Origin of the sequence: Dechloromonas denitrificans, assembly GCF_020510665.1 — a bacterium.
GTDB classification, from domain to species: domain Bacteria; phylum Pseudomonadota; class Gammaproteobacteria; order Burkholderiales; family Rhodocyclaceae; genus Azonexus; species Azonexus denitrificans_B.
Genome location: NZ_CP075187.1, coordinates 2,073,646 through 2,131,316, shown reverse-complemented (window position 1 = coordinate 2,131,316; position 57,671 = coordinate 2,073,646). Strand labels below are relative to the sequence as shown.

Sequence of the window (57,671 nt, the reverse complement as noted above, 5' to 3'; positions counted from 1 at the left end):
TTGAAGTCAATTCGGCATTGCTCTCTCGGGCTTCGGTCTATGTGCTGAAGTCCTTGAGTGAGGCCGAGATGGGCTTGCTGTTCGACCGCGCCTGCACCAAGGCGCTGGCCGATCTGAGCTTCGATAATGAAGCGCGGGAACGCATGGTCGGTCTGGCCGATGGCGATGCCCGGCGTTTGCTCAATCTGCTTGAGCAAGTACGCACGGCGGCGCGTACCGCCGGCCTTGCTGCGGTCGACGGTCAGTTTATCGAAGAAACCATGGCGCAAAACCTGCGCCGTTTCGACAAGGGCGGCGATGCGTTTTACGACCAGATTTCGGCCTTGCACAAGTCAGTGCGCGGCTCCAGCCCGGACGGTGCGCTGTACTGGCTGACCCGCATGCTCGACGGCGGTGCCGACCCGCGTTATCTCGCCCGGCGCATCGTGCGCATGGCCTGGGAAGATATCGGGCTGGCCGACCCGCGGGCGATGCAGATCGCCAACGATGCGGCGGCCACCTATGAGCGCCTAGGCTCGCCGGAGGGCGAACTGGCGCTGGGGCAGGCGGTGATTTATCTTGCCGTGGCAGCCAAGTCGAATGCCGGCTACAACGCCTACAATGCGGCGCGGGCATTTGTCGGCAAGGATGGTTCGCGGCCAGTGCCGGTGCATTTGCGCAATGCGCCGACCAAGCTGATGAAGGAACTCGGCTACGGCCACGCCTATCGTTATGCCCACGACGAGCCGGAAGCCTACGCGGCCGGCGAAAGCTATCTGCCGGATGGCATGCCGGAACCCGGCTGGTACGAACCGACGCCGCGTGGCCTGGAAGGCAAGATCGGCGAAAAACTGGCGCATCTGCGCGACCTGGATCGCAAAGCCGGGAAAAAATAGCACCGCCTGAAAACTGCGCCGCCCGGCGATTTGTTTCAGGAAAGCTGCTTGCTGGCCAGGTTGCGGCGTATCCAGGTCAGCATGTCTTCCCAAATTTCGCGCTGCTCGCGCAACGGCGGCATGCTGGAGGCGTTGGGCAGTTCGATGGTGATGACCGGCATGTTTTTATGCACGCCACCGTAATTGCCCAGCGAGCCGGGGTAGATGCCCAGGCGGTTGAGGTTGAGGTTGCCGAAGCGGCGTGGCTGGCGCGCCGGGCCGTCGTAATCGAGAATGCCGAAAGGGGCATGGATGCTGACGATCAGGTCGGGCTTGAAGCTCTCGATCTGGCTGTTCATCCAGCGGGTTTCCGGCTCGGAGTTGGCCTCCTTGCCGGGGTAACGGCGCGGGTCGCGCCGGGTTTTCTTGTCCCAGTACGCGTGCGCATCCTTCACCCAGTCCGGGGTCGGGAAATTTCGGTTGAGGTCGACGCCGTGCCCGTTGGTGCGCTGCGGTGGATTGCTCAGCAGGCCGTCCGGGTTGGCGACGGGAATGACGCGCCAGTGATACTGGGCTGGTTCGTTTTCATCCAGCCATTGCATCCAGCGGAAGGCGATCGAGGCCGAAGTCAGTTCATCGCCATGAATGCCGCCGACCAGCAAAATGCGCAGCGGCCGGCCGGTTTTGCTCCCGGCCTGTGCCAGCTTGCGCGGTGCCGGCGGTACGTCGCGAAACATCAGGGCGTGGCGATTGGCGGAGACGACCGTTGCCGGGCTGAGTTGCAGTTTCTGGCACAGCGCCGGCGGGACGCTGCCCAGCCGCCCGCCGATGGCCGCACACCATTCCTTGGTTGTGCCGGCGGCCGGTGCCGCAAGGCTTTCGGTCAGGCTCAGCGCGGCGGCAAGGGTGAGGAGGGCGAGGCGTCGAATCTTTGGCATGGCAGAAAATTGAAGGCGTAGCCCGGCATGATATCGCCCAGCCAGCCTCCTTGTCCCTTTTCGTCTCGGCGGCAGGCTTCGGTGGCTCACGGGCATCGCGTATAATCGCCGTTTTGCCGTCTTTGCCACGGTCGACCGCGCCTTTCGGCTGTTTTTGCCACGGGCCAGCATTCAGGACAAACCATGCTCGACATCCAACTTCTCCGTTCCAATCTCGACGCCGTTATCGCTGGCCTGGCCAAGCGCGGCAAGCCGATCGACTTCACCGAATTCCAGGCGCTCGAAGCCGAGCGCAAGACGCTGCAGACCCGTACGCAGGATCTGCAGGCGCAGCGCAATTCGCTGTCCAAGCAGATCGGCATGCTCAAGGGCAAGGGCGAAGATGCTTCTGAAGTGATGGCCCAGGTCGGTGCGCTGGGCGATGAACTGAAGGCTTCCGAAGCGCGTCTCGGCGAACTGCTCGAAAAATTCAATGCCATTCTGGCCGCGCTGCCGAACATTCCTGACGAGTCCGTGCCGGTTGGCAGCGATGAATCCGGCAATGTCGAGGTCAAGCGTTGGGGTACGCCGCGCGTCTTCGATTTCGAAGTCAAGGACCACACCGATGTTGGCGAAACGCTGGGGCAGCTTGATTTTGCCACCGCCGCCAAGATTTCCGGTGCCCGCTTTTCGCTGCTCAAGGGCGGCCTGGCCCGTCTGCATCGCGCGCTTGCCCAGTTTATGCTCGACACGCATAGCGAGCAGCATGGCTATACCGAGCTGTATGCGCCGTATCTGGTCAATGCGGCCAGCCTGAACGGTACCGGTCAGTTGCCCAAGTTCGAGGAAGACCTGTTCAAGGTGCTGCGTGGCGACCAGGACCCGCTGTACCTGATCCCGACCGCCGAAGTGCCGGTGACCAACATCGTGCGCGACGAAATTCTGGCCGCCGAGGCGCTGCCGCTCAAGTTCGTCTGCCACACGCCGTGCTTCCGTTCCGAAGCCGGTTCCGGCGGTCGCGATGTGCGCGGCATGATTCGTCAGCATCAGTTCGACAAGGTCGAGTTGGTGCAAATCGTGCATCCTGAGCAGTCGACCGCGGCACACGAGGAATTGACCCGTCAGGCCGAGATCATTCTTGAAAAGCTGGAACTGCCGTACCGCCGCATGGCGCTGTGTTCGGGCGACATGGGCTTCTCGGCCGCCAAGACCTACGATCTGGAAGTCTGGCTGCCGGCGCAGAATACCTATCGCGAAATCTCGTCCTGTTCCAATTTTGGTGCCTTCCAGGCGCGTCGCATGCAGGCGCGTTTCCGCAACGAGAAAAACAAGCCGGAGCTGTGCCATACGCTGAATGGTTCCGGTCTGGCTGTCGGTCGTACGCTGGTGGCGATTCTCGAAAACAACCAGCAGGCCGATGGCAGCGTCACCATTCCGGCGGTGCTGCGTCCCTACATGGGCGGTCTGGAAGTGCTCAAGGCTTCTGCTTGAGTTTGCGAGGGGCGAAGGCCGGTTCGCCCCTGCTGCGCTTGTCCCTTACTGACGTTTCAGCTTGAGACCCGGCCCGCTTTCCTGCATGCCGATCAGTTTGTCCATGCGGGCGGTGGCTGACTGGTAAGGCGCTTCGTGGCGGACGAGAATGTCGTAATAGCTGCGAATGTTTTCGACCAGGATGACCGCCTCGCCACCCCGCGCCCGGCCTGATTTCAACCGCTCGTAGTATTTTGGCTTGGCCAGCAGGGGCAGTACCCGCTTCATCTCATACCAGGCCAGAGGGTCGGCACCGATCTGCTTGGCAATGGTCCGGGCTGCATTGAAATGGCCGGGCCCGATGTTGTAGGCCGCCAGCGCCAGCCAGGTACGGTCCGGCTCAAGGGCTTCCGGCGGTAAATTGTCTTTCAGGATGTTGATGTATTTGGCGCCGGCCGGAATGCTTTCCTTGGGATCAAGCCGGTTGCTGACATTCAGTCGGTCGGCCGTTTCTTCGGTCAGCATCATGATGCCGCGCACACCGGTCGGGCTGGTCGCATTGCTGTCCCAATGCGATTCCTGATAAGCCACGGCGGCAATCAGCCGCCAGTCGAGGCCGGAAAGACTCTGCGCCCCCTGGAAAATCTTGCGCAGTTTGGGCAGGGTCGTTTCGATCTGGCCGAGAAATTTCACGATATCGGCCTGGTCGAGGCGGCGGGCATGACCGAAATAGCGGTCTTCCAGTCGGGCCATGGTGCCATCGCGCTGGACGCGTTCGATGAACTCGCCGGCCCGGGCCTGAAGCTCGCTGTTCGGTGTTTCGCCGAGTAGCCAGACAATCGGTTGTTCGTCGCTCAGGCTCAGCGTGGCGCGCATCGAGGGAACGAACTGGTTGGCAATGTCTTCCATGTCGGAATCAATCACGGCCAGTTCGATCTGGCGATTGCCGACCGCTTCGAGCATGGTGATGATGTCGTCCGATTGCTCTTCGACGATCTTGAGGTCGCTGATCTCGCGGGCAAGTTTTTGCATTGTGGCGGCTTGTCGCGAACCGGCCATGACATGAACGGTCTTGCCGGCCAGTTCCGCTTTGTCAGGCAGAGGCAGCGATGCTTCATGCTGGACCAGCAGATCGTGCGTCGTACCCAGCGGCGGCGTGCTTTTAATGCGCGGGTCCGTCGTCGGCGAGAGCCAGGCGGCTGCCAGGTGTGCTTTGCCGGCGGCGAGTTGCGGTGCAATCTGGCTGGGTGGCACCACGAGGTATTTGACCCCGACGCCGAGTTCCAGGGCAAAAGCCTCGACCAGATCGTGCTCCAGGCCGCTGGCACTGCCTTCTTCGTCGCTGTTGTAGGTCAACGGCCCGACGCTGGTCAGGACAACCAGATCGTGCTGGGCCGGCGTCGGGAAGGGGAGAGGCGTTCTCAGCCAGTCCCCGCAGCCGGCGACAAAAATGATCAGGCTCAACAGGAGGTATCTTCTTGTAATCTGCATCGATTGTGTTATTATGCCGGCCGCTGCGGAGAGGTGGCAGAGTGGTCGAATGTACCTGATTCGAAATCAGGCGTACTGCAAGGTACCGTGGGTTCGAATCCCACCCTCTCCGCCACAGTGTGACAGATAAGCCCGTGATTAAACGGGCTTTTTTGTTTCTGCGGCCATTGTAACCCACTCCTGCACGCTGGTGCTATTCGAGGCTTTCGGAGTGCTGTGATCAGGCAGGATGCACAGATGCCAGCTTACGGATTGTTTTCCGCCGATCAATTTATCGTGACCGGCGATGCGGGCAGTGAAGATTCCATCCTGCCGCAAGCACAGTGGTTTTTTCGCGGCCAGACGCTGGCTTTGCCGAAAGCCGGCCTGCCCCTTCCCGGTTTTGAACGCTCCTTATCGGTCTGGGACGATCTTGCCAGTTGGGTTCTGCGTACCTCACCCGAGGCCGGGCCTGTCTATCCGCCGTTGGTCTGGCTGGGCGCCCCGGACAAAATTCGGGGGGCGAAACTCGACTTCGCGGCGCTTTCCTTGGTCTCGCCGCAAGGCAGGCTGCCGCTGACCCTGACCGAGCGCCTGCCACTCAATCAGTCCTGGTTCGATGCCTCCAGTGCGGCCTTTTTCCACGGTCGACCGATCAAAATGCGTGGAAATCATCGTTCGGACGCTTTTGTCGCGCACAGTTTCTGGCCGGAGGATTTTTCACTGCCGGCCAGGTCTGAGCCATGCACGATGCTCGCTCGGCCCGCGGCCTTTCGCGACTGGGTTCGCGCCTTGCCGCAGGGTGGGGCGTGCAGCCCGTTTTCCGTTGCTTCGATCTGGCGTCGTCGGGCCGGTACGGGCTTGCAGCCGGGTCAGCCGGTCATTGGATTCATGCTCAATGGGGCCCAGGGCGATGATGACGAAGCGCATGGTGGACATTTTGCGCTGATGACTGGGCGTGTCGGCCCCGGTGGAGAGATCGATGAATGGCTGGTCTACAACTTCTATACGCTGGATTCGGTGAGTGAAAAAGGGATCATTGCCGCCCCGGTCCCGCTCGATGTCTATCTGGCAGATTTGAACAGCGGGCAGGCCTGGTATCGCCCTTCATGCATGCTGCTTGCCGGTTTGCGCGATGTTCGCCTGGCACAGCACCTTGATGCGGCGCTCGGGCGCGTTTTCAATCAGTTCTACCGGCATCAGTTTGCCTATCAGCACGCCCGGGCGAATTGTGCCGGGACCAGTATCAGCGTTTTACGAACGCTGGGGTGGAATATTCCCCGGCGTGGTGCCGAAAGCTGGCTGAAAGCCTTCTTCGGTTTGCCGCTGGTTGCCTTCAGGGAAAAGTCGCTGACCCGCGGCAAGGCGGTTTTCGATTATTTGACGGAAGACCGGACGCGGCTGTACCCGGCGGCGGCCTTCGAGGAAATTGCGGCTGACTTGCTGCGCCTGGCACAACGTCAGGAAGGGCGGCCAGAGGGGCGCGCGCCGAGTGCGTTTGAGCAGCGTCTGGCGGACGATCTCGATGAGCTGCTGCTGGTGCGTATCCCGCAGTTGCCATCCAGCCGGGCCTGGGGCGACTGGCCGGTTCAGTCGAGCCATGAATATACCGCGCGGGTGCCGGCAGATCTGGCCCAGCGCAAGATCATACCGGTGCCGCCCCGGCCCTTTCCTGCTGCGCTGCGCGATCCGCTGGCGCCAAAAGAGCCGCCGTTGCGTTCCGACTATGCGCTTCTGGCCTGGGGGCTGATATTCCTTGCCCTGATTTTGTTCATCTTGCGCCGGCTCTTGGCATAATCCACCTATGCTTGCCTACATCATCCGCCGCCTGCTTTACGCCATCCCGATCTTGATCGGTGTGAATCTGGTCACCTTCGCCCTGTTTTTCGTCGTCAATACGCCGGATGACATGGCGCGCATGCAGTTGGGCGTCAAGCGGGTGACGCCGGAAGCGATCCAGAAGTGGAAGGTGGAACGTGGCTACGACAAGCCTTTGCTGATCAATTCTGCCGCTGCGGGCTTGTCGACCGTGACGGAGACGATTTTTTTCGAAAAATCAGCCCGCATGTTCGCCGGTGATTTTGGCCGGGCGGAAGACGGTCGGGACATTGCCCGTGAAATCGCCAGCCGGATGGGACCGTCGCTGGCCATCGCGCTGCCGACATTCATTCTCGGCTTGCTGGTCAGCATTTCCTTTGCGTTGTTGCTGGCCTTCTTCCGGGCCACGGCCTTCGATTTCTGGGGCGTCGTGCTGTGCGTGGCGATGATGTCGATTTCCGGCTTGTTCTACATCATTGGCGGTCAATATCTGATCAGCAAGCTTTGGCGGCTGGTGCCGATTTCGGGTTTTGGCGAAGGGCTTGAAGCCTGGCGTTTCCTGATCCTGCCAGTATTGATCGGTGTCGTTTCGGGCATTGGTTCATCGGCCCGCTGGTATCGCACCATCTTTCTCGAAGAGGTCGGCAAGGATTATGTGCGCACCGCACGTGCCAAGGGCTTGCCTGAAACCGTGGTGTTTTTCCGCCATATTTTGCGCAATGCGCTGATTCCGATCCTGACCGGCGTCGTTGTCGTCATTCCGCTGCTCTTCATGGGCTCGCTGCTAACCGAATCATTCTTCGGCATTCCCGGCCTCGGCAGTTACACCATTGACGCAATCAATGCCCAGGACTTTGCTGTCGTTCGCTCGATGGTGTTCATCGGCTCGGTGCTCTATATCGTCGGGCTGATCCTGACTGATATTTCATACACCGTGGTCGATCCGCGGATTCGCTTCGAATGATGGGCTTCCAGTTTGTCCTGCTCTGGTCCGATCTGCTGATCTGGCTGCTGGTTGCCGTAGCGCTGGGCGCGGGCTGGCTGATTGCCGGCAACCAGCCGATGCGCGCAGCCTGGCAACGCGTCGGGGCGAACCGTGCAGGCATGGCCTCGGCGACCGTGCTGGTGGTTTTCATCGCCATCGGCCTGCTTGATTCGGTCCATTACCGTCTCAAGAACGAGAGCCGGGCCGGGCAGAAGGCAACGTACGCGGTTGAAGTGCTGTCGGTGCTTGATGCGCTGGTCACGCCACTGCGCTCGCGCAATGAAAAAACCTACTCGGCCCCTTTTGCGACCCGGCTTTATGCCAAGGAAAACATCGATTTGCCGGGCCAGGGGACGTTGCGCGATTATCCCCGCCTAAAATATGGCGGCCAGCACCTGGGCGAGCGTGAGGATGATTTGCTTGCCGACGTCGGCCTCACGGGTTTCCGTGCAGCGGTCCTGGCGCTGCTTGGCTGGTTGGGTGTGTTTGCGGTGGTCGGCTTTTTTCAGCGTCGCCGCGAGATATTTGCCGGTGATGCTGCGGTCGACCGCAGCAAAGTGCTCAAAATCACTGACGATGCCGGTTTTGCCTGGTCGGCCGTCCTCGCCACGCTGGCCCTGATTCTGTTGGCGACGGTTCCGCTGTTCTGGCTTTCCAGCCAGTATCACGTGTTCGGAACCGACAAGGTCGGGCAGGATGTGCTCTACCAGATCCTCAAAAGCGTGCGTACCGGCCTGGTCATCGGGCTGCTGACAACGCTGGTGACCTTGCCGATGGCCGTCCTGCTCGGCATTGTGGCCGGTTATTTCCGGGGATGGGTCGATGATCTGATCCAATACATCTATACCGTGCTCAACTCGATTCCCGGTGTGCTGCTGATCGCGGCAGCCGTGCTGATGATGCAGGTGGTGATCGATACCCATCCGCAATGGTTTTCGACCGCGGCTGAGCGTGCCGACCTGCGCTTGCTGGCCTTGTGTTTCATTCTCGGCATGACCAGCTGGACTGGCTTGTGCCGCCTCCTGCGCGGTGAAACCCTGAAATTGCGTGAGCTGGAATATATCCAGGCGGCGCAGGCTTTTGGTGTCTCCAACTGGCGGATTATCGTGCGCCATATCCTGCCCAATCTGATGCACATCATCATCATTGCGCTGGTCATGGATTTTTCCGGGCTGGTGCTGGCCGAGGCGGTGCTTTCCTATGTGGGCATCGGTGTCGATCCGAGCATGACCAGCTTCGGCACGATGATCAACAATGCGCGCCTCGAGTTGGGGCGCGAGCCGGTGGTCTGGTGGTCGCTGGCAGCTGCGTTTTGCACGATGTTCATGCTCGTGCTGGCCGCCAATTTATTCGCCGATGCGGTGCGCGATGCTTTTGACCCGAGGGCCCGGTAAATGTTGAAGGTCGATCAGCTTCGTCTGGGGTTCACGGCCGGTCGCCGGATGCTGCTTGCGGTCGACGGTATTTCTCTGACCATTTCGCGCGGAGAGACGTTTGCCTTGCTCGGCGAGTCGGGCTGTGGCAAATCAGCCACGGCACAAGCCATCATGCGCTTGCTGCCGCCGGCCGGGCGCATGCTGGGCGGCAGCGTTTCACTGCACGACGAAGCATTGCTCACCTTGCCTGAAGCGGAGATGCGAACCGTGCGCGGTGCGCGCATGGCCATGATTTTCCAGGAGCCGGCGACCAGCCTGAACCCGGTGATGACGGTCGGTGCGCAAATTGGCGAAGTGTTGTCGCGGCACCTCGGCCTGCGCGGCCCGGCGGCGCGCGAACGGATGCTGGCATTGCTCCGCCAGGTGGGTATTGCGGACCCCGAGCGGCGCCTCGATGAATATCCGTTCCAGCTTTCCGGCGGCATGAAGCAGCGGGTGATGATCGCCATTGCACTGGCCGGCGAACCGGATATGTTGATTGCCGATGAGCCGACAACCGCGCTCGATGTCACCGTGCAGGCGCAGATTCTCGATCTGCTGGCCCGCTTGCAGGTCGAGCGCGGCATGGGCATCTTGTTGATCACGCATGATCTCGGGGTGGTTGCCCGGATGGCGCATCGCATCGGTGTGATGTACGCCGGCGAGTTGGTCGAAGTGGCCAGTCGCGAGGCGTTTTTCAGCCACCCGCAGCATCCCTATACGCAGGCCTTGTTTGCTGCGTTGCCGGATATTGCCCGGCGCGGTTCGCGGCTTAAAACGATTCCCGGGCAAGTGCCCGCGCTTGATGCGATGCCGGGCGGTTGTCGTTTCGCCGAGCGGTGTACGCATTGCATGCCGCTTTGCCGCGAAAACTCGCCGACCTGGCGCAGCGTTGCGCTAACGCATCAATTGCGTTGCCACTGGTCGGGTGATGCCCTGTCGGCTGAAACGAACTTGTCCGGTCCACCGGATGATCTTGTCGTAAACACTGAAAACCCGTTTCTTGCGGTCGACGCGCTGAAAGTCCATTTTCCGATCCGTCGCGGTCTGCTGCAGCGCACAGTCGGGCATGTTCGCGCGGTCGACGGGGTTTCACTGGCCATTTCCGCCGGGCGTACCCTGGCGCTGGTTGGTGAGTCCGGTTGCGGCAAGACCACGGTCGGCAAGGCATTGCTGCAATTGATCAGGCCGACGGCGGGCAGCGTTCGCCTTGCCGGCAGTGAACTGGTTGGTATGCCGCCTGGACCGTTGCGCAACGCTCGCCGCCAGATGCAGATGGTGTTTCAGGATCCCTTTGCTTCGCTCAATCCGCGCTTGCGTGTCGGAGAGATCATTGCCGAAGGGATGGCCGCCCTTGGGCTGGCTGGAGAGGCGATCGAGCAGGCGAGGGCGGTCGCCGCCTTGCTCAGGCAGGTTGGCTTGCCTGACGATGCTGCCGGGCGCTACCCGCACGAATTTTCTGGCGGCCAGCGTCAGCGCATTGCCATTGCCCGGGCGCTGGCTGTTCAGCCGGCGCTGCTCATTTGCGACGAGCCAACTTCGGCGCTGGATGTGTCGGTTCAGGCGCAAATCCTCAACCTGCTGAAAACACTGCAGGCTGAGCTGGGCGTGGCTTTTCTCTTTATTACGCACAATTTTGCCGTCGTCGAATACCTGGCCCACGATATCGCCGTGATGTACCTTGGCCGGATTGTCGAGCGGGGGCAGGCAGAAGAAGTGTTGCGGGCGCCGCGCCATCCCTATACGCAGGCCTTGCTTTCGGCAGTTCCGGCGCCGCGGCTGGATGCGCAGTCGGCAATCATCCGCCTGCCGGGAGAAACGCCGTCGCCGGCCAATCCGCCATCCGGTTGCCACTTCCACCCGCGTTGCCAGCAGGCGACCGATCTGTGTCGCCAGCAGTACCCTGAAAGCCGCGTAATTTCAGCGACTCACACGGTCAACTGCCATTTTGCGACCTAAATCAACCGCGCTTTTTTGCTGTGACGGCTGGTTTGCCGGTTTTGGCGGGCGTTGCAGCAGGCTTGCTGCTGCCGGCTTTGGGCTTGGCGCTGCTTGATCCGGTTTTTACAGCAACTGTTTTCCCGCTTGCTTTGCCATGTTCCGGCTTACCCTGTTTGGCTGCTGTCTTGTTGTTTGCGTGTTTATGGTCGGCTTTGCCGGTCGGCTTGGCCGCCTCTTTCTTGGTCGATTTTTCTGCCACTCGACTGGGGGCAGGTTCCGGTTCGATGATCTGCGGCAGGGAGGCCTGGTTGCCGAGCAGGGAAAGATCGCTGCTCCCCTGGCCTGATGGCACCAGGATGGTCGAGCCGCTACCCAGGCGAACCTTGCCGCTCAGGCCGTTGATCCGCAGCAACTCTGCCAGCGGAATGCCGAAGCGGGGGGCCAGTTTGTTGAGCTTTTCACCGGACTTCAACGTATAGGCCTGCCACTCGGTGAGTGGTGTGTTGGTCCGCTCAAGATTGCTTTGGAAGGTGGCCAGCTTGTCTTCCGGAATGACCAGTGGCGTCGATGCCTTGATGACCGGCCGATTGTGCGAGGGGTTCAGTGCCACAAAGGCATCCATCGGCATATTGGCCAGGCGTGCTGCCGTTTTGACATCCATCGCACGAGCCGTTTCAACGGTGGTGAAATAAGGACGGTTGCTGATGCTTGGAATGTTCAGCTGGGCCATCAGGCGAGGATTGTTGAAGATATTCTTCAGGGCCTGGAGTTTGGGGACGTAATGCCGTGTTTCGTTCGGCATGGTCAGGCTGGCGTAGTCGGTAGGCAGGTCGCGCGCAATGTTCTTTTCGACTGCGCGTTTGACGGCACCTTCTCCCCAGTTGTATGAGGCCAGTGCAAGGTGCCAGTCGCCATGCATTTCATAAATGCTCTGCAGGTAGTCGAGCGCAGCGCTGGTAGAGGCGACGATGTCACGGCGCTGGTCCTGCCACCAGTTCTGTTCCAGATTGAACCGCTTGCCGGTGGCCGGAATGAACTGCCACAGGCCAGCCGCATGGGCGCGTGAATAAGCCATCGGATTGAATGAGCTTTCCACCATCGGCAGCAGCGCCAGTTCGGTCGGCATGCCGCGCGCTTCCAGTTCCTCGACAATGTGGTGCATGATCGGCCGGCTACGCTCAACCATGCGGCGCAGTGCATCAGGGCGGTTCTGGTAATACTGCTGGTAATGCAGGGTGAGATCATCGTTCAGGTCAGCCATTGCGAAGCCATTGCGGATACGTATCCACAAATCGTTGGGTTGGCTGGTCAGGTCGATGTTTTGTGGGAATGGATAGGCTGCAGGCAGTTCGTGAACGGTCAGTGCGGCTTCTGGCGTGGGGGCTTCCGGTTCGCTGTTCAGGCCGGGCATGATCAGCGATATCAGGGGGAGTCTGAAGGGGGATTCAGCCTGGGCTGGCTGTACTGAAACAAGTATCGCCAAGCCCAGCGAGGCGCCGGTCAAGCGGCGGAGAAGCGACAGAAAAGTACGGTGCTGCATAGACTGAGGCTCCTGGCACAACGGGGCAACCAAACCGGCAATTATACCGGGCTAAGGCTGAACGATCCCTGATCGTGGGCGGGAAATAAAAAAACCAGCCGTAGCTGGTTTATTTATTTGTTGGCGGAGTGGACGGGACTCGAACCCGCGACCCCCGGCGTGACAGGCCGGTATTCTAACCAACTGAACTACCACTCCACACTACTAAACTGCACACTGCCAAATTCTTGGCGTCCCCACGGGGATTCGAACCCCGGTTACCGCCGTGAAAGGGCGGTGTCCTAGGCCTCTAGACGATGGGGACCCGGACTAACTACAACAACTGCTCGTTCAGCATCTGGTGGAGGTACGCGGGATCGAACCGCGGACCTCTTGCATGCCATGCAAGCGCTCTCCCAGCTGAGCTATACCCCCATTTGGAGAGATAACCGAACGACTTCGGGTTTTCACCCAAGACCCTGAGAGCTAACTCAGAACCTCTAAAGCGTTGGCGGAGTGGACGGGACTCGAACCCGCGACCCCCGGCGTGACAGGCCGGTATTCTAACCAACTGAACTACCACTCCACACTACTAAACTGCACACTGCCAAATTCTTGGCGTCCCCACGGGGATTCGAACCCCGGTTACCGCCGTGAAAGGGCGGTGTCCTAGGCCTCTAGACGATGGGGACCCGGACTAACTTTCTTTCGCGCTTTTTGGTGGAGGTACGCGGGATCGAACCGCGGACCTCTTGCATGCCATGCAAGCGCTCTCCCAGCTGAGCTATACCCCCGCCGCGAAAGAAGGCCGCATTATAGGGAGTGTTTTACAGCTTGTAAAGGGCTTTTTGCGTTTTTTAGAGATTGCCCCCAAGAAGGCTGATAACTTTGTCGCGCCCGATCAGCACAATGACTGCATCAACCGAAGGCGTTTGAGCCTGACCTGTTAGCAAAACGCGCAAGGGCATCGCCAGCTTTGGCATTTTCAGGCCATGTTTGGCGACAGTTTCCTTGATCAGCGCATTGATCGCCGGAGCCTCCCAGGCAACGTTGGCAATGCCGGCTGCGAAATCGACCAGTGCAGGGCGAGCCTCGTCGCTCAGGTGTTGTGCGAGCAGCTCAGGGTTTGGCGTGATTGTCGTATAGAAGACTTCGACCGCATCGGCCAGCACATTGAGCGTATTGCTGCGGTCGACATACAAAGCAACCGCATTCTCAAGGCTGGGGCCGGCATCGGTATTGATGCCGCGTGCGAGCAGGCGAGGTTTGACCTTGGCGGCCAGTTCGGCAGCCGGTAGTTGCTTCATGTAATGCTGGTTCAGCCACAACAGCTTCTCTGTATTGAACTGGGCGGCAGAGGCGGTGATGTGGTCAAGGTCGAACCATTCGACGAACTGCTGGCGCGAGAACACTTCATCGTCGCCGTGCGACCAGCCGAGGCGGGCCAGGTAATTGATCACGGCTTCGGTCAGGAAACCGTCTTCGTCATATTGCATGACCGATACGGCGCCGTGGCGCTTGGACAGCTTGGCGCCGTCGTCGCCGAGGATCATCGAGAGGTGGGCGTATTGCGGCACTTCGGCGCCGAGTGCAGCGAGTATGTTGATCTGGCGCGGCGTGTTGTTGACATGGTCGTCGCCGCGGATAACGTGGGTGATGCCCATGTCCCAGTCGTCGACGCAGACACAGAAGTTATAGGTCGGTGTGCCGTCGGCACGGGCGATGATCAGGTCGTCCAGTTCGCCATTGGCGATTTCGATTCGGCCCTTGACCTGATCATCCCAGGCAACGACGCCATCCTTTGGGTTCTTGAAGCGGATCACCGGCGGGATGTCGGTCGGCGGGGTCGGCAGGGTCTTGCCGGCTTCCGGGCGCCAGCGTCCGTCGTAGCGCGGCTTTTCCTTCTTGGCTTCTTGTTCGGCACGTAGCGCATCGAGTTCTTCGCGCGTCGTGTAGCAGTAATAAGCGGTGCCGTTGGCCAACATTTGCTGGATGGCTTCCTTGTAACGCTCCATGCGTTGCATCTGGTAGAACGGACCTTCGTCATGCGCCAGGCCGAGCCAGTTCATCCCGTCGATGATCGCTTGTACGGCTTCCGGCGTCGAACGTGCAACGTCGGTGTCCTCGATGCGCAATACGAAAGTGCCGCCGTGGCGACGGGCAAAGGCCCAGGAGAAGAGGGCGGTACGGGCGCCGCCGATGTGCAGGTAACCGGTGGGGCTGGGGGCGAAACGGGTGCGGACAGGCTTCATGAGGGGCGTAATCTATACGGATGCAAAGACCGTTATTCTAGCCGAGCGTGGTTTGACGCGCTGACTGACTTATGTTTAAATGCGCGGCTCCTGAATTGCTGTATCAGCTTGTTTGATCATGTTTGCCATGAATCAACAAGCAGAAGAGTTTCAGGTACCCGCTTTTAACGCTTTGCGAGCGTAGCTCAGGGGTAGAGCATCGCCTTCACACGGCGGGGGTCGGGGGTTCGAAACCCTCCGCTCGCACCAGTTAAAAACAACTTCAAACCCGCATGGCTCAGGCTCTGCGGGTTTTTTGTTGTTCTCGATTCGACGGGGCTGGATGCCCGTCCGATCTGTGGCATGCGTCGTCATGCCAATTATTTTCCAGTTTCCCGCAATATTTGTATTTCTCGTTCGTCTACCCAGGCATGGACACATCGTTTTCCCTGTCACCGCTTTACGAAAAGAACCGCCTGATGGCTGAGCAAAACCGCCGCCTGACTGAAACCGTTGCCCGCGAAAGCGGGCGGCTGGGCAGTTTTATTCGTCAGCGGGTGCCTGATCCGGGTGAGGCGGAGGACATCCTGCAGGATGTCTTTTTCGAACTGGTTGAGGCCTGGCGCTTGCCGGAGCCGATCGAGCAAGTCGGTGCATGGCTGTTCCGGGTGGCGCGCAATCGCATCATCGACCGCTTTCGCAAGCGGCGCGAGGAGCCGTTGCCGATTTCCGGCGTAGAGGATGACGATGCCGCTGATTGGCTGGATAAGGCCATGCCGGCCGATGACGGCGGTCCGGAGGCGGCACATTTGCGTGGTTTGTGGCTGGATGCGATTGCGGCTGCGCTCGACGAATTGCCGGCCGGGCCGCGCGATGTGTTCATTGCCCACGAACTCGATGGGCGCAGCTTCAAGGAAATGGCAGCAGAAAGCGGTACTTCCGTGAATACCCTGCTGGGCTGGAAGCGACAGGCCGTTCTGCACTTGCGCGAACGCCTGCGCCCCCTTTACGACGAACAACCCTGAAAGAGGAATCACCATGATGCAATGTGCTACTGAGAAATCCGGCTGTGTTTCACGCTGTCTCAAAATCGGCCTGATGGCCGTTGCCGGGATCGCTGCCGTTACCTGGATCGTCATGCAGTTGTGGAACTGCCTGTTGCCCGATATTTTTCTTGGCGTCTCGCCGATCAGCTACTGGCAAGCGCTTGGCGTGCTGGCGTTGAGCCGGATTTTGTTTGGCGGTCTGCGCGGTGGCTGTCATGGCCATTGGCGTGAACGCCGGGAACGCTGGGAAAAAATGACGCCGGAAGAGCGTCAGCAACTGAAGAGCCGCTTCGGTGGCCGCTGGAGTAGTTGCTGCGTTGCAGGCAAGTCCGATGTTTCCGGCAATGTTGCAGACAAGCCGGCAGACCCCGCCTGATCGCATGTGCCGCCTGGCTTGGGCCGGGCGGTGTCCCCCGAAGTATGCATACACAGCGAAACGCCATGCCCCATAGCCAAACACTGCCCCGCTCGGAAAAACCTAATTCCGTACTGACCGTCCGGTTGAAACGGATGCTCTGGCGTCTTTTACCGCTGGTCGCGGGGCTGCACGCCTATATCGGCTGGCGATTGCTGCCACCGCTTGAGTTGGGCCGCCCTGGGTTGATATTGGCGATTGCCGGGCTGGTGATTTCGACCTGTCTCGTCCCCCTGGGTTTACTGGCCCGTTTCATCGTCGACCGTCAGGCCTTGGCTGATCGGCTGAGTGGCTTGGGCGGTCTCGCAATGGGACTTTTTTCCTCGGTGCTGGTATTGACCGTACTGCGCGATATCGCTGCTTTATGGGTCGATCTGCCTGTGGCGCCGAGTGCGCTTGGCGTGCTTGTACTGGCCGGCTTGTTTTCCTTGCTCGGCTACATCAATGCGCGTCGCGTCGCCCGTGTGGTACGGGTTGATATCCCGTTGGCCGGGCTTCCCGAGGCGCTGGCTGGAATGACTATTGTGCAGCTCAGTGATATTCATGTCGGTCCGACAATCAAGCGAAATTATGTTCAGGCGATCGTCGACCGCGTCAATCAGCTCGATGCCGATCTGGTTGCAATTACGGGGGATGTGGTTGATGGCAGTGTCGAGGAACTGCGTGCCGATACAGCACCGCTTGGCGATCTGCGCAGTCACTACGGTACTTATGTGGTGAGTGGCAACCATGAGTATTACGCGGGGGCCACGGCGTGGATGCGTGAATTTGAGCGCATCGGACTGCACACCCTGGATAACCGTCACGTGGTCATCGAACGTAATGGCGCCCGCTTCATCCTGGCCGGGGTCAGCGATTATTCGGCGGCATCTTTTGATGCCAGCCAGGCCAGCGATCCGGTGGCTGCGCTTGCCGATAGTCCTCCCGGCTTGTTGCGTATCTTGCTCGCCCACCAGCCGCGTTCGGCACGTGCGGCCGCTGCCGCCGGTTTCGACCTGCAGCTTTCCGGCCATACCCATGGCGGTCAGTTCTGGCCCTGGAATTATTTTGTACCCTTGCAGCAGCCTTTTACGGCGGGCCTGCATCGATTGGGTGGCTTGGCGGTCTATACCAGCCGGGGAACCGGCTACTGGGGGCCACCAAAGCGTTTTGGTGCGCCTTCGGAGATTGCTGTGTTGCGCTTGATTCCCGGGTGAGGTGTTGCGGGGCGAAGGAGGGCAGATCCTTGGCGTCGCTTGCGACACGGCGGGTCGTTCCAAACTGCTTCTATCGGAAATCGGTTGATCTGTGTTGATTGAGCTGTTGCGCTGCATGGTCCAATTGCCGCAACAAAAAAACGTCCGAAGCAGGCGCCGAATTGATTCCCAACAGTCCTGTTTTTCATCACAGAGGGACTGAAAATGCATAAATTGTTTTCATCAACCTGGGGGCTGTTAAGTCTCCCACTCATGGTTTCATCGGCTTTTGCCGCCGATGTTGCCGGATTGTCCGACGAGGCAAAGGCAGCCAGCGCCAAAATCTACTTTGAGCGTTGCGCGGGTTGCCACGGTATGTTGCGCAAAGGCGCCACCGGTAAAAATCTTGAGCCCAGCTGGGCCAGGAAAGAGGCGGACGGCCGCCAGATCGAAGGCGGGACGATCAAGCTGGGTCAATCTCGTCTTGAGAAGATCATTGGCTATGGCACAGAAGGCGGCATGCCGAATTTTGACGACATCCTGAGCAAGGATGAAATCAGGAATATGGCCGCTTATATCCAGACCGCACCCGATTCCCCGCCGGAGTGGGGGCTGAAGGATATGCGTGCCTCATGGAAGTTGCATGTGCCGGTTGACCAGCGTCCGACCCGCAAGATGAACAAGGTCAATCTGAACAACATTTTCTCGGTGACCTTGCGTGACGCCGGGGAAGTGGCTTTGATCGACGGCGACACCAAGAAAATCTGGGGCATCGTCAAGACCGGTTATGCCGTACATATCTCGCGGATGTCGCTGTCCGGTCGCTACATTCACGTCGTCGGTCGTGATGGCCGTCTGGACATGATTGACCTGTGGTACGAAAAACCGACCGTGGTTGCCACCATCAAGGCCGGCCTGGAGTCGCGCTCGGTTGAAACGTCAAAAGCCAAGGGGTACGAGGACAAGTACGCCATCGTCGGATCTTATTGGCCGCCGCAGTACACCATTCTTGATGGCCTGACGCTGGAGCCCTTGAAGAATGTTTCGACCCGGGGCGTTACGGTCGATGGTGATTATCATCAGGAGCCTCGCGTTGCTTCCATCGTTGCTTCAACGACCAAGCCCGAATTCCTGGTCAGCGTGAAGGAAACCGGCATGGTCAAGATGGTCGACTATTCCGATCTGACCAACCTCAAGGAGGTGACGATCAATACTGCCAAGTTCCTACACGATGGCGGTTACGATTCGACGCAGCGCTATTTCATGGTGGCGGCCAATGCTTCGAACAAGATTGCCGTGGTCGACGTCAAGGAAGGCAAGTTTACTGCGTTGGTCGACACCGCAAAAATTCCTCATCCGGGGCGTGGCGCCAATATCGTGCACCCCAAATTTGGTCCGGTCTGGGCGACTTCTCACCTTGGCGCTGATGTCATCACGCTGATCGGCACCGACCCCGAGAAGAATCCGCAGCATGCCTGGAAGGTCGTGCAGGAATTGAAAAACCACGGGGCCAATTCGTTGTTTGTCAAAACGCATCCGAAGTCGGACAACCTGTGGGCGGATTCACCGCTCAACCCCGATTCAAAGCTGGCCGGGTCGGTCACTGTCTACAAGATTTCTGAACTGGGTCAGCCTGATCCGAAGCCGGAAATCATCGATGTGGCCGCTGCTGCGAATCTCGGTAAAACCAAGGGTATCCAGCGGGTTGTTCAGGGCGAGTACAACCAGAATGGCGATGAAATCTGGTATTCGGTCTGGACTGGCAATAAGGTTGAACCCTCGGCCATCGTTGTGATCGATGACAAAACACGCAAGGTCAAGGCGGTCATCAAGGATAAACGACTGGTGACGCCGACTGGCAAGTTCAACGTCTATAACACGCAACACGACGTTTATTGATCATTTGCTGTCTTCGACCGGAAGGTGTGCCTATCTCCTGGCAGTCCCCCGCCTTCCGGTCTCTTTTTCCCCTCAGCAGAGGGAAAGATATGTCGGCGTGTGTCACTATGCTCGCCTGATTCGCTACATATCCTGCAGAGAGCCGCTGCACATTGTTTTCCTTGAGTGAGCCGATGGGCCTTTATCAAAGTCTCGCATTTGAAACAGAAAAACTGATCAGCGATGGCGTATTGATTGCCGGTGATCGCCTGCCTTCGGTTCGCCAGGTCTGCAAATCGCGCAATGTCAGCCCTGTCACTGTCACGCAGGCTTATTATTTGCTGGAAAGTCGCGGCCTGATTGAGGCGCGACCGAAGTCCGGCTATTTTGTCCGCGCCCGTCTTGGGCAGCGTCTGCACGAACCTGAAATGAGTCACCCGGTAAGCAACTCGACCGAGTTGCAGGTGAGTGATTTTATTTTCCAGATATTGAACAGCGTGAAGAATCCTTCCGTTGTTCCGCTTGGCTCCAGTTTTCCGAGTCCCTATTTGTTTCCGCTGGATAAATTAGGCCGTTTCCTGGGGCAGGCTGCACGCAAATTTGATCCGATTTCCACGGTGACCGACTTGCCGCCCGGAAATGAGGAATTACGTCGTCAGATCGTGCTGCGTTATTTGTCGCGTGGTGCTGTCGTGCCAACGGATGAAATCGTTATCACGTCCGGTGCCATGGAGGGGCTGAATCTCTGCCTGCAGGCAGCAACGTCGCCGGGCGACCTGATCGCCATCGAGTCACCTACTTTTTATGCCGGCTTGCAGGCCAGCGAGCGCCTGGGCCTGAAAGTGATCGAAATTCCCTCGCACCCGCGTGAGGGCATCAGTCTGGAGGCTTTGGAGGATGCCTTGCGTCGCTACCCGATCAAAGCCTGTTTGTTGATGCTTAATTTCGCAAATCCAACCGGCAGTCTGGTTTCCGATGCGCGAAAGAAATACCTGATCGATCTGCTCGCCCGGTACGATGTGCCGCTCATCGAGGATGATGTTTACGGCGAGTTGTACTTTGGCTCACAAGCGCCTTTATGCAGCAAATCAGAGGCCAGGACCGACCATGTCATGCATGTTTCGTCCTTTTCAAAATGCCTGGCACCCGGTTACCGGATCGGCTGGGTGGCGGCAGGGCGTTACGCTGAAAAAATCGTTCGTTTGAAGCTGTCGACAACGTTGGCGACGACGATTCCTGTACAGATCGCAATTGCCGATTTCCTGAAAAACGGTGGCTATGATCACCACTTACGTCGCTTGCGGCAGCAATTGGCGGTTCAGGAGTCAGTCCTGATGGATGCAGTCGAGCGTTATTTCCCTTCCGAAAGCAAACTGGCCCGGCCAACCGGTGGATATTTCATGTGGGTTGGGTTGCCCGATCAAGTCGATGCATTGAAATTGCACAAGATGGCTCTGGATCAAGGGATCAGCATTGCGCCTGGCCCGATTTTTTCTGCCAAGCGCGAGTTCGCCAACTGCATTCGCCTCAATTACGGCTACCCCGACTCCGTGCAGCAGCAGGCTGCAATTGCTACATTAGGGCGACTGATTTCAGCTCAACTCTGAGCTTTGTCGGAGAAGGGCGGGCAAGTCTTGCCTGATTTCAAGCATCAAAGTGTTGCCCAGCTTGCGAACTGGCGTCCCCAAAATATCGTCAGCAAGAGTGCGATAGGCGTGAACGCGATGAATGCTCCCATGACTCGCCGGATGAACGGATGAGCCAGTTCGGTCTCAATGAAGTGATGTGCAATTAACCAGCCTTTCACGCCAATGATGGCAGCGACCAGAAGTTGCAGCCAGGCGGCACCATGCAGCCATTGTCCGAGAAAAGGACTGAGCAATGTCAGCCCAACCAGGGCGGACCAGGCATAAAACAGGGGCGTGATGGACGAAGAAGGGGTTTGCTTGGTAGTCATTTTCAGGCGAGTACGTAGAAGAATGGAAAGATGACAAGCCAAATGATGTCGGTGGCGTGCCAATAGCAGGCGAGTGCCTCAAGGCCTGCGTAATCGTCCGTTGAGTATCCTCCCGCCAAATGACGGGCGAGTACCCACAAGATGCCAAGAATGCCCCAGGTGGCGTGGACCAGATGATTGAACGTCAGGTAGTAATAAACCGTAAAGAAAATGCCGGATTCACCATTGATGCCATGGGCGAGATTCCATTGAATTTCGAAGTATTTTGCGATTGGATAGCCCAGCGCCATGACGAGCCCAGCGACTAACCAATAAAGAGAGCGTCGTTGATGACCGGCCCGCATGCTGGCTACCGAGCAGGCGATGAAGAAACTGCTGGTCACCATCAGTAGCGTGATGACTGTCCCTGAAAGCCGTGAGAGCTTCTCGGCACCTTGTTCGAACGATTCAGGAAAGTGGGCGCGTGCGACGAAGTAGACGACAAACAAGACGACGAATTCGACGAATTCACAGGTAATGCCAACCCAGATCCCCTTGTTGCCGGGAATGCGTCCTTTATGTTCTGCACCGGAAAGATCGTCACTTGCTGCCATTGCCATGGTTGTCATATTGCTTTGCCTCAGTTGATCCACTGATTTTCATCCCTGGGCAAAATAAGGAACAGATACAGAGAGGATTGTTTGCAATAGGTACAGCTTTTGTCGCACCTTGCCTGGTGCAGTCGTTGCCGACCAGAATGCGAGATAAAGCCAATCAAGGATGCGCGAATCCTCCTGATCTCGGGTTGAATCAGAGGTTTGTCCCGTCACCAGACCAGTATTTTCAGATTAATTGCTGCAGTGCACAATTTGTTCGGAATATGGTTTATACTTATCACCGAACTAAACCAATCCTCTTTCTGGAGACTATTCATGTCGATCAATACCGAACAATTCGCTGCTGCCAACAAGGCTACCGTTGACTCCCTGCTGTCTGTTGCCAATACCGCCCTGGCTTCTGCCGAGCGTATTGCTGCCCTGAATCTGAACGCCGCTCGCGCTACGCTGGAAGATGCTGCATCCGGCGTTAAGTCGGTTCTCAGCGCCAAGGATCCGAAAGAAGCCCTGGCTGTCCAGTCTTCGCTGGCTCAACCGGCTGTTGAAAAGGCTGTTGCCTATTCGCGTTCGGTTTATGAAATTACGCAACAAACCCAGCAAGAACTGGCCAAGATGGTTGAAGCTCAGTTCGGTGACTTCCAGAAGTCCGTGGCTGGCATGGTTGAGCTGGCTTCCAAGTCGGCTCCGGCTGGTTCCGAAAGCGCCGTTGCTGCCATCCAGAACGCCATTGCTGCTGCCAACTCTGCTTTTGGCAACATGAATTCGATGGCCAAGCAATTTGCCGATGCTGCTCAGGCAAACATCGCTGCCGTGACCAAGAAAACCAAGTAAGAAATTCTCGGGTTCCCCGAATAGCAGGGCCCCGCGAAACTTGCGGGGCTTTTTTCATGGCGCAAGCAATAAAAAGATTAAATAGATGAATCATCCGACAGAAACCGGATCAGTTTTGCCTGAAGAAGATCTTGATGCACAGGTCGACCGCATGCTTGAGGCTGCAATGGGCGGATTGACTCCGCATCAACTGCTGGTGCAGGCATCGCTGGCTGAAAGTGCCGGTGTTGAAGAAAAGGCTGCCGCGATTGCAAAAAATCGGGAGCGGGCGCTGAAGCTTCTGGCCGTGCTTGAGAAGACGCAGGGCTAGCTGATTCGGTGCTTGTATCCGTGCATGCCTGATTGCTTCTGCCCCGGATAAATTCTGCTGGAAGATCTGAACGGATGGTGTAAAGTCAGATTAGAAGCGTTTGCTCAGGAGGATTTATGGACATCAAATCGGTAACTTCCAATATCAGTGCTTATACGGGTGCCACCAGTCAGTCTCAGCAGGTACAACAGGCTGAGCGTCGTGAGCCGCGACAAGAGGAGCGGGTCGAGCGCAAGGAAGAAGCACCCAAGGCGGTCACCAATGCCGAAGGGCAGAAAACAGGTAGTGTCATTAACGTCACTGCCTGATTTGGAGGGGGCTAACTCGAGCCTTTAGGGACATGTCAGTTACGGCTACTTCCGGTATGCAGTCGCTTGGCAGTGTTGTCTGGGCCCAGCTTCAGCAACAGCAGGCCCAGCGCAATGCAGACCAGGCAGAGCATAAGGCCCGCTCGCTGCAGGATAAGGCCCGTGATGCGCAGTCTGTGGCCGATCTGGCGGAGGACAAGGCGCGCAACATCAAGGTTGAGTCCGACCAGGCCCAAGGGCAGGCCAGCGATGCACGGCAGGGATTGGCATCGTTGAAATCCCTTGGCGAAGTTCAGGGTGGTTTGAGTGCATTGCGCAACCAGCTTGCTTCTACGCCGACGGATACCGCTGAAGCCGGAGGACAAAGTCCAGCCCCTGTCGTCAATTCATCGGGTCAGACGACTGGAACATTGGTCAATGTGACGGCATAGACAGATTTCCCCTGCATTTGAAATGGCGCCTGGTGCGCCATTTTGTTTTTACCGAAAGCGATGCCTCTGGTATCTTCGGTTGGCTCTCGATGGTCGGGCGAATTAAAGGAGTTTGTACGTGTTAGCCAATCACTGGTGTGCATCTGTCGATGCCACAATTCAATTGCGGACGGGCTGCAATCCGCTTGAAAAGCACGGCCCGCAGGCGGTTGTCGTTCACGCCGATGCCTGGGCTCCGATTGATGCCGTTGCGAATCCGCACGATATCCAGCAGGTTGTCGATTATGAGGTTATTTTTCTTGCCATTCGCCGGCTTGAAGAAAATGCTCATTGCGAATGCCTTGAGTCGAGCATCCTTGAGGTAATGGATGCGATTTTCTCGATCGCGATTGTTACGTCGGCCTTCATTTCAATGCACAAACCGCATGTTTACAACGGTCAGGGGACGCCGGCCATTTCTCTCTCGATGACACGGGAGCAATGGGCGAAGATGCGGCCATGATTTCTGCCATTGCCGCCGTGGCCAGCAACGGCATGCTGGGTCTGGATGGGTGGCTGCCCTGGGATATTCCGGAGGAGCTTGCTTTTTTCGAGCGGATGGTAGCCGGGGCCGCGCTGGTTATTGGTCGTTTGACCTATGAGTCGATGGATGTTGTCCCGGAAGACTCGTTCATCGTGACACGACAAACCAATCTCCGTTTGCGGCCTGGTTGTACGCGTGTCAATTCCGTCGAAGAAGGCTTGTTGACCGCGGTAGCCACAGGAAAGCCGGTTTTCGTGATTGGGGGTGCCTCGGTTTACGCTGCGGCCTGGCCTTACTGCCAGCGTTTCTATCTGACGCGTATCGACCGGCCGTTTGATGGCGATATGCTTTTCCCTGAGAGCATTCCACTTGAAGATTGGGTGCTTGTCAGCGATCTTGCCCGAACTTATCGGGAAAGAAAGAGCAATACCGATGTTGTTTGTCGTTTTCTCCAGTATGAGCAGCAAAAACCTCGCATTCCGGTGATTCAAGATTGCAATTCGGCAGAGGCTAAATCAGAATCTGCTTAACAAAACTATAAAGATATCGGGCGATGCGAGACGTGCCGCAAAAAAAATCCCAGCCTGGACACCAGTTGTGGCTCGCACTTGCCGCGCTTGCATTGAGCGGTTTCGTGCTGCTGGGTTATGTTCTCTGGTCGGCATACCATGAGATCTGGAGCGAGGCCCGAGTCATGGCGCTGGGGCACGCGGAATTATTTGAATCTCGTTTTGATGCAACCTTGCGCCGGGTCGATGCCAATCTTGACTCCCTGATTGCAAAAGTTCCACGAGAGGCGCTCGATATCAAGGCCGCGCCACGTTTCAGGCAGATGCTTGAGGCTGACATGGCGCGCCACAAGCAATCCTTCGATGAACTGGCCGGTTTCCGTATCCTCGATGCGGATGGTAATGTTCTCTATCTCACCGGGGGCGGAGAGTACACAAACCTGAAGGACCGTTCTTATTTTCGTACTTTGCGGAATACCCCGGCAGCCGGCATCGTCTTTTCCGAGGTGCTCAAGTCGAGGATCACCGGACGGGATGTCCTGATTGCTGCCCGACCGATCACCGCGCCGGACGGTCGTTTTTTAGGGGTTGTCAGCGCAGCGGTCGAACTAGACTTCTTTGGCCGTTTATTCCGCTCGGTACATCTTGGCGTATCAGGCGCTTTGGCGATACGTCGGCTTGAAGACCATAGCCTGATTGTTCGCCAGCCACCGGCGCCAGCTGAAATCAACCGCTCGCTGGGGGAGAAGCACCCGGTTTATCTGGCCTTGGTCAATGGCGAGCGCCAAGGCGTGCTTGAATTCAACTCGCAGGCCGATGGTGTGAAGCGCATTTACGCTTATCGTACGCTCGATAAATATCCGTTTTATGTACTGGCCGGGCTGGCTGAAAGCGATGTCATGGCTGCATGGCAGCAGCGTGCTTATCTGGTGGGTGGGCTTGGAGGGATTTTATTCGGCTGCCTGGGGCTTGTACTTGTCTGGTTGTTTCGTGCCCAGGCGCGTGAGGTGCTGGCAGCCGAGGCCTTGCGGCAAAACCGCGATCAGCTCAGTGCGGCGCAACGAATCGCCCGGGTCGGCAGTTGGGAAGTCGAATTGCCTACTGGTCTGGTGACCTGTTCCGACGAACTTTTCCAGATTTATGAAATAGAACCGCCGGCAACGGGGGCGAGGTATGAGGCTTTCCTTGCTAGAGTTCATCCTGAAGAGCGGAGCGTGGTCGATAAGGCGCTAAATGATGCGATTGCTCGCCGTGAGCCGCTGGCGCTGAAATATCGTCTGCTGATGCCGGATGGGCGGATCAAATACATTCTGGGACACAGTGAGGCAATCTATGGCGCCGATGGCAAGCCGTTGCGCGTCATGGGAACCTCGCAGGACATTACCAGCCAGCACCAGATGGAAGCGCAGATGCAACTGCTGGCAACTGCCTTTCAGTTCAGTGGCGAGGCAATCCTGATCACTGACCGTGATAATCGGATTGTCACGGTCAACCCCGCGTTTACGCGGTTAACCGGATATTTGCCCGAGGATGCACTGGGCCGGAATCCCAGTTTTCTCTCGGCTGGTCGGACAACGAGTGCGCAGTATCAGGAAATGTGGGATACGGTGCTGGCAACCGGTTTCTGGCAGGGCGAGATCTGGGATAGGCGCAAGGATGGCGGTATTTACCCCAAATGGATGTCTCTTTCGCTGATACGTGACGATGCGGGCGAGGTGCGCTACCACGTTGCTCACTTTACCGATGTATCGAGCGAGCGGGCGGCAGAAGCCAAGCTGCACCACATTGCCCATCACGATGTCCTGACCGGTTTGCTCAACCGCTTCAGTCTCAAGGGCCGGCTTGATCAGGCGCTGGCCGCCGCTCGCCGGGAAGGCGGAAGGGTGGCCTTGCTGTTCATCGACCTCGATCGGTTCAAGCTGATCAACGATACCCTGGGGCATCACGTTGGCGATTTGTTGCTGATTGAAGTTGCGGCCCGCTTGAGCCGTGGCGTTCGGGACAGCGATGTCGTGGCTCGGCTGGGGGGGGACGAATTCGTCATCATGCTTTCCGGTATCGAACATACGACCTCCGTGGCTGGTGTAGCCGAGAAACTGGTGCGTAGCGTCGGCGATCCTTATGTGATCGAGGGCCACGATCTCTACACCACGCCGAGTGTCGGCATTGCCATCTTCCCGACGGATGGCGACGATGGCGAAGTGCTGATGAAAAATGCCGATGCAGCGATGTATCACGCCAAAACTGCGGGACGTAACAACTTCCAGTTTTTTGATCCGAAGATGAACGACGCGGCGGTCGAACGGCTGAAAACCGAACACAGCTTGCGACTGGCGCTGACGCGCAATGAATTCTGCCTGCACTTCCAGCCATTGATCGATGTGCGCAGCGGCCGCGTTGCCGGTGTCGAGGCGCTTGTTCGCTGGCAACATCCAGAACACGGTTTGACTCCACCTGGAAAATTCATCGGCATTGCCGAGGAAACCGGTTTGATCCAGCCATTGGGTGAATGGGTATTCTGGGAAGCTTGTCGCCAGCTGGCTGCATTCACGCAGGCCGGTATCCGCAATGTCAAAATGGGGGTCAATATTTCCGCCATCCAGATGCGTAACGGCAATCTGCCCGTTCTGGCCAAGGGAGCCATCGAAGCGCTCGAAATCAATCCGGCCGACCTGGTTTTCGAAATTACCGAATCCGTTGCCATGCAGCATCCGGCAGAAACGGTTCGTATCCTCGATTTGCTGCACGACATGGGTATTTCCCTGGCGATCGATGACTTCGGGACGGGCTATTCCTCGCTCAGCTATTTGCGCATGTTCCCGATTGACCATATCAAGCTGGATCGCTCCTTTGTCGAGGAAATTGGGCAGGATGGGGATGGGGCGGCAATCTGCAATGCCACGATAGGGCTGACGCACAGCCTTGGCTTGAAGCTCGTGGCCGAAGGTGTCGAAACGCAAGCCCAGTTTGATTACCTGCGCAGCCAGGATTGCGATTTGGTACAGGGCTTCCTGTTCAGCCGGCCGGTTCCGGCCGAGGATGTGATCGCTTTCATCAAGCAACGAAATAGCTGATTGTTAAAAAATCGCTTGCGTTAGCCAGATGTTTTTCCTATGATTCAAACGAACGTATGAATCATAGGTGACCCCCATGGCTGAAGCCCGAACTGTCGATACCCGCGAACGCATCCTCGATGCGGCAGAGCATCTTTTCATGGCGCATGGCTACGAAGGGACGTCGATGCGCCAGATTACCGGCGGAGCCGGCGTTAACCTTGCTGCGGTCAACTACCATTTTGGCTCCAAAGAGTCGTTGATGCAGGAGGTGTTTCGCCGGCGTCTCAACTGGTTGAATGAAGAGCGCATGCGTGTTCTGAATGCACTCGAAAAAGAAGCGGCCGGCAAGCCGCTCAAGCCTTCGCAAATTGTCGATGGGTTTTTTGGCACCTTGCTGCGCATGGCCGATGACGAAGAGCGCGGCGGCATTACTTTTTTGCGCCTGCTGGGCCGTACGCTGACTGACCCCTCCGAATTCATACGGACCTTTCTGGCGCACGAGTATGCCGAAGTGGTTGATCGTTACAAGGAAGCCCTGTTCATTGCCTTGCCGGATGTGCCCAAGGCGGAAATTGTCTGGCGCTTTCACTTCATGCTCGGCGCGACCTCTTACGCCATTGCCGGGACCGATGCGCTGCGTCTGGTGACCGACTGGCAGATCGAGGATGAAGACTCGACCGATCGCCTTGACCGTCTTGTTCCGCGCCTGATGTCCTTCCTGCTTGGTGGCTTGCGCGCTGCCTTGCCTCAATTCTCTGATGCTGCGGTCGACAGCAAATAATCGACCAAAACCAAAAAGACCTTAAAGGAGACAGCACATGTTCAACAACCTCATCCCTCTGCTGGGTTTAGTCGCCCTGGCGGCTTTGGCCGGGCTGATCATCGTTCGGCCATTACGCCGGGCGCTGATCAGCCGGCCCCTTTTTTCCACCTATCGCAAGGTGCTGCCGCAGATGTCGGATACCGAGCGCGACGCGCTGGAAGCCGGTACGGTCTGGTGGGAAGGGGAGTTGTTCCGTGGCAAGCCGGACTGGAAAAAGCTGCACGCCTATCCGCAGCCCAAGCTGACGGCCGAAGAACAGTCCTTCATGGACAACGAAGTTGAAGAAGCCTGCCGCCTGGTCGATGACTGGAAGGTGACGCACGAACTCTACGATCTGTCCAACGAGACCTGGCGCTATATCAAGGACAAGGGTTTCCTCGGCATGATCATCCCGAAGAAATACGGCGGCCTCGAATTCTCGGCCTATGCCCACTCACAGGTCGTCACCAAGCTGTCGACCCGCTCTTCGGCACTGTCGGTTTCGGTCATGGTGCCGAACTCGCTCGGCCCGGCTGAACTGTTGCTGCACTACGGTACCGAAGAACAAAAGAATCACTATCTGCCGCGTCTGGCCAAGGGCATTGAAGTACCAGCCTTCGCGCTGACCAGCCCGTGGGCTGGTTCCGATGCCGCTTCGATTCCGGATGCCGGCGTGGTTTGCAAGGGTATGTATCAGGGCAAGGAAGTGCTCGGCATGCGGGTTAACTGGGACAAGCGTTACATCACGCTGGCACCGGTGTGTACGGTCTTCGGTCTGGCCTTCCATCTCTATGATCCGGACGGCTTGCTCGGCAACAAGAAGCATATCGGCATTACCTGTGCGCTGGTGCCTTACGATCATCCGGGCGTCGACACCGGGCGTCGTCACTTCCCGCTCAACGCCATGTTCATGAATGGTCCGACGCGTGGCAAGGAAGTCTTCATGCCGCTCGAATTCATCATCGGCGGGCCGAAGATGGCCGGGCAGGGCTGGCGCATGCTGATGGAGTGTCTGGCCGCCGGGCGTTCGATTTCGCTGCCGTCGTCCAATACCGGTATGGCGCAGATGACGGCGCGTGCCGTCGGTGCCTATGCCCGTGTGCGTAGCCAGTTCAAGATGGCGGTCGGCAAGTTCGAAGGCGTCGAGGAAGGTTTGACTCGCATTGGTGCCTACACCTACATGATGGATGCGGTGCGCAAGATGACAGCCGGTGCGGTCGACCTCGGCGAAAAGCCATCGGTGGTGTCCGCGATTGCCAAGTACCACGTTACCGAGCGCGCTCGTCAGGTCGTCAACGATGGTATGGATATCGTCGGCGGCAAGGGCATCTGTCTTGGCCCATCGAATTTCCTCGGCCGTGCCTATCAGCAGGTGCCGATCGGCATCACCGTCGAAGGCGCCAACATCCTGACCCGTTCGCTGATCATCTTCGGACAGGGCGCCATTCGCTGCCATCCGTATTTGCTGGCCGAAATGCAGGCGGCGCAGAATCCTGACGTCAAAAAAGGCCTGGTCGATTTCGACAAGGCGCTGTGGTCGCACGTTGGTTTCACCATTCGCAATGGCCTGCGGGCGCTGTGGCTGGGCATGACCGGTTCGCACTTTGTCTCGGTCAACGTCGATACGGCCCCTGAAATGAAGCGTTACTACCAGCAGATGACCCGTTTCTCGACGGCCTTTGCCTTCATGTCGGACATCTCCTTGCTGGTGCTCGGCGGTAGCGTCAAGCGTCGTGAAAAACTATCGGCCCGTCTCGGCGACATCCTGTCGCAGATGTACCTGATTTCCTGCACCCTCAAGCGCTACGAGGAAGAAGGTCGCAAGGCCGAAGATGCACCGCTCGCCCACTGGGCGATCTGGGATGCGATGTACAAGGCGCAACAGGCCTTCGATGGTGTCATCGCCAACTTCCCGATTCGCTTCATTGCCGCTTTCCTGCATCGTTCGATCTTCCCGTGGGGCCATCCGTACGTTGTGCCATCCGACGAAGTTGGCCATCAGGTCGCCAAGGTCCTGATTTCGCCGTCTGCCACCCGTGACCGCCTGACTGCCGAATGTTTCGTGCCGATGGTTGAAAGCGAGCCGGTTGGCGCCATCGAACTGGCCCTGAATGCGACGCTCGAAGCTGAAGCGATTGAAGCCAAGATCCGCGCCGCCGAAAAGGATGGCCGTTTCGAGAACAACCCGCTGGCCAATGTGCGTGACATCGCCATCGTTGCCTTCGAATATGGCGTGATCAGCGCCGCCGAGTTTGAGGTCATGCGGCGTCGCAACCACCTGCGCGACATTGTGGTTCATGTCGATGATTTCCCCTTCGATTACAACGTGGCAACCGCCAACAAACCGGCTCAAGACCGGATGGCCGCTTGATCATGGGTAATACTATTTACGTGGTCGACGGCGCCCGGACGCCGTTTTTGAAAGCGCAGAAAGGGCCGGGGGCGTTTGCCGCCTCCGACCTGGCGACCCAGGCCGGGCGTGCCTTGTTGCTGCGTCAGCCTTTCCTGCCGAGCGATCTTGACGAAGTCATTCTCGGCTGCGCTGCACCGTCGCCGGATGAAACCAATATCGGCCGGATGGTGGCCCTGCGTCTCGGCTGCGGCAAGAAAGTGCCGGGCTGGACGGTGATGCGCAACTGCGCTTCCGGCATGCAGGCCATTGATTCCGCCATTGCCAATATTCAGTGCGGCCGGGCCGAACTGGTGCTGGCCGGCGGCGTCGATGCGCTTTCCCGCGCGCCGCTGCTGTACTCGGATACGATGGTCCGCTGGTTTGCCGGCATGATGGGCATGCGCACGATGGGCCAGAAAATCGGCCATTTCATGAAACTCAAGCCGGGGGCGCTGCTTTCGCCGGTGATCGGCCTGATGAAGGGCCTGACCGATCCGGTTGTCGGCTTGCTGATGGGGCAGACGGCTGAAAACGTCGCCTGGCGCTTCGGCATCAATCGTCAGCAAATGGATGAATTTGCGCTGCGTAGCCACCAGCGGGCAATGGCCAGCCGGCAAGCCGGTCATCTCGGCGAAATCGTGCCGGTGGTCGATGGGGCCGGCAAGGTTTATGCCGAGGATGACGGCGTGCGGGCCGATGCCAGCATGGCCGGTCTGGCCAAGCTGAAGCCCTTCTTCGACAAGAAGTACGGCAACATCACGGCAGCCAACAGCTCGCAGATTACCGATGGCGCCGCCTGGCTGATCCTGGCTTCGGAAGAGGCGGTCAAGAAGTGGAACCTGAAACCGCTCGGGCGCATTGTCGATAGCCAGTGGTCCGGTCTTGAGCCTGAACAAATGGGCCTCGGCCCGGTGCATGCCTCGACGCCGCTGCTCCAGCGTCATGGTCTGAGCTTGAACGATATCGACGCCTGGGAACTGAACGAAGCCTTCGCCGCACAAGTGCTGGGCTGTCAGGCCGCCTGGGCCTCCGATGATTACTGCCGCGAGCAGCTTGATCTGCCGGCGGCGCTGGGCAAGGTCGATGATGCCAAGCTGAATGTCGATGGCGGTGCCGTTTCGATCGGCCATCCGGTCGGTGCCTCCGGCGCGCGTATTGTGTTGCATTTGCTGCATGTCCTGCGTCGCCAGAAGGCGAAACGCGGCATTGCAACCATCTGTATCGGTGGCGGCCTGGGCGGCGCCATGCTGGTCGAAGCGGACGCCTGATCGTGCGCATCGGCATCGTTGTCGATTCGGCCTGTGATTTGCCGAAGGACTTCCTGACCGAGAACGGCATCATCGTGATGCCGATCACGCTGCGTTTTGGCGAACTGACTATCGAGGACAGGCGCGATCCTCAGGAAACCCAGACTTTCTACGCCAGCCATCTGGACCGGAAAAGCGAGGATTTTGCCGAGTCGATTCCCTACTCGGTCGAGCAGATCGAAAAGCTCTTTCTCGAACGGCTGGTACTCGATTTCGATTACGTTTTCTGCCTGACTATCACCAGCACACGCAGCCCGATCTTTGATCACGCAATGCAGGCTTCGCGCGCCATCTTGACCAAATACAAGGAAATCCGCCGTCAAGCCGGTGTGCCTGAGCGTTTCGGGCTGGCCGTCATTTCGACGCGCAACCTGTTCACCGGGCAGGCCGTGCCGGTGGCCGAGGCTGTCCGGCTGATCCGCCAGGGCGGTACGCCGAGCGAAATCGGGGCGCGCCTGAAGCATTGCGTTGAACACACGCACACCTATCTGGTGCCGGCCGATCTTTTCCATATTTACAAACGTGCCTCGAAGAAGGGCGATACCAGCCTGAGTTGGGGCAGTTATACGCTGGGTTCCTGGCTGGACGTCAAACCAGTGCTGCACTGCCATCGCGATCTGACTTCCACGGTCGACAAGGTCCGGGGCTTCGAAACCGGTGTTGCTCAGCTTTTTGCCAAGGCCGCACAGCGTATCGAGGCGGGCCTGGATGCGCCGTGGATTTGTATCAGTTATGGCGGTTCGCCCGCTGCTGTCAGCCGTCTGCCGGGTTATGCCGCACTGGCCGCCCGTGCGGCTGAAAACGGGGTCGAGATCCTGGTTTCGCCGATGAGCAAGACAGCGGCGGTCAATGTCGGTCCGGGCGCCTTGTCGCTGGCCTTTGCTGCCTCCGGGCACACCACGCATTAAAGAAAGCACATGATGAATCTGAATCTTCAACACTGGCGTGTCGAGCTTGATGCCGAGGGCGTCGCCAGCGCCATTCTCGACAAGGCCGGTGAAACGGCCAATTCCCTGTCGGTCGCCGTGATGGGCGAACTGGGCAAGATACTCGACGTCTTCGAGAAGCAGCCACCCAAGGCGCTGATCTTCCGCTCCGGCAAAGAGGCGGGGTTTATCGCCGGTGCCGACATCCAGGAGTTCGCGCAGCTCGATACTGCCGAAAAGGGCAGGGAGCTGGTCGAGCGCGGCTGGACCCTGTTCAATCGCCTTGCTGCGGTCAACTACCCGACACTGGCCATTATTCGCGGTCATTGTCTGGGTGGTGGCCTGGAACTGGCGCTGGCTTGCCGCTATCTGCTGGCGGTTGATGAACCGGCAACCAAGATGGGTTTGCCCGAAGTCATGCTCGGCATTTTCCCCGGCTGGGGGGGTATGCTGCGTTTGCCGCAGCGTGTTGGCCCGACGGCGGCGATGGACATGATGCTGACCGGTAAGACGATTGATGCCAAGCGGGCCAAGCGGATGGGGCTGGCCGACGAGTGTGTGCCGCCGCGTGTCATGGATGCTGCCGCCCGCCAACTGGTGCTGTCCGGTCAGCCGCGTCGTGCCTTGCCGGTCATGCAGCGCTTGCTCAACGGCCCGCTCAAGGGCGTCGTGGCCAGCGGTGCGCGCAAACAGGTGGCGAAGAAAGCTCGTCCGGAACACTATCCAGCCCCTTACGCCATTATCGATATCTGGGCCAAGCACAACGGCAATGCGCTGGCCTCGCCGGCCATCATCGACCGCATCATCAGTTCGCCGACGGCGCGTAATCTGGTTCGGGTTTTCTTCCTGCAGGAACGGCTGAAGGGCTTCGGCAAGGCATCGGATTTCAAGGCGCAGCGCGTCCATGTCATCGGCGCCGGCGTGATGGGCGGTGATATTGCGGCCTGGTGCGCCTTGCGCGGAATGACCGTGACCTTGCAGGATCAGAGCCTGGAGCGCATGGGGCCGGCATTGCAGCGGGCAAACAAGCTTTTCTCGCGCCGTCTGCGTGACCCGCTCAAGGCGCGTGCCGCCTTCGACCGCCTGATTCCCGATGTTAACGGTGACGGTGTGGCGCATGCCGATGTGGTGATCGAGGCTATTTTCGAAAATGTGGCGGCCAAGCATGCCTTGTTCAAGGTGATTGAGCCACGCATGAAGCCCGGTGCCATTCTGGCCAGCAATACGTCCAGTCTCAAGCTGGAAGACTTGCGCATTGCTCTGAAGCGGCCGGAAAGGCTGGTCGGTATCCACTTCTTCAATCCGGTGGCAATGATGCCGCTGGTCGAGGTTGTTGTTGCGCAAGGGGCTGATGATTCGGTTGTCCAGGCTGCTTGTGCCTTTGTTCGCCAGATCGACAAGTTGCCTTTGCCGGTACGCAGTGAACCTGGCTTCCTGGTCAATGCGGTGCTGGCCCCCTACATGCTGGAAGCCATGCGCGCGGTCGACGAAGGAATTTCGCCCGAAACGGTTGATGAGGCCATGCTGGCTTTCGGTATGCCGATGGGGCCGATTGAACTGATTGATACGGTCGGGCTGGATATCGCCATGGCCGCCGGGCAGCAATTGGCGGGCGGGGCCGAGGCACCGCGTTGCTTGCTGGAGCGTGTTCAGCAGGGACAGCTTGGCAAGAAAACGGGGCAAGGTTTCTATCGTTGGACGGAAGGCAAGGCGCAGAAGGCAGCGCCCGGAAGCCTGCCACCCGGTCTGGCGGCCCGCCTGGCCAAGCCGCTGATCGATCGAACCGAGCAATTGGTTGCCGATGGCGTGGTTGCCGATGCTGAACTGGCGGATGCCGGGGTAATTTTTGGCACAGGCTTTGCACCATTTACCGGTGGTCCGCTCAATTTCCGTCAAGCCAGGTAAAAATTTGTTGTTTTTACCCAACATACGTTTGAAATAAATGTAGATAAAACAGCATTTCAAACGCTTGTTTGAGATTTAATCACCACAGTAGTTCCGGGATGCATTCCCAAACATAAACAAAACAGGAGACAAATCAATGCACAACAAATTCGCCCCTCGCCTGATTCCAGCGCTCATGGCTCTCGCTTTTGCCGGTTCTGCAAGTGCAGCCGGTTTCCAGTTGCTTGGCGAGCAAGGCGCCAGTGGTATCGGTAATGCCGGTGCCGGCTCGGCTGCCGTTGCTGAAAATGCCAGCACGGTTTTCTACAACCCGGCAGGCATGACGCAATTGCAGGATCGTGAAATTTCGGTCGGTGGCACTTTCGTCAAGACCAATTTCAATTTTAGCGATGGCGGCTCCAGCGTCGGTGTGTTGAATGGTACGGGTGACGGTGGCAATGGTGGTGGCCTTGGTTTTGTGCCGAACATGTACGGCTCCTGGGCGCTGACCAAAGATATTTATCTCGGTCTCGGTATCGGTGCACCGTTCGGTCTTCGCACCGAGTATGACAATCCGTGGATTGGCGCGGCTCAGTCGGTGAGCTTCGATATCAAGACACTCAATATCAATCCTTCGATCGCCTGGCGCGCCAACGACCGAGTTTCTCTGGGCTTCGGTCTTAACTGGCAAAAAATTGAAGCCGAATACATTCGCGCTGCAGCGGTTGTCAATCTGGGTGCCGGTGCTGCCGGTGCTGCCGGCTCGACCGTCAAGCTCAACCTGAGCGACGATGCCTGGGGCTGGAATGCCGGTGCTTTGTTTACGCTGGCACCTTCTACCAAGCTGGGTGTTTCCTATCGCTCGGCGATCAAGTACGAAACCAAGGGCGATGTCTCGATTTCGAGCAACGGTACTGCTGCTGCCACCGCGACCACGAACGGCTTGATTGCTGCCGGCCGCGCCAGTGATACCAAGGCATCGATCAAGTTGCCGGATACCTTCATTCTCAGCTTGACCCACAAGGCCAGCGACCAGTGGGAACTGCTGGGCGATGTTTCCTGGACCGGCTGGAGCTCGATTCCCAAGGTTGACATCATTCGCACCTCGGGTCTGTTGAACGGCCAGACCGCTCAGACGCTGGATACCAATTTCCGCGATACCTGGCGCTTTGCCGTTGGTGCCAACTACAAGGTGAATGATGCCTGGAAGCTGAAAATGGGTATTGCCTACGACCAGACCCCGGTCAAGAGCGCCGAACATCGCCTTGTTTCCATGCCGGATAACAACCGTACCTGGTTCAGTGCCGGTGTTCAGTGGAAGCCGAGCAAGACGACCGCCGTCGATGTGGGTGGTGCCTACCTCTACCTCAAGGATGCTGAAATCAATAATAACCAGAGCACGGACGGTCGCGGGCTGGTCAAGGGAACGTATGCCGACAGCGCCATTCTGCTGGGTGCCCAGTTCTCCATGGCTTTCTAAAACAGTTTCTTTTGCACTCTCTTCATACCCCGGCTGGTCCGGGGTTTTTTTTGGAAAAAACCTGAAAAACCAGTTGACCGCAGAAGTCTGTTATCTATAATTCAAACGTTCGTTTTATTTAAACGAAGTCGTATAAAAGACACCTAAAGGAGAATCGCTTGAACAAGCTGATCGTAAAGAAAGCCGCCGTGCTGGGCGCGGGCGTGATGGGGGCGCAGATCGCTGCGCACCTTGCCAACGCCAATGTGCCCGTCGTGCTGTTTGACCTGCCGGCGAAAGAAGGAGACAAGAACGGTATCGTCAAGAAGGCCCTGGATGGCCTCAAGAAGCTGGACCCGGCGCCGCTGGCGAGCAAGGGCAAGCTCAAGTTCATCGACGCCGCCAATTACGACGAACATCTGCCGCTGCTCGCCGAGTGCGATCTGGTGATCGAAGCCATTGCCGAACGCATGGACTGGAAGAACGATCTCTACGCCAAGATTGCACCGCACCTCGGCGCTAATACGATCATCGCTTCGAATACCTCCGGTCTGTCGATGAATGCGCTGGCCCAGGGCCTGCCGGAAGCAGTTCGTCCGCGCTTCTGCGGCATCCATTTCTTCAATCCGCCGCGCTACATGCATCTGGTTGAAATCATCGGCACCGAAAGCACCGATGGCAGCACGCTGGATGCGCTGGAAACCTGGCTGACCTCGCGTCTCGGCAAGGGCGTCATCCGTGCGCTTGATACGCCGAACTTCGTCGCCAACCGCATCGGCGTCTTCTCCATTCTCGCCGTGATGCACCACACCCAGGCTTTCGGCCTCGGTTTCGACGAAGTCGATGCACTGACCGGTCCGAAGATCGGCCGCCCGAAGAGCGCCACCTATCGCACCGCCGACGTGGTTGGCCTGGATACGCTGGCCCACGTCGTCAAGACCATGCAGGACACGCTGCCGAACGATCCGTGGCACGCCTATTTCACCTCTCCGGCGTGGTTGACCGCGCTGATCGGGCAGGGCGCGCTCGGCCAGAAAACCCGCTGCGGCATTTTCCGCAAGCAGGGCAAGGAAATCCAGGTGCTCGACCTGGCGGCGCAGGATTACCGCAAGTCGGCCGGCGAAATCGCTGAGGAAGTCGGTGCCATCCTCAAAATCCGCAATCCAGCCGAGAAATTTGCTGCCTTGCGTGCTTCGGCGCATCCGCAAGCCCAATTCCTCTGGGCGATTTTCCGCGACATCTTCCATTATGCCGCCGTGCAGCTGGAAAACGTCGCCGACAATGCGCGTGACCTCGATCTCGCCATGCGCTGGGGCTTCGGTTGGTCGCAAGGCCCGTTCGAAACCTGGCAGGCGGCGGGTTGGGCGGATATTGCCCAGGCCGTTGCCGCCGATGTTGCGGCTGGCAAGGCCATGAGCAATGTCGCGTTGCCAGCTTGGGCGCTGGAAAGCGGCCGGACCGGCGTGCATGCACCGGAAGGTTCCTATTCAGCACGCAAGAATGCTTACGTGCCGCGCTCGTCGCTGCAGGTCTATCAGCGCCAGTATTTCCCGGAACGTGTTCTTGGCGAAAATGCGGCAACGCCGGAAAAGTCTGGCGAAACGCTGTACGAAAACGACGGCGTGCGTTTGTGGTGCCTGCCTGCGGTCGACCGCAAGATTGGCATCATTTCGATCAAGTCCAAGATGCACACCATCGGCAATGAAGTGCTCGATGGTGTGATTGCCGCCGTGCGTCAGGCTGAGCAGACGCTGGATGGCGTCGTTGTCTGGCACGAAGCGCCGTTTGCTGTCGGGGCCAATCTGCAGCAAGTTGGCGAAGCTTGTGCCGCCGGCCAGTTCGATCTGCTTGAGCAGACCGTCGAGAAATTCCAGCGTGCTTCGCAGACGCTGAAGTATGCGCAAGTGCCGACCGTCGCTGCGGTTCAGGGGCTGGCGCTGGGTGGTGGCTGTGAATTCGTCATGCATGCCGCCAAGCGCGTCATGGCGCTGGAAAGCTATGTCGGTCTGGTCGAAGCCGGTGTCGGCCTGATTCCGGCCGGTGGCGGTTGCAAGGAATTCGCTGCCCGCGCTGCTGACTGGGCTGCCCAGTCGGGTACGCCGGGTGAGGTCTTCAACTTCCTGCAGCCGGTGTTCATGACCATTGCCATGGCCAAGGTCGCCAAGAGTGCGGTTGAAGTGGTCGATTTCGGCTTTGCCAAACCTTCAGACACCATTTTGTTCAATGCCAACGAACTGCTTTGCGTTGCGATCAAGGAAGCGCGTGCCATGGCTGATGCCGGTTATGCGCCGCCGCCGATGGCCCGCGCCGTTCCGGTTGCCGGCAAGAACGGCATCGCCACGTTCGAGATGATGCTGGTCAACATGAAGGAAGGCGGCATGATTTCCGCCCACGACTACAAGGTCGCCCGTTCGGCTGCTGTTGCCCTGTGTGGTGGCGAAGTCGAAACCGGTAGCCTGGTCGATGAGGAATGGCTGCTGACTGTCGAACGTCGTCTTTTCGTCGATCTTCTGAAAACCCCGGAAACCCAGGCACGCATCAAGCACATGCTGGAAACCGGCAAGCCGCTGCGCAACTAATCGGGCCAAGGAAAAATATCATGAGCAAACAGATTCAAGACGCCTACATCGTTGCTGCGACCCGTCTGCCGGTCGCCAAGCGTAACGGCATGTTCAAAAACGTACGGCCGGACGACATGCTGGCTGAAGTGATTCGCGCCGTGGTTGCCCAGGTGCCGGGTGTTGATCCAGCGCTGATTGGCGACGTGATCGTCGGTTGCGCCATGCCGGAAGCCGAGCAGGGCATGAACGTCGCCCGTATCGGTCTGCTGCTGGCCGGTCTGCCGATTACCGTGCCGGGGATCACGATCAATCGTTTCTGCTCCTCCGGGGTGCAGGCGGTGGCCGATGCCGCCAACCAGATCCGCCTCGGCCTGGCCGATGTGATGATCGCTGCCGGTACTGAGTCGATGTCGGTGATGCCGCAGATCATGGGCAACAAAATGTCGATGAACCCGGCCATCTTCAGCAAGGAAGAGAACCTGGGAATCGCCTACGGCATGGGGTTGACCGCGGAAAAGGTCGCCCAGCAGTGGAAAATCAGCCGCGACGAGCAGGATGCTTTCGCCCTGGCGTCGAACCAGAAAGCCTGCGCCGCCATTGCCGCCGGCCACTTCAAGGCTGAAACCACGCCTTACACGATTCGCGAAAGCCTGCCCGACCTCAAGTCCGGCAACATCAAGCTGCGCGAACGCGTCGTCGATACCGACGAAGGCCCGCGTGCCGATGCTTCGCTGGAGCGTCTCGGCAAGCTGAAACCGGTCTTCCATGCACGTGGTTCGGTGACGGCGGGTAATTCTTCGCAGATGTCCGATGGTGCCGGTGCTGTGATGCTGGTTTCCGAGAAAATCCTGCGCGAACACAACCTGACGCCGCTCGCCCGCTTCGCCGGTTATGCGGTCGGTGGCGTGGCGCCGGAAATCATGGGGGTCGGCCCGATTGCCGCGATTCCGAAGGTGCTGGCCCAGGTCGGTATCAAGCAGGATGACCTCGACTGGATCGAACTCAACGAAGCCTTTGCGGCACAGTCGATTGCCGTGATGCGCGAACTGGGGATCAATCCGGACAAGGTGAATCCGCTCGGTGGCGCCATCGCCCTCGGCCATCCGCTCGGTGCGACGGGTGCCATTCGTATCGCCACGGCAACGCACGGTTTGCGTCGCACCGGTGGCAAGTACGGCATGGTGACCATGTGCATCGGCACCGGCATGGGTGCGGCCGGCATTATCGAACGTCTCTGACGACCAATGAAACAAAGTCTGGCCCCAGGGTCGACCGTGCAACAACAGGAAAAACGATGAAACCCGCCTGGCTGGCCAAACTTTCGCCCTCCTGGCGGGCGCGCATGGTGCGCCTCGGCTTCAATTTTCATCCGGCGTTTCGTGGTACCGGCGGGCGGGTCGTGCATGTGGCGAAGGATCTTCGCCATATCCGGATCAGCCTGTCGCTCAACTGGAAAACCCGCAACATTGTCGGTTCGCTCTACGGTGGTTCGCTCTTCGCAATTACCGACGGGGCGCATCCGATGATGCTGATGGCGGCGCTCGGCGATGGTTACATCGTCTGGGACAAGGCCGCCAGTATTTCCTACCGGAAGCCGGGTTACACCACCTTGTATGCCGATTTTTCGATGCCGGCCGAGGAGATTGCCGAGATTCATCGCCTGCTCAAGCAGCATCCCGAACTCGACCGGACTTACCGCGTCGAACTCAAGGATGAGCACGGCACGGTACATACCGTGGTTGAACGAACTGTTTACATCGCCGACAAAAATTATTACCGGCAGAAAAACACCGAAGGAGACAAATCATGATTTCGCATTCCGTACGGGTCGCAACCCTTGCTGCCGCCTTGCTCGCCATTCCCGGCCTGCATGCGGCCGAGGTGGCTGGTGTGACGATCGACGAAAAAATCAAGGTCGGTAACAGCGAGTTGGTGCTGAATGGCGCTGGCTTGCGCAGCAAGGTGTTCATCAAGGTTTATGTCGGGGCCTTGTATGTCACCCAGAAATCAGGTTCGCCGGCTGGATTGCTTGATGCGCCGGGAGCTCGACGGATGAGCCTGCGCCTGTTGCGCGATATCGATTCGGATACGCTCTACGGTGCATTGCGCGACGGTCTGAAGGACAATAACAGCGAGACCGATTTGGTGGCGCTCAAAAGTGCCATCGATCAGTTTGCCGAAATCATGAAGAAAATCGGCAATGCGCGTAGTGGCGATACGGTCGCCATCGATTTCACGGCTGAGGGTGTGGCGGTCAGCTTTAATGGCGAAGTGCGCGGCAAGGTGGCCAATGTGCCGTTTGCCCGTGCCTTGCTCAAGGTCTGGCTGGGCGATCATCCGGTCGATGCCTCGCTGAAGAAAGCATTGCTCGGTAGCTGAACAAAACAATAAGGAGGAGACAAAATGGACAGGATCTGGCTCAAGAGCTATCCCCCCGGTGTGCCGGCCGATATCAGTATCGACCACATTCTTTCGCTCGTTGCGCTGTTCGAGGATGCCTGCAGCAAGTACGCAAAGCAGGTGGCCTACGTCAGCATGGGCAAGGAAATGACCTATGCCGAACTGGATGAGGAAACCCGTGCCTTTGCCGGCTGGCTGCAATCCCGTGGCCTGAAGAAGGGTGACCGGGTTGCATTGATGATGCCCAACCTGCTGCAATATCCGGTGGCCTTGTTCGGCACCCTGCGGGCCGGTGGCGTCGTGGTCAATTGCAATCCGCTGTATACGCCGCGTGAGCTGGCGCACCAGTTGAAGGATTCAGGGGCTGAAACGATTGTCATCGTCGAGAATTTTGCCCATACGCTGGAACAGGTGATTGGCCAGACGGCGATCAAGCACGTCGTGGTGACGCCGATGGGCGAAATGCTGGGCGCGCTCAAGGGCTTGCTGGTCAATATGGTGGTGCGCCATGTCAAGAAGATGGTGCCGGCCTGGAATCTGCCCGGTGCGATCGGCTTCAGTACGGCACTTTCCGTTGGGCGCAAGCAGGGTGCCAAAGGGGTGACGTTGCGTCACGACGATATCGCTTTCCTGCAGTACACCGGGGGAACGACCGGTGTTTCAAAGGGGGCGATGCTGACCCATGCGAATATCAGCGCCAACGTGATGCAGGCTTACAGCTGGATCAAGCCGGTGGTGCATGAGGGGCAGGAATTCATCATTACTGCCTTGCCGCTGTACCACATCTTTGCATTGACCGCGAATTGCCTGACCTTCCTGATGATCGGTGCGCGCAATCTGCTGATTGCCAATCCTCGCGATATTCCCGGGTTCATCAAGGAATGGCGCAAGTATCCGATCACGGTCGTGACCGGTGTGAACACCTTGTTCAATGCGCTGCTCAATCACCCGGATTTCGCCAGCCTCGATTTTTCGACGATGAATGTGACGCTGGGCGGCGGCATGGCGGTGCAAGGACCGGTGGCCGACCGTTGGCTGAAGATTACCGGGACGCCGCTGCTCCAGGCCTACGGTTTGACCGAGACTTCACCGGCTGCAACGATCAATCCGCTCGACATGCACGAATTCAACGGCTCGATCGGCTTGCCGATTTCGTCGACCGAAGTGTCGATTCGCGATGACGTCGGCAGCGAGGTGCCGGTGACTCAAGTCGGCGAAATCTGCATTCGTGGTCCGCAAGTCATGGCCGGCTACTGGCAGCGTCCCGAGGAAACCGCGAATGTGATGACGCAGGATGGTTTCCTGCGCACCGGCGATGTCGGCTATGTCGACAAGAATGGCTTCATTTTCCTGGTCGACCGCAAGAAGGACATGATTCTGGTGTCCGGCTTCAACGTCTATCCGAATGAAGTCGAAGAGGCCATCGCGATGATGCCCGGCATCCTGGATGTCGCCGCGATCGGGGTGCAGGACGAACATTCCGGTGAAGCGGTCAAGGTTTTCATCGTGCGCAAGGACCCGGCGATCAATGAGCGCATGGTTATCGAGCACTGCCGGACGCAACTGACCGGCTACAAAATACCCAAACATGTCGAATTCCGCGACGACCTGCCACGCACCAACGTCGGCAAGATCCTGCGTCGCGCACTGAAAGAGGGGGCGTAATGGCCATTCCAGCATCACTCAACAAGAACCTTCGTCTGCCGGTCATCTGTGCGCCGATGTTCATCATTTCCAACCCGGATCTGGTCATCGCACAATGCAAAAGCGGCATCATCGGCTCCTTTCCGGCGCTTAACGCCCGGCCGAAGGAATTGCTCGATGACTGGCTGATCCGCATCAAGACCGAGTTGGCCGAAGATCCGAATGCCGCACCGTTTGCCGTCAATCAGATCATCCATCCCTCCAACGAGCGGCTGGAACATGACATGGCGTTGTGCGTCAAGCATGAAGTGCCGTTGATCATCACCAGCTTGTCGGCGCCGACCGCCATCGTGCCGCATGTGCATTCCTATGGCGGCAAGGTCTTCCATGACGTGATCAGCGTGCGCCATGCCGAAAAGGCACTGGAAGCCGGGGTCGACGGCCTGATCCTGGTCTGCGCCGGCGCCGGCGGCCATGCCGGTACGCTCAGCCCGTTTGCCCTGGTTGGTGAAATCCGCAAGTTCTACGATGGCCCGATTGCCTTGTCCGGTTCGATCACCAACGGCAACGCCATTCTCTCGGCGCAAGCCATGGGCGCCGATTTTGCCTACATCGGGACGCGTTTCATCGCGACCAAGGAGGCCAACGCGGTCGACGCCTATAAACAGGCAATTATCGATTCGGCCGCCAAGGACGTGGTCTATACGCCGTATTTCACCGGCGTGCATGGCAATTACCTGAGCAAGAGCATCGTCGCTTCCGGTCTCGATCCGGCCAATCTGCCGGAAAAGGACAAGAGTTCGATGAGCTTCGGCAGCAGCCGTGACGCCAAGGCCTGGAAGGACATCTGGGGTGCCGGGCAGGGCGTCGGCACGATTGATGACGTGATGCCGACGGCTGAACTGGTCAATCGTTTGCAACATGAATATCGCAGTGCCAAGGTGGCACTGAGCAGCAATCCATTCTGAAAATACCTAAAAGGAGACAGCAAGATGAGTGATTACCGCGCACCTGTAAAAGACATGCGTTTTGTCATGGATGAACTGGCTGGTTTCAGGGAGTTGAGCCAGATCGCCGGTTTCGAGGAAGCGACGCCGGATCTGGCCGATGCCATTCTCGACGAAGCCGCCAAATTTGCTGGCGAAGTGCTGGCCCCGCTCAACCATACCGGCGACAAGGAAGGCTGCAAGCTGACGCCGAATGGCGTGACCACGCCGAATGGCTGGAAGGATGCTTATACCCAGTACCGCGAAGCCGGCTGGAACGGCATTACCTCGCCGGCCGAATTCGGTGGTCAGGGCTTGCCCGACACCCTGGGCATCGTCGTCAAGGAAATGCTCTGCTCGGCCAATATGGCTTTCAGCCTTGGCCCCTTGCTCACCACCGGCGCCGTCGAAGCACTGCTGACCTGCGCCAGCGACGAACTCAAGGCAACCTATCTGGAAAAGATGATTTCCGGCGAGTGGACCGGGACAATGAACCTGACCGAGCCGCAAGCCGGCTCCGATCTGGCGCTGATCCGTTCGCGTGCCGAACCGCAGGCCGATGGCAGCTACAAGGTTTTCGGCCAGAAGATATTCATCACCTACGGCGACCACGACATGACGGACAACATCGTCCATCTCGTACTCGCCCGTCTGCCGGATGCACCGGCCGGGGTGAAGGGCATTTCGATGTTCCTGGTGCCCAAGTTCATGGTCAATGCCGATGGCTCACTCGGCGCGCGCAATGATGCTTACTGCGTTTCCCTGGAGCACAAGCTCGGCATCCACGCCAGCCCGACCTGCGTCATGGCCTATGGCGACAATGGCGGTGCAGTCGGCTACCTGCTCGGCGAAGCCAATCGCGGCCTCGAATACATGTTCATCATGATGAACGAAGCCCGCCTCGGCGTCGGCTTGCAAGGTATCGCCATCGGCGAGCGTGCTTACCAGCAGGCGCTGAGCTTCTCCCGCGAACGCAAGCAGGGCCGCGATGCGGTGACCGGCGAAGCGCTGGTCACGATCGACAAGCATCCGGACATCCGTCGCATGCTGATGTTGATGAAATCACGCGTCGAAGCCTGCCGTGCCATGGCTTACTACACCTCCTGCCTGCTTGATCGCGCCCACGCCGCGACCGATGCCGACGAGAAGAAGCGCAATCTCTTCCTCGCCGAATTCATGATTCCCATCGTCAAGGGTGGCGGGACTGAAATGGGCATCGAAGTCACCTCGCTCGGTATCCAGATTTACGGCGGCATGGGCTTTATCGAGGAAACCGGCGCTGCCCAGCACTGGCGCGATTCGCGCATCACCACGATCTACGAAGGCACGACGGGCATTCAGGCGAACGATCTGCTGTTCCGCAAGCTGATGCGCGATCAGGGCGCGACTGCCAAGGTCATTTTTGGCGAAGTGCACGCCACGGCCAAAGCACTCGCCGCCTCCGGCAAGCCGGAACTGCAAGCCATCGCCCAGCGTCTCGGTGTCGCACTCAAGGCCTGGACCGATGCCACCGAATGGCTGGCAGCCAATGCCAAAACCGGCCTTTCCGGTGTGTTGACCGCAGCAGTCCCTTATCTGCACCTGGCCGTGACCGTTTGCGGCGGCTGGTTCATGGGCAAGGCCGCACTGGCTGCGACTGCCTGTCTGGAAAAAGGCGAGGGCGATCAGGCGTTCTACCGCGCCAAGGTTGCAACAGCCCGCTTCTACGCCGACCAGATGCTGCCGCTCGCCACGTCCTACGGTGAAACCGTCAAGGCTGGCGATGCCGCACTGGCTGGGATGGGTGACGAGCTGTTCTGAACCGTCTATCGCTGACGGGGGGGAGAACTCATTCCTCCAACAATGACAAAGGCGCCGAGAGGCGCCTTTGTCATTACTGATAGCTACTAGTTGAAGGCGTTACTTTGGTTGCACAACCTTGTTAACCAGAAAGACTGCGTTCTGTGTTTGCACAATCTGGTTGTTGACTGCCTTGCTGACGTTTGAAACACCACCGATTGAGCCAGCTTGCTGACCGTAGAACGTGCCATTGACTGACCCGGAGTAGGAAACGTTGTTGTTGTTGAGCATAGGCGTTGCGCTGACACTGGTGGAGGCAAGGTTTGCACCGTTGATATTGCCGGATGCGTTGAAGTTCATCGCTTGACTATCCGTGCCACCGTACCAAGAGCCATTCCACTTGGCTTGCCCAAAGTCGACGTTAACCGTCACGTAACCTTGGCGCGAACCATCAAAGCTGCCGCCGCGATAGGTTGCGCTGACATTGCCCGCACGCTGGCTGTCGAGATAGGCCTGGGGCGTTGCGACACCGGCGACATAGTAGCCTTCGGTGACCGTTGAACTGTAATTCGGGCGACGGAGCATTTCATCCTGACCGTTGCTGGTATAAGCCAGCACTTCGCGGAAAAACTCGCCGACAGCAACTTGTTCGTCAGCGCTCAAAACGGCATCGGTAAATGGTGTGCGAGGACCGTACGTCGGAATCAAGCCAAACCAAGTCCACATTTTTGTTGCGCTAACTGCATCCGAGGCTTCGGTTGCTTTCGAGTTTTGCGAGAAACCTGTGGCGGAAGCCTGGCTACCCTTTGATTCACTGGAGGCCGTGAAGTGGTGAGTGCTTTCATCCGTATTGTCCCACTTGGCGCCCTCGGGGGAGGTGACGACATATTTATACTCGAAGTGACCCATCCATGGCCATTTCCCTGTTTGAACCCAAACCTTAACGGTCTTGCCCTCTTCCGGACTCTTGGTGCCGCCGCCAAACGTGGCATTCAAGGGACCACCCGAATTAGCTGACTCAGTACCACTCAAGGAAGTCAGGCGCCAAGCAATAGTACCTTCGCCGCTGTTGCCATCGCGATTTGGCGTTAACTCAAACAGGGCTGCATCATATAAATTCTTGTGCTTGGGTTGAGGCTCATCGTTAAAGAAAAAGACCGATGGATAACCATTATTTGTAGTGGTTTTTGAAATGGCATAACCGCACCATGTGCCGGCTGCACAACCCGTGTTGGCCACAACAGGATTCAACAAGGCTGGGATATTACGGTAAGAATCGCTGCTGCCGGCACCGAGCATTGAAATTGCATTGATGATTGGCCCGCCTGCGGCAGGCTCAACGAAATCACCCCACGGCCCCCAGGAGTCCACTGAATCATCGGAGACGAACACCTGACCATATGAGCGGGTTTGACCCCATTTGTCTTCATTCAGGTCATTGCCTTTGGCAATTACACTTCCGCTGGCAAGAATGGCAATGATGGATGCGGCAATGATTGTTTTACGGTTTGACATGATGTTGCTCCTTCGAAAGTGGCTCAACTATGAAGCAGTGTGTCTTGATTTCACTGTAGTGGATGGATATGCGATTGCAAGTGCAAATAAACTATTCGGTTTACTTGTTGAGTGTTTCAAGATGATTTTTGAATGACTGCATCGTGTCCACATTCTAGGAGCATGCTGGTTAAGTGACAATTGTACCTTCGTACAATGTGTCAACATTTGTGTGAGCTATTAAGGTGTTATTTGATCTGACCATAAGGTCGTCGTGACAGCAGAAGGTACTGTCAAAAAGCTGATCGCCCCAAAAGGGGCGATCAGGGTAATACCGAGTTGCTTTTTAGGCTTAGAACGAGCGGGCCAGATTGACGCTCAGCACTTCACGCTGGTAGGTGTAGATGCTGACATTGGCGTGAGCTTCGCTGCGGACCCAGTTGCCGGACAGTTTCCAGTCCTTCATCAGGCCTTCCTTGAAGTTGTGGCCGGCACCGACTTCGTAACGGTCTTCGAATTCTTCGCGGGCAACAGCAAAGATCGGTTCGACACCGTCGTACCTGGCAGTACGGTAGCTGTAGCGACCATAGACCGAGCCATTCGTCCAGGCTGCAACGTTGGCGCCGATGAAGCCTTCCCAGCCTCGGTTGGTGAAGCGCTCGAGGTCAGCCTTTTCGTTGAAGCCTTTGACGCCAACCTGAGCAGCCAGCTTGCCGGTAAAGAACAGGTGGCCGTAAGAGAGGCCGGCGGAGAAGTAGTTGCTGTCACGACCATCGTCGATCTTGCGGTCAAAGCGCTTGTGCAGTGCCAGGCCATCAACCGTCAGTTCGCCGTTCTTGAGCTGCCATGTGGCGGTCGGAGCGACAGAGCTGTACAAACCCAGTTGCTCGCTACCGAGGCGGAGGTTGTCAACCTGGAAGTTGAGCTTGGCACGCCAGCTGTTCGGAGCAATAAAGCCCGGGCCGGTAGCGAAGGTCAGGGCCGTCAGGTTGAAGTCGGTCATGTTGACATAACCCTTGTGGTAGTAGCCTGCGCTACTTTGCCAGATCAGGCGGGTTGGCGTCTGACCGAAGGGAATGACCAGCGGGGAATTGTAGGTGTGGGTCACACCGGCCTGCAGAACGCTTGCCCAGTCGCTTTTCGGGCTTGAGCCCGGTGTCAGGACAAGGCCGCCGGGCAGGGTGGTGCCGCTCGGGCCAACGTTGACGTTGTTGTCATACATTGCGCCGAGAGAAATCGATGGCTCGAAATTGTGCGGATTGGCAGCCAGTGCAGCTTCGTCACGCTTGATCTGGGCAAGGAAGGTCAGCACTGCGAGGCGGACGGTTTCCGGTGTTTTCGGATCGTCGAGAACGCGCTGGGCTTGCTTGCTGGCTTGTTCGTAGTTCAGTGCGCGGAAATAGGCGACAGCCAGTTCCAGGCGGGCGCGCTGGAGGGTTGGGTCGTTGGTCAGTACTGTTTCAAGTGCGTTGATCGAATTGAAAATCTGGCCTTGTTCGCGCAGGAAAATACCTTCCTTGAACAGTTTTTCGGCATCAGCAGATTCTTGAGCGGAAACAGAAGACAGGCCGGCAATAGTCATCAGAACTGCGACAGAAGTGTGCGTCAAAAAGCCGATTGTTCCTAGTTTGCGGTCATTCATGTATCTTTCCTCTTGAGCGTACTTTATTTGAGCTAAAAAAATATCCGCCCGATTGTAACGATTCTTGACGGCAATATCCTGAAAGGAATCGTTTTTCAGTCGCGATCAATGACGCTGTGTTGTATCTTTGCAATTCTGTCGTTTTGTGAAGTTTCTGTCGCAGACATCCGGAGTACATTCGATGTCGCCCTTCGCTAAATCTCACTCCTGAGTCAAATGTGTGGCACTGAGTCTTTTCGCTAGAGTTGCGATGTATCTTCTGGTGATGGGACTGGTTTGCCTGCCTGTTGCAGGACGGGCGCAGGGGCCGACCGAGCCTCGACTCTTCAATTACAAGGAAGAGCGCAAGGAAGGTTTTACCATTTTCCCCCAATGGGTTTCGGTAATGCGCCGGCATCAGGGGGATGTGGCGACCCCGGAAAATTGCCCGGCAAATCTTTGTAAAGCACCGGAATGGCAGCAATTGCTGGCTTCTTTGCGGAATCGGAGCCTGCGCGATCAGGCGATTGCGGTCAACGAATTCGCCAATCGTTTTCGCTATGTTCTTGATCAGGATAATTACGGTAAGAGCGACTACTGGGCGATTCCCCGCGAGTTCCTGACTTTGGGGGGCGATTGTGAAGATTACGCCATCATCAAGTATTTTTCGTTACGCCAACTCGGTGTGCCTGCCGAGCAACTGCGTATCGTTGTTGTCCAGGATTCCAACTTGCGTATTCCGCACGCCATTCTTGCCTTGTATGTGCCTGAAGGGATCATGATTCTGGATAACCAGATCCAGAACATCGTTCCACATTCCAAGATTTCGCACTATGTACCGGTTTTCTCTCTCAATGAACGTAATTGGTGGATGCATTTGCCATGAGTCAGTCACAGTTTTCTTCAATTGTTAATTCGGTCGGCAGATCCTATGATTTCGTCGGTATTCATCGGGCTGTAGATTGTGTGTTGCCAACTGACCGGTGCTGCAATCAATGTGCTTTTGCAAAGGTTGATCAATCATGAAAACGATAGCTTGGCGTTCCAGTTGGCTTAGCGCCGTCATTGGCCTCATCGTGCTGGCAGTAATCGGCATCGGGTCGATCGTTGCTTATGTAGATAAGGAAAAGGCACGCGATCTTCGTGCGTGGGAAACCTTGCTGGGCATTGTGGCGGATGGGCGGGTTCAGGGAGTCGGGCAATGGGTCGATACCCAGTCGCAGGTCTTCAAGGAACTGGCTGAAAATGCTTCGCTGCGTTTTTATATGTCGCAGTTGGCTGCCGGAGGCGATGCTGCGGGTGCCGGGGCTGAGGCGGCCCAGGTAACGTATTTGCGCAATTTGCTTGAGTCGACCGCAGGGCGTACCGGTTTTTCCGTAGCTTCCGGCCAGGCCAAGGTGCCGGCCAATATCGATGTGGTTTCCGACTCGGGGATTGTGATTCTTGACGCAGCCGGCAACAGCGTGGTCGAAACGGCGGGTTTTCGTAGCGATGACCGGCTGAAGGCAACCTTGAAAGAAGTTATCAAGACCGGCAAACCGGCTGTTCAGGATTTCTTTGTGAATGGGCGCGGCGAAGTGGTCGTCGGCTATGCGATGCCGATTTTCCCGGTCAACCTGCTGGATGGCAGGCAACAGGTGATTGGTGCAATCGGTGGCGTCAAACGGGCGCGTGATGAAATTTTCCCGCTGCTGACCCGTAAAAGCACGGTAACGGCATCCGGTGAGACGGTTTTGCTGCGTCAGGAGGGCGAGTTCGTCGATGTGGTTTCGCCCATGGCCGACGGTACTGGTCCCCTGCGCAAGCGGATTCCTCTTGCAAATTCGACGTTGGCTGAGGTTCGTGCGGTGCTCAGTCCGGGGAGTTTCATGAGTGCGGCGGATCAGGGGGGGCGTGATGTGCTGGCAGTTAGTCGCGGGCTTCGCCAGGCCCCCTGGATCGTGATCGAAAAAATTGATGCGGCCGAGGCTCTGAAAGAGTCTGACAGTCATCAGCGTTTCCTGATTACCTCACTGACGCTGGCCGCTTTGGTCATTGCGGCCAGTATCGGTGCCGCCTGGTGGCATGGTTCGAGCGTCCAGGAACGGAATACGGCAGAGGTCTTGCGCGAAAAGGCGGATCAACTGGAAAGTCAGTCGGCTTTGCTGCAGGGCGTCATGGATGGCAGCCCGGACCTGATGTTCATCGTTGAAGGCGATAATCTCTGGTACAGCAACAAGGCGTTTGGTACCTTGGTTGATGAAGCGCCCGCCAATCTGCGTGGCAAGACACTTTCCAGCGTGATGGGGCCGGCCGCGGCGAAAGTGATCGAGACACTGGTCAGCGATACGCTGGCCGATGGCAAGTCGGTGTCACGAATGATCGAGGATGGGCAAGGGGGTTTATCGGGCAGCCTGTACCTGACCGCTGTGCCGATCAATATTTCGAAGGAGTCCGGACTGGTTCTGTGCCTGGGGCGCGACATGTCCGCGCAGCGGGCAGAAGCATCCAAGCGTCAGGCATTGATGAAAAACCTGGTCGGTGTGCTTAGTTCGATTGTTGATCTGCATGATCCGTTCAGTGCCGGCCATTCGATGCGTACGGCGCTGGTTGCCAGCGCGATTGCTCGCGAACTCGGTATGGATGAGAAAACCCAGGAAGCACTTGAAATGTCGGCACGCCTGGCCAATGTAGGCAAGATTTTCCTGCCCCGCGAGTTGCTGACCAAGACTGTGCCGCTCGATGCCGAGGAGCACAAGCTGGTTCAGTCGCACGTCGAGCACACGCTAGCCTTGCTTGAAGGCATTGACTTCGAAGGTCCGGTTCTCGATATCATCGCCCAGAAGAGCGAACATCTTGATGGCAGCGGCTATCCAGGGGGCCTGAAGGAATCTGACCTCTTGCCGGAAAGCCGTGTTCTGGCAGTTGCCAACGCCTTTGTCGCCATGGTCAGCGCACGGGCTTACCGTGTGGGTGTTCCGATCAATGAAACGCTCGATAAATTGTTGAGCGATGCTGGCAAACGTTACGATCGCCACGTCGTGGCTGCGTTGTTCCATGTGGCGGAAAATCGTCCGGAGTGGATTTCCTGGTCTTCGATGAATGCGGAAGGCAAGGAAGAGTCGACTAAGGGATGATTGACTGCAGCGAGGACACAGGCTGTAAGGCCGTGTCCTCGTTTGGTCGCCTGGATGGCGATTGCATTAACGTGCTTAACGCCTGGCGGCGCAGGCGCTCAGGGGCGCGTTCCTCCTTATTCGCCGCCTTGGGCGGGCTTGCCAAGCGAATTGCGGAATTGCTCGGCAGCAATACTGTGCCGGGTCAGTTTGTCGTACAGGGTTTTCTTGGGCAGTTGAAGCAACTCGGCCGCTTGGGAAACATTACCCGACACCTGCCTGAGTGCATTTTCGATGCCTCGTTTTTCAGCCTGATCAACCTGTTCGGCCAACGACAGATTGTCCGCCACCGGGGTCGCCACCGGGGTCAAAGCATCGGGCAGGCCGAGCGCCCAGCGGTCGGCGACGTTTTTCAATTCACGTACATTGCCGGGCCAGTCGTGGGCATTCCAGCGCAGCAGGTCGGCCGGGGTCCAACTGGCTGGCGGACGTTGATAGCGCTTGGCCGCTTCCTGGAGAAAGCTGGCCATCAGCAATGGAATGTCGTCGCGTCGTTGGCGCAGGGGCGGAAGGTCGATGCTGACGACATTAAGGCGATAGTAGAGATCAGCCCGGAATTGCCCGCGGTCGGCGGCCATCTTCAAGTCAGTCTTGCTGGCGGCAACCAGTCGGCAATCGACCGGAATGGCATGATTGCTGCCCAGCCGTTCAATCGATCGCTCTTGCAGAACACGCAACAGCTTGACTTGAAGATTGAGTGGCATTGACTCGATTTCATCGAGAAACAGCGTGCCGCCGTTGGCGTGCTCAACACGTCCGATACGGCGTTTGCCGGCGCCGGTGAAGGCTCCGGCTTCGTGACCGAACAGCTCGCTTTCGAAAACCGTTTCCGGCAATGCGCCGCAGTTGACCGCGACAAACGGCCCGCGTCGGTGGCTGGCTTCATGAATCGCGCGGGCAATGACTTCCTTGCCGCTGCCGGTTTCCCCGTTGACCAGAATATCGACCCCGGTGGGGGCGAGGGTTGCGACCAGCTGCCTGATTTGTTGCATGGCCGGTGACTGGCCGATGATTCCGGCGGTGCCGAGCTGGCCGAGTTGTGATTTCAGCTGACGGTTTTCAAGAACCAGCGCGCGCTTTTCAAGCGCACTGCGTACAGCGGCAACCAGGCGCTCGGATTGAAATGGTTTTTCGATGAAATCGTGAGCCCCTTCGCGCATCGCTTCGACCGCCATGGCAACATCGCCGTGACCGGTGATCAGCAGGACCGGCAGTTCGCGGTCGTGCTGGCGCAAGTCACGCAGCAAGGCCAGCCCATCGCGGCCGGGCAGGCGGACATCGGTGACGACCAGCGCCGGTGTGGTGGTGGCCAGTGCTGCAAGCATTGCTTCGGCATCGGCAAAGCCGCGCACCGGGATGTCGGCCAGCGACAGCGCCTGTTCGCAGCCTTTGCGAACGGCAGTATCGTCTTCGACGAAAAAGACCGGGGGCATGTTGGTGGGGGACTCAAGCGTCATGTGCCGTGTGCTGATTTGGGTGGATGGAAGGCGCTGCGTTCAGGGTCAAGGTGAAGATGGCTCCGCCATCGGGGGCGTTGTGGGTGGCCAGTGTGCCGCCGTAGCTTTCGGCAATGGTCAGTGAAATGGCCAGACCGAGTCCGAGCCCGTCGCTGGCTGTCTTGGTGGTGTAGAAAGGTTCGAACAGGTGCGCCTGAACCTCATCGGAAATTCCCTGGCCGTGATCGCGAACCTCGATCGTGATTCGACCGCCTTGCCCGGTGGCATTGATTTCAAGATGCGGGGCGGGCTGGTCGGACATGGCATCGAGCCCGTTGCGCATCAGGTTGACCAGTATTTGTTCCAGGCGGCCGGGTTCGGCCAGCGCCTGAAAGTCGTCTGCGATGGGCAGAATGCTGATGGTGGCCATCAACTCGCGACGCCGGGGTTCGATGATCATCAAGGCGTGTTCGATCGCTGTTTTCACCGTGACGGCTTGCGGAACGGATGATTCCTTGCGTGAAAATGTCTTCAGTTGGCGCACGATGCGTCCGGTGCGCTCGATCAGGTCGCTGATCATCGTCAGGTTTTCGGCCACTTCGGCATGTCGACCGCGCTCAAGCAAGGCGCTGGCGTTATCGGCGAAAGTTTGCAGTGCGGCGAGCGGCTGATTCAGTTCATGCGTGATACCGGCCGACATCTGGCCCAGCACTGCCAGTTTGCCGGCCTGTACGGCGCTGTTCCGGGTTTCGCGCAGAATCGCTTCGGTCCGTTCCAGCGCAGCGATTTTTTCAGTCAGATCGACTGTCCGTTCGGCAATGCGTTGTTCAAGCTGGCCATAAATCCGGCGCAGTTCTTCGCGTCGACGTTGGCGGTGGCGAACATGGGCGGCAAGTCCGAGCAGAAAGGCGCAGGCAAAGCTGGTTGCCAACGCACTGCCCAGGGCGATTGAATGAGCTTCCCCTGGGTCGCCCAGTTGGACGAGCTGCCAGCCGAGCGAACCGACAGGCCGGGTTGTCAGCAAGACGTCACGCGGTGCCTCTCCCGGTAAGGCGAGGCGGACCGGCTCGATCCGGTCGAGGGCGAGCGGTAGCGTACTGAGCGGTGTGATGGCCTGGCGACCATATTGACGGGTATCGCCCAGCCGGGCTGCTGCTGCGTCACTGAGCGGGGTCAGCGTGTGGTAGCGCAGGCGACGGTCGGGGGAAAGAAAGATGACGCCGTCAGCATCAACCAGGAACAGCGTTTCCCCGGCACCGGCCAGCGCTTGTTCGATGGCTTCCAGGCCAACTTTCAGGGCAATCACGCCCAGGGCTTGTTGACCGTCGCGCACCGGGGCTGCCAGGAAATAACCGGGCTCGCCGGTGGTGACGCCGACTCCGTAAAAGCGGCCCAGGCCGTTGTTGATGGCATCGACGAAGTAGGGCCGGAAGCCGTAATTGTGACCGACAAAGCTGCGTGCCTGGCGCCAGTTGCTGGCGGCCAGCGTCTTGCCGTGAGCATCGATCAGGAAGGCAGCAGATACGGCAGCGCCTTGCTGTGCCGCTTCAAGATACGCATTGGCTGCGACGATCCGTTGTTCGCTATCCGGTTGGTGCAGCAGGGCCGAGAGCGATGGATCGAGCGCAAGCAGGCCGGGGAGTGACTCGTTGCGGCTCAAGGTGGCTTCAAGCGACAGGGCGAGTGCGTCGAGACGCTGCCGGGCCAGTTGGCGTTCGCTGTTGAGATATATGCCGCCAAATATCCGGTAGGCCAGCCAGCCAAGCAGCAGGCAGAACGAAATTGCCGCACCCAGCGTGAGCAGGGTGCGGCTGGAGAGTTTGCCGGTGATTGGATGGCGAGGGCTATTCACCCCGCCATCCTACCGATTTTGTGCATTTTTCTCAGTCGACCGCAGCAAGTTTCATTTCATCGGCTGCATGGCGCTGCTGCTCTTCCATGACCAGACGCCCCAGTTCTCGCTTCAGTTCGTTGAATTGAGCCGAGGCCGGGTCACGCGGGCGTGGCATGTCGACATACTGGTCGCGCTTGACTGTGCCGGGACGGTAGGTCATGACCACGATGCGGTCGGCCAGGTAGATCGATTCCTCGATCGAGTGCGTCACGAAGAGGATGGTCTTGCCCAGCTTTTCCCAAAGGCGCAGCAGTTCATCCTGCAGATTGCGCCGGGTCAGCGCGTCGAGCGCGCCGAACGGCTCGTCCATCAGCATGATCGGCGAATCGAGGGCGAGGACGCGGGCGATGGCGACGCGCTGGCGCATGCCGCCCGACAAGTCCTTCGGGAAACGGTCGCGGAAGTCGTTGAGATGCAGCAGGTCGAGCAGTTGGTTTACGGTCAGGTCGATCTCGGCTTTTTCCTTCTTCTGGACTTCAAGGCCGAAGGCGATGTTCTGCGCCACGGTCATCCACGGGAACAGCGCGTATTCCTGGAAGACCATGCCGCGATCCGGGCCGGGGGCAACGATCGTTTTTCGGTTGATGATGATTTCACCGGCAGAAGGCGGCTGAAAGCCTGCGACAGCATTGAGCAGTGTCGACTTGCCGCAGCCCGAAGGACCGAGCAGGCAGACGAATTCGCCGGGCTGTATGGTCAGGTTGATGTCTTTCAGTGCAATGACATCCTTGCCCGGCGTCTTGAAGACTTTCTGGACGTTGTTGATCAGGATCTGGCTCATGCTTAGTGCTCCAGGCCGCGGTGCCAGCGCAGCAAATGGTTGTTCAGGCGGCTGACCGCGTTGTCGATGAAGAGGCCGAGCAGGCCGATGGTGATCATGCCGGCGATGATCTTGTCCGACCACATGAATTCCCGTGCTTCGAGGATGCGGAAGCCCAGTCCGTCATTGACCGCGATCATCTCGGAGACGATCACCACGATGAAGGCAGTGCCGATGCCGATGCGCACGCCGGCCAGGATGTAGGGCGTCGCGGCGGGCAGGATGACGCGCGTGAACATCGTCCATTGATTGACGCCGAGGTTGCGCGCCGCGCGCAGATAGATGCCGTCCACCTGGCGCACACCGGCGATGGTGTTCATCAGCACCGGGAAGAAGGCGCCGATCGCGATCAGGAAGAAGGACGGCGGATTGCCCAGACCGAACCAGAGGATCGCCAGCGGAATGTAGGCGATCGGCGGGATCGGCCGCAGGATCTGCATCAGCGGGTTGAACAGCTCGTAGATACGCGGGCTGGCGCCCATCAGCAGGCCGAGCGGCAGGGCCAGCGCGGCGCCGATGACGAAGCCGGCAACGACGCGGAACAGGCTGGAGTAGGCGTCATGCAGCATTTCGCCGGAGACCAGCCAGGCGAGGTAGCTCTGCCCGGCTTCCTGTGGCTGCAGCGGTAGCAGGTAGGCCCACCACTTGATGGCGACGGCGGTCGGCGACGGCAGCAGGACTTCGGAGAACAGACCGAAGCGCGAACCGGCTTCCCAGAGAATCAGCAAAATGATCGGCACGAGTGCGCCGTGCAGGAAATTCTTGAGGTTTTTCATGGTCGACCGCTCACTTTACCTTGAGTTCGGTCTTGGCTTTCTGCAGCAGGTCGAGCTTGACCCACTCGGCCGCCTTGGGCGGCTTCTGCATGCGGCCGACGCCGTATTTCTGCATGAAGTCGGTGGTGATATCGATGTGTTCGAGGCTGACGTCGTAGGTGTAGTCGGCGTTATCCATCGCATCCTTGAAGTCCTGCGAACTGATCTGGCCCTTGAACATAGCCTCGCGCACGTATTTTTCAGCCAAGGCGCTGTCTTTGTTGAACAGCGCGGTGGTTTCGACGAAGCACTTCATCAGGCGCTGTGCGACATCCTTCTTCTCGTTGTACATCTTCTCGGTCATCACCAGCAGGCGCACCGGCTCGCCCATCTTGGTGGTATAGGGCTTCATGATCTCGACGCCGAATTTCTTGTTGATTGCCTGCGAGGACTGCGGTTCGGACTGGTTCATCGCGTCGATCTGCTTGGCGGCGAGCGCCTGGTTCAGATCGGCGAAAGCCAGGAAGACGATCTGCACGTCCTTGCCCGGCTTGTCGGACCAGCTCAAGCCGGCTTTCTCCAGCTCTGCGTAGAGCAGCAACTCATGTGCGCCGCCACGCGTGACGCCCACTTTCTTGCCCTTCATGTCGGCCAGCGACTTGATGCCGGAATCGACACCGGCGACGATACGCGCCCCGCCC

Annotated in this window: 46 protein-coding genes and 8 tRNA genes (2 of these 54 only partly in view); 35 read left to right on the top strand and 19 right to left on the bottom strand. The window is 58.2% G+C overall.

The annotated features are described in order from the left end of the window. Positions 1-875 carry the 3' portion of a replication-associated recombination protein A gene (locus KI614_RS10080; RefSeq protein ID WP_226405318.1) on the top strand. The gene continues 439 nt to the left of window position 1, outside the view, so only the last 875 of its 1,314 coding nucleotides appear in the window; the start codon falls outside the window, past its left edge; the stop codon is at positions 873-875. Between the two features lie 35 nt (positions 876-910). Here the strand turns inward: KI614_RS10080 and KI614_RS10075 are convergent, their stop codons facing one another. Beyond that, positions 911-1,792: a M14 family zinc carboxypeptidase gene (locus KI614_RS10075; protein ID WP_226405316.1), complete on the bottom strand. Its 882-nt coding sequence runs from the start codon at positions 1,790-1,792 to the stop codon at positions 911-913. A gap of 183 nt (positions 1,793-1,975) precedes the next feature. Between KI614_RS10075 and serS the strand changes: the two genes are divergently transcribed. Next, positions 1,976-3,262 (top strand): serine--tRNA ligase, encoded by a 1,287-nt coding sequence (serS, locus tag KI614_RS10070; RefSeq protein WP_226405314.1) that lies wholly within the window; start codon positions 1,976-1,978, stop codon positions 3,260-3,262. 45 nt (positions 3,263-3,307) lie between these two features. On the opposite strand, the gene mltF is transcribed toward serS, so the two are convergent. After that, on the bottom strand, positions 3,308-4,705 hold the full coding sequence (mltF, locus tag KI614_RS10065) for a membrane-bound lytic murein transglycosylase MltF (protein WP_226405301.1): 1,398 nt from the start codon (positions 4,703-4,705) through the stop codon (positions 3,308-3,310). A 54-nt stretch (positions 4,706-4,759) separates the two neighbouring features. Here mltF and KI614_RS10060 point away from each other — a divergent pair. The 5 genes from KI614_RS10060 (at position 4,760) to KI614_RS10040 (ending at position 10,888) form a co-directional block, all read left to right on the top strand. Continuing rightward, a tRNA-Ser gene (locus tag KI614_RS10060) sits at positions 4,760-4,847 on the top strand. 122 nt (positions 4,848-4,969) lie between these two features. Beyond that, positions 4,970-6,508, top strand: a complete 1,539-nt coding sequence (locus KI614_RS10055; RefSeq protein ID WP_226405299.1) for a hypothetical protein — start codon at positions 4,970-4,972, stop codon at positions 6,506-6,508. Between the two features lie 7 nt (positions 6,509-6,515). After that, complete coding sequence (locus KI614_RS10050; RefSeq protein ID WP_226405297.1) at positions 6,516-7,493, top strand: ABC transporter permease; 978 nt, start codon at positions 6,516-6,518, stop codon at positions 7,491-7,493. Then, positions 7,493-8,908, top strand: a complete 1,416-nt coding sequence (locus tag KI614_RS10045) for an ABC transporter permease (RefSeq protein WP_226409297.1) — start codon at positions 7,493-7,495, stop codon at positions 8,906-8,908. The genes KI614_RS10050 and KI614_RS10045 overlap by 1 nt, the downstream gene beginning before the upstream one ends. Continuing rightward, entirely contained in the window at positions 8,909-10,888 is a 1,980-nt protein-coding gene (locus KI614_RS10040) for an ABC transporter ATP-binding protein (RefSeq protein ID WP_226405294.1), read from the top strand. It begins immediately after the preceding gene. A 1-nt stretch (position 10,889) separates the two neighbouring features. On the opposite strand, the gene KI614_RS10035 is transcribed toward KI614_RS10040, so the two are convergent. The 8 genes from KI614_RS10035 to gltX form a co-directional block, all read right to left on the bottom strand. Continuing rightward, complete coding sequence (locus KI614_RS10035) at positions 10,890-12,410, bottom strand: transglycosylase SLT domain-containing protein (protein ID WP_226405292.1); 1,521 nt, start codon at positions 12,408-12,410, stop codon at positions 10,890-10,892. A 121-nt stretch (positions 12,411-12,531) separates the two neighbouring features. Beyond that, positions 12,532-12,608, bottom strand: a tRNA-Asp gene (locus tag KI614_RS10030). A gap of 30 nt (positions 12,609-12,638) precedes the next feature. After that, positions 12,639-12,714, bottom strand: a tRNA-Glu gene (locus KI614_RS10025). Positions 12,715-12,748: 34 nt separating this feature from the next. Then, positions 12,749-12,824, bottom strand: a tRNA-Ala gene (locus KI614_RS10020). A 74-nt stretch (positions 12,825-12,898) separates the two neighbouring features. Next, positions 12,899-12,975 (bottom strand) — tRNA-Asp (locus KI614_RS10015). Positions 12,976-13,005: 30 nt separating this feature from the next. Next, positions 13,006-13,081, bottom strand: a tRNA-Glu gene (locus tag KI614_RS10010). A gap of 26 nt (positions 13,082-13,107) precedes the next feature. Continuing rightward, positions 13,108-13,183, bottom strand: a tRNA-Ala gene (locus KI614_RS10005). Positions 13,184-13,246: 63 nt separating this feature from the next. Next, the gene (gene gltX, locus KI614_RS10000) at positions 13,247-14,641 is read right to left on the bottom strand and encodes a glutamate--tRNA ligase (protein ID WP_226405290.1); all 1,395 of its coding nucleotides are present in this window, start codon (positions 14,639-14,641) and stop codon (positions 13,247-13,249) included. A 174-nt stretch (positions 14,642-14,815) separates the two neighbouring features. Here gltX and KI614_RS09995 point away from each other — a divergent pair. The 6 genes from KI614_RS09995 to KI614_RS09970 all read left to right on the top strand — a co-directional run bounded on the left by KI614_RS09995 (position 14,816) and on the right by KI614_RS09970 (position 20,741). Beyond that, a tRNA-Val gene (locus KI614_RS09995) sits at positions 14,816-14,890 on the top strand. 161 nt (positions 14,891-15,051) lie between these two features. Continuing rightward, a complete protein-coding gene (locus tag KI614_RS09990) occupies positions 15,052-15,645 on the top strand; it encodes an RNA polymerase sigma factor (RefSeq protein ID WP_226405287.1) in 594 nt (197 codons plus the stop codon). Positions 15,646-15,658: 13 nt separating this feature from the next. Next, positions 15,659-16,042, top strand: a complete 384-nt coding sequence (locus tag KI614_RS09985) for a DUF3106 domain-containing protein (RefSeq protein WP_226405285.1) — start codon at positions 15,659-15,661, stop codon at positions 16,040-16,042. 65 nt (positions 16,043-16,107) lie between these two features. Further along, complete coding sequence (locus KI614_RS09980; protein ID WP_226405283.1) at positions 16,108-17,277, top strand: metallophosphoesterase; 1,170 nt, start codon at positions 16,108-16,110, stop codon at positions 17,275-17,277. Between the two features lie 252 nt (positions 17,278-17,529). After that, positions 17,530-19,155, top strand: a complete 1,626-nt coding sequence (locus tag KI614_RS09975) for a cytochrome D1 domain-containing protein (RefSeq protein ID WP_226405281.1) — start codon at positions 17,530-17,532, stop codon at positions 19,153-19,155. A gap of 173 nt (positions 19,156-19,328) precedes the next feature. Next, a complete protein-coding gene (locus tag KI614_RS09970) occupies positions 19,329-20,741 on the top strand; it encodes a PLP-dependent aminotransferase family protein (RefSeq protein ID WP_226405278.1) in 1,413 nt (470 codons plus the stop codon). Positions 20,742-20,785: 44 nt separating this feature from the next. On the opposite strand, the gene KI614_RS09965 is transcribed toward KI614_RS09970, so the two are convergent. Together KI614_RS09965 and KI614_RS09960 are read right to left on the bottom strand one after the other, a co-directional pair. Continuing rightward, positions 20,786-21,091, bottom strand: coding sequence for a hypothetical protein (locus tag KI614_RS09965; protein WP_226405276.1), 306 nt, complete (start codon positions 21,089-21,091; stop codon positions 20,786-20,788). Positions 21,092-21,093: 2 nt separating this feature from the next. Continuing rightward, positions 21,094-21,699: a cytochrome c oxidase subunit 3 family protein gene (locus KI614_RS09960; RefSeq protein WP_226405274.1), complete on the bottom strand. Its 606-nt coding sequence runs from the start codon at positions 21,697-21,699 to the stop codon at positions 21,094-21,096. A 303-nt stretch (positions 21,700-22,002) separates the two neighbouring features. Here KI614_RS09960 and KI614_RS09955 point away from each other — a divergent pair, with 303 nt between their 5' ends. The 20 genes from KI614_RS09955 to KI614_RS09850 all read left to right on the top strand — a co-directional run bounded on the left by KI614_RS09955 (position 22,003) and on the right by KI614_RS09850 (position 45,816). After that, complete coding sequence (locus tag KI614_RS09955; protein WP_226405272.1) at positions 22,003-22,518, top strand: phasin family protein; 516 nt, start codon at positions 22,003-22,005, stop codon at positions 22,516-22,518. An 85-nt stretch (positions 22,519-22,603) separates the two neighbouring features. After that, entirely contained in the window at positions 22,604-22,828 is a 225-nt protein-coding gene (locus KI614_RS09950; RefSeq protein WP_226405270.1) for a hypothetical protein, read from the top strand. A gap of 116 nt (positions 22,829-22,944) precedes the next feature. Then, entirely contained in the window at positions 22,945-23,136 is a 192-nt protein-coding gene (locus tag KI614_RS09945) for a hypothetical protein (protein ID WP_226405267.1), read from the top strand. A 32-nt stretch (positions 23,137-23,168) separates the two neighbouring features. Then, on the top strand, positions 23,169-23,567 hold the full coding sequence (locus KI614_RS09940; protein ID WP_226405265.1) for a hypothetical protein: 399 nt from the start codon (positions 23,169-23,171) through the stop codon (positions 23,565-23,567). Between the two features lie 118 nt (positions 23,568-23,685). Further along, positions 23,686-24,069 carry a dihydroneopterin aldolase gene (locus KI614_RS09935; RefSeq protein ID WP_226405263.1) on the top strand — a complete coding sequence of 128 codons (384 nt, stop codon included), beginning with the start codon at positions 23,686-23,688 and terminating at the stop codon, positions 24,067-24,069. Beyond that, positions 24,048-24,620, top strand: a complete 573-nt coding sequence (locus KI614_RS09930; RefSeq protein WP_226405260.1) for a dihydrofolate reductase — start codon at positions 24,048-24,050, stop codon at positions 24,618-24,620. Before KI614_RS09935 ends, KI614_RS09930 begins: the two co-directional genes overlap by 22 nt. Positions 24,621-24,685: 65 nt before the next feature. Further along, positions 24,686-27,673, top strand: a complete 2,988-nt coding sequence (locus KI614_RS16405; protein WP_319002648.1) for an EAL domain-containing protein — start codon at positions 24,686-24,688, stop codon at positions 27,671-27,673. Positions 27,674-27,749: 76 nt separating this feature from the next. Beyond that, entirely contained in the window at positions 27,750-28,436 is a 687-nt protein-coding gene (locus KI614_RS09910; RefSeq protein ID WP_226405258.1) for a TetR/AcrR family transcriptional regulator, read from the top strand. A gap of 37 nt (positions 28,437-28,473) precedes the next feature. After that, positions 28,474-30,828 (top strand): acyl-CoA dehydrogenase, encoded by a 2,355-nt coding sequence (locus KI614_RS09905; protein WP_226405245.1) that lies wholly within the window; start codon positions 28,474-28,476, stop codon positions 30,826-30,828. Between the two features lie 2 nt (positions 30,829-30,830). Next, the gene (locus KI614_RS09900) at positions 30,831-32,117 is read left to right on the top strand and encodes an acetyl-CoA C-acetyltransferase (RefSeq protein ID WP_226405231.1); all 1,287 of its coding nucleotides are present in this window, start codon (positions 30,831-30,833) and stop codon (positions 32,115-32,117) included. 2 nt (positions 32,118-32,119) lie between these two features. Continuing rightward, positions 32,120-33,064 carry a DegV family protein gene (locus KI614_RS09895; protein ID WP_226405229.1) on the top strand — a complete coding sequence of 315 codons (945 nt, stop codon included), beginning with the start codon at positions 32,120-32,122 and terminating at the stop codon, positions 33,062-33,064. Positions 33,065-33,076: 12 nt separating this feature from the next. Continuing rightward, on the top strand, positions 33,077-34,987 hold the full coding sequence (locus KI614_RS09890; RefSeq protein WP_226409293.1) for a 3-hydroxyacyl-CoA dehydrogenase NAD-binding domain-containing protein: 1,911 nt from the start codon (positions 33,077-33,079) through the stop codon (positions 34,985-34,987). Between the two features lie 136 nt (positions 34,988-35,123). Next, positions 35,124-36,446 (top strand): OmpP1/FadL family transporter, encoded by a 1,323-nt coding sequence (locus KI614_RS09885; protein WP_226405227.1) that lies wholly within the window; start codon positions 35,124-35,126, stop codon positions 36,444-36,446. A 158-nt stretch (positions 36,447-36,604) separates the two neighbouring features. Then, the gene (locus KI614_RS09880) at positions 36,605-39,004 is read left to right on the top strand and encodes a 3-hydroxyacyl-CoA dehydrogenase/enoyl-CoA hydratase family protein (RefSeq protein WP_226405225.1); all 2,400 of its coding nucleotides are present in this window, start codon (positions 36,605-36,607) and stop codon (positions 39,002-39,004) included. Between the two features lie 20 nt (positions 39,005-39,024). Then, on the top strand, positions 39,025-40,224 hold the full coding sequence (locus KI614_RS09875; RefSeq protein WP_226405223.1) for an acetyl-CoA C-acyltransferase: 1,200 nt from the start codon (positions 39,025-39,027) through the stop codon (positions 40,222-40,224). A 56-nt stretch (positions 40,225-40,280) separates the two neighbouring features. Continuing rightward, positions 40,281-40,796, top strand: a complete 516-nt coding sequence (locus KI614_RS09870; RefSeq protein WP_226405221.1) for a DUF4442 domain-containing protein — start codon at positions 40,281-40,283, stop codon at positions 40,794-40,796. Then, positions 40,793-41,365, top strand: coding sequence for a chalcone isomerase family protein (locus KI614_RS09865; protein WP_226405219.1), 573 nt, complete (start codon positions 40,793-40,795; stop codon positions 41,363-41,365). The genes KI614_RS09870 and KI614_RS09865 overlap by 4 nt, the downstream gene beginning before the upstream one ends. A gap of 24 nt (positions 41,366-41,389) precedes the next feature. Then, entirely contained in the window at positions 41,390-43,051 is a 1,662-nt protein-coding gene (locus KI614_RS09860; protein WP_226405217.1) for a long-chain-fatty-acid--CoA ligase, read from the top strand. Then, on the top strand, positions 43,051-43,998 hold the full coding sequence (locus KI614_RS09855; protein WP_226405215.1) for an NAD(P)H-dependent flavin oxidoreductase: 948 nt from the start codon (positions 43,051-43,053) through the stop codon (positions 43,996-43,998). Before KI614_RS09860 ends, KI614_RS09855 begins: the two co-directional genes overlap by 1 nt. Before the next feature lie 24 nt (positions 43,999-44,022). Further along, positions 44,023-45,816, top strand: a complete 1,794-nt coding sequence (locus KI614_RS09850; protein WP_226405213.1) for an acyl-CoA dehydrogenase C-terminal domain-containing protein — start codon at positions 44,023-44,025, stop codon at positions 45,814-45,816. Between the two features lie 99 nt (positions 45,817-45,915). On the opposite strand, the gene KI614_RS09845 is transcribed toward KI614_RS09850, so the two are convergent. Both KI614_RS09845 and KI614_RS09840 read right to left on the bottom strand, forming a co-directional pair. Further along, entirely contained in the window at positions 45,916-47,310 is a 1,395-nt protein-coding gene (locus KI614_RS09845) for a transferrin-binding protein-like solute binding protein (RefSeq protein WP_226405211.1), read from the bottom strand. A 331-nt stretch (positions 47,311-47,641) separates the two neighbouring features. Further along, complete coding sequence (locus KI614_RS09840) at positions 47,642-48,871, bottom strand: tetratricopeptide repeat protein (protein ID WP_226405209.1); 1,230 nt, start codon at positions 48,869-48,871, stop codon at positions 47,642-47,644. A 310-nt stretch (positions 48,872-49,181) separates the two neighbouring features. On the opposite strand from KI614_RS09840, the gene KI614_RS09835 reads away from it, so the two are divergent. Both KI614_RS09835 and KI614_RS09830 read left to right on the top strand, forming a co-directional pair. Then, positions 49,182-49,796: a transglutaminase-like cysteine peptidase gene (locus tag KI614_RS09835; RefSeq protein ID WP_226405206.1), complete on the top strand. Its 615-nt coding sequence runs from the start codon at positions 49,182-49,184 to the stop codon at positions 49,794-49,796. Between the two features lie 136 nt (positions 49,797-49,932). Further along, positions 49,933-52,026: an HD domain-containing phosphohydrolase gene (locus KI614_RS09830; RefSeq protein WP_226405204.1), complete on the top strand. Its 2,094-nt coding sequence runs from the start codon at positions 49,933-49,935 to the stop codon at positions 52,024-52,026. Between the two features lie 116 nt (positions 52,027-52,142). Here the strand turns inward: KI614_RS09830 and KI614_RS09825 are convergent, their stop codons facing one another. The 5 genes in view from KI614_RS09825 to KI614_RS09805 are tightly spaced (at most 31 nt apart) and all read right to left on the bottom strand, a layout consistent with a single transcriptional unit that may run on beyond the window. Beyond that, on the bottom strand, positions 52,143-53,522 hold the full coding sequence (locus KI614_RS09825) for a sigma-54-dependent transcriptional regulator (protein ID WP_226405202.1): 1,380 nt from the start codon (positions 53,520-53,522) through the stop codon (positions 52,143-52,145). Next, positions 53,512-55,353: a sensor histidine kinase gene (locus tag KI614_RS09820; protein ID WP_226405200.1), complete on the bottom strand. Its 1,842-nt coding sequence runs from the start codon at positions 55,351-55,353 to the stop codon at positions 53,512-53,514. Before KI614_RS09820 ends, KI614_RS09825 begins: the two co-directional genes overlap by 11 nt. 31 nt (positions 55,354-55,384) lie before the next feature. After that, complete coding sequence (locus tag KI614_RS09815) at positions 55,385-56,176, bottom strand: ABC transporter ATP-binding protein (RefSeq protein WP_226405198.1); 792 nt, start codon at positions 56,174-56,176, stop codon at positions 55,385-55,387. Between the two features lie 2 nt (positions 56,177-56,178). Further along, positions 56,179-56,991 carry an ABC transporter permease gene (locus KI614_RS09810; RefSeq protein WP_226405196.1) on the bottom strand — a complete coding sequence of 271 codons (813 nt, stop codon included), beginning with the start codon at positions 56,989-56,991 and terminating at the stop codon, positions 56,179-56,181. A 10-nt stretch (positions 56,992-57,001) separates the two neighbouring features. After that, on the bottom strand, positions 57,002-57,671 hold the 3' portion of the coding sequence (locus KI614_RS09805; RefSeq protein ID WP_226405194.1) for an ABC transporter substrate-binding protein. The gene runs 302 nt beyond the window's last position; only the last 670 of its 972 coding nucleotides appear in the window; its start codon lies off the right edge, out of view; the stop codon is at positions 57,002-57,004.

Excerpts from the sequence above, each read along its gene's own strand:
- KI614_RS09985 (WP_226405285.1), top strand. The coding sequence starts at position 15,659 with ATGATGCAATGTGCTACTGAGAAATCCGGCTGTGTTTCACGCTGTCTC.
- KI614_RS09850 (WP_226405213.1), top strand. The coding sequence starts at position 44,023 with ATGAGTGATTACCGCGCACCTGTAAAAGACATGCGTTTTGTCATGGAT.
- KI614_RS09940 (WP_226405265.1), top strand. The coding sequence starts at position 23,169 with ATGTCAGTTACGGCTACTTCCGGTATGCAGTCGCTTGGCAGTGTTGTC.
- KI614_RS09875 (WP_226405223.1), top strand. The coding sequence starts at position 39,025 with ATGAGCAAACAGATTCAAGACGCCTACATCGTTGCTGCGACCCGTCTG.
- KI614_RS09815 (WP_226405198.1), bottom strand. The coding sequence starts at position 56,176 with ATGAGCCAGATCCTGATCAACAACGTCCAGAAAGTCTTCAAGACGCCG.
- KI614_RS09860 (WP_226405217.1), top strand. The coding sequence starts at position 41,390 with ATGGACAGGATCTGGCTCAAGAGCTATCCCCCCGGTGTGCCGGCCGAT.
- KI614_RS09855 (WP_226405215.1), top strand. The coding sequence starts at position 43,051 with ATGGCCATTCCAGCATCACTCAACAAGAACCTTCGTCTGCCGGTCATC.
- KI614_RS09975 (WP_226405281.1), top strand. The coding sequence starts at position 17,530 with ATGGTTTCATCGGCTTTTGCCGCCGATGTTGCCGGATTGTCCGACGAG.
- KI614_RS09930 (WP_226405260.1), top strand. The coding sequence starts at position 24,048 with ATGGGCGAAGATGCGGCCATGATTTCTGCCATTGCCGCCGTGGCCAGC.
- KI614_RS09890 (WP_226409293.1), top strand. The coding sequence starts at position 33,077 with ATGAATCTGAATCTTCAACACTGGCGTGTCGAGCTTGATGCCGAGGGC.
- KI614_RS10050 (WP_226405297.1), top strand. The coding sequence starts at position 6,516 with ATGCTTGCCTACATCATCCGCCGCCTGCTTTACGCCATCCCGATCTTG.
- KI614_RS10075 (WP_226405316.1), bottom strand. The coding sequence starts at position 1,792 with ATGCCAAAGATTCGACGCCTCGCCCTCCTCACCCTTGCCGCCGCGCTG.
- KI614_RS09865 (WP_226405219.1), top strand. The coding sequence starts at position 40,793 with ATGATTTCGCATTCCGTACGGGTCGCAACCCTTGCTGCCGCCTTGCTC.
- serS (WP_226405314.1), top strand. The coding sequence starts at position 1,976 with ATGCTCGACATCCAACTTCTCCGTTCCAATCTCGACGCCGTTATCGCT.
- KI614_RS10045 (WP_226409297.1), top strand. The coding sequence starts at position 7,493 with ATGGGCTTCCAGTTTGTCCTGCTCTGGTCCGATCTGCTGATCTGGCTG.
- KI614_RS10040 (WP_226405294.1), top strand. The coding sequence starts at position 8,909 with ATGTTGAAGGTCGATCAGCTTCGTCTGGGGTTCACGGCCGGTCGCCGG.
- KI614_RS09970 (WP_226405278.1), top strand. The coding sequence starts at position 19,329 with ATGGGCCTTTATCAAAGTCTCGCATTTGAAACAGAAAAACTGATCAGC.
- KI614_RS09825 (WP_226405202.1), bottom strand. The coding sequence starts at position 53,522 with ATGACGCTTGAGTCCCCCACCAACATGCCCCCGGTCTTTTTCGTCGAA.
- KI614_RS09810 (WP_226405196.1), bottom strand. The coding sequence starts at position 56,991 with ATGAAAAACCTCAAGAATTTCCTGCACGGCGCACTCGTGCCGATCATT.
- KI614_RS09905 (WP_226405245.1), top strand. The coding sequence starts at position 28,474 with ATGTTCAACAACCTCATCCCTCTGCTGGGTTTAGTCGCCCTGGCGGCT.
- KI614_RS09960 (WP_226405274.1), bottom strand. The coding sequence starts at position 21,699 with ATGACAACCATGGCAATGGCAGCAAGTGACGATCTTTCCGGTGCAGAA.
- KI614_RS09980 (WP_226405283.1), top strand. The coding sequence starts at position 16,108 with ATGCCCCATAGCCAAACACTGCCCCGCTCGGAAAAACCTAATTCCGTA.
- KI614_RS09900 (WP_226405231.1), top strand. The coding sequence starts at position 30,831 with ATGGGTAATACTATTTACGTGGTCGACGGCGCCCGGACGCCGTTTTTG.
- KI614_RS09945 (WP_226405267.1), top strand. The coding sequence starts at position 22,945 with ATGGACATCAAATCGGTAACTTCCAATATCAGTGCTTATACGGGTGCC.
- KI614_RS09885 (WP_226405227.1), top strand. The coding sequence starts at position 35,124 with ATGCACAACAAATTCGCCCCTCGCCTGATTCCAGCGCTCATGGCTCTC.
- KI614_RS09990 (WP_226405287.1), top strand. The coding sequence starts at position 15,052 with ATGGACACATCGTTTTCCCTGTCACCGCTTTACGAAAAGAACCGCCTG.
- KI614_RS09845 (WP_226405211.1), bottom strand. The coding sequence starts at position 47,310 with ATGTCAAACCGTAAAACAATCATTGCCGCATCCATCATTGCCATTCTT.
- KI614_RS09830 (WP_226405204.1), top strand. The coding sequence starts at position 49,933 with ATGAAAACGATAGCTTGGCGTTCCAGTTGGCTTAGCGCCGTCATTGGC.
- KI614_RS09955 (WP_226405272.1), top strand. The coding sequence starts at position 22,003 with ATGTCGATCAATACCGAACAATTCGCTGCTGCCAACAAGGCTACCGTT.
- KI614_RS09950 (WP_226405270.1), top strand. The coding sequence starts at position 22,604 with ATGAATCATCCGACAGAAACCGGATCAGTTTTGCCTGAAGAAGATCTT.
- KI614_RS09835 (WP_226405206.1), top strand. The coding sequence starts at position 49,182 with ATGTATCTTCTGGTGATGGGACTGGTTTGCCTGCCTGTTGCAGGACGG.
- KI614_RS09965 (WP_226405276.1), bottom strand. The coding sequence starts at position 21,091 with ATGACTACCAAGCAAACCCCTTCTTCGTCCATCACGCCCCTGTTTTAT.
- KI614_RS09840 (WP_226405209.1), bottom strand. The coding sequence starts at position 48,871 with ATGACTATTGCCGGCCTGTCTTCTGTTTCCGCTCAAGAATCTGCTGAT.
- KI614_RS09910 (WP_226405258.1), top strand. The coding sequence starts at position 27,750 with ATGGCTGAAGCCCGAACTGTCGATACCCGCGAACGCATCCTCGATGCG.
- KI614_RS10035 (WP_226405292.1), bottom strand. The coding sequence starts at position 12,410 with ATGCAGCACCGTACTTTTCTGTCGCTTCTCCGCCGCTTGACCGGCGCC.
- gltX (WP_226405290.1), bottom strand. The coding sequence starts at position 14,641 with ATGAAGCCTGTCCGCACCCGTTTCGCCCCCAGCCCCACCGGTTACCTG.
- KI614_RS10055 (WP_226405299.1), top strand. The coding sequence starts at position 4,970 with ATGCCAGCTTACGGATTGTTTTCCGCCGATCAATTTATCGTGACCGGC.
- KI614_RS09870 (WP_226405221.1), top strand. The coding sequence starts at position 40,281 with ATGAAACCCGCCTGGCTGGCCAAACTTTCGCCCTCCTGGCGGGCGCGC.